Here is a 57,671-nt window from a genome sequence, read left to right on the forward strand (position 1 = left end):
AATTGCCATTACCAATAATTTCATTTCCACTGGTAAAAACCCAGTTACCATTACCAATAATTGTGTTATCAGTTCCAAAGTCCCAATTGCCGTTTCCAATGGTTGCGTTGTTACTGCCGAAGTGCCAATTACCATTACCTAATGTTGCATTATTACTTCCATCGTCCCAATACCAGTTGCCGTTACCAAGGGTTGTGTTACCTTTTCCAAATAGCCAGTTGCCATTACCGATGGTTGTGTTGTCATTATTAAAGTTCCAGTTCCCATTGCCAATGGTTGCGCTGTTACTGCCATAATCCGAGTTACTATTACCAATAGTTGCGTTATTACTACCAAAGTTCCTGTTACCATTACCAACCGGCGCGTTGCTCTCATTAAAACGTTGGTTACCAGGATTAGATGTATTCCCACCGTTACTAAAGGGTAAATTATTACCAAGGACTTCTTTCAACGGATCGAAAGGCGATTGTTGAAGCAGACTTCCAGCACCTGCGATCGGATTACCACCACCTGCAAACGGATTAGTAGCGCCACCTGCTATCGGATTACCACTGCCTGCAAATGGGTTAGTAGCGCCACCTGCAATCGGATTACCACCTCCTGCAAACGGGTTAGCACCGCCTGCAAACGGATTACCACCATTAGCACCGCCTGCAAACGGGTTACTACCTCCTGCAACCGGGTTAGCACCGCCTGCAACCGGGTTACTACCTCCTGCAACCGGGTTACTACCTCCTGCAAACGGATTAGCACCGCCTGCAAACGGGTTAGCACCTCCTGCAAACGGGTTACTACCGCCTGCAAACGGGTTAGCACCTCCTGCAACCGGGTTACTACCGCCTGCAAACGGGTTAGCACCTCCTGCAACCGGGTTACTACCTCCTGCAAACGGATTAGCACCGCCTGCAAACGGGTTACTACCTCCCGCCAATGTGTTGTCAATATCCTTGAAAAAGTTATCACCCAAAACTAACTTTAATCGGTCAAAGATTAATTTCTGAAGCCCACTGCCACCATCGCCTGCAAACGGGTTAATACCGCCACCTGGAATGGGATTGTTACCGTTACCTAATAATAGATTAGTATCACCCGGCAACAGACTGCCTTCAGCAGAAAAACTGCTATTGCCAGCAAAGGGACTAACGCTGTTAGGGCCACTTACACTTAAAGGATTAACTCCACCATTAAGGGGATTGACAACAGACTCTTCCATTGGCACAAATTTTCCTATTTTTAGTTAAAAAGGTTATGGGATCTTCAGCACTTCTTATACCAATTGTGAATTTGCTAAACCCAAAATCTCTTTAATAATAAAGGCTTTAATCATCTTACTGTCAAATTAGCAGAAAATGTTTCTCAAATCCTTACCTGTAAAGAGTTCTAGGACGTAAAATAGCAAACTAGTACAATAAGGCAGAAGGTACATCACCGATAATACACGCTTTTGAGCTTTATCGAATGGTATGTTTATTTGTGCCAAGCTGTACTAGCATACTATGTACTGAAGAACTAATTATTGTTCTCCTCTACTTATCTGCTGATTTTCGCAAGAATTCTATTAAGCAAACGGAATTTATCGACCACCAATGGATGATATTCCTCCACCAAATGATTGAATTCCTCCAGGAAATGATGGCATTCCTTCACCATCACCACCCATTGATGGCATTCCTCCACCACCAGCTGATTGATTTTGACCACTACCACCGAAGCCGCCAGCACCGCCACCGAAGCCGCCACCGAAGCCGCCACCAATGGGGCTACCAGCACCACCAGCACCAAATGATGGGCTTTGTCCACCACCCTGTTCCTTATGAACTATCTTGTCAATAGTAGCCCTCAAAGTGAACCCGTCCGGTATTTCAGTTGTGCTAATACCATAGGTCTGGCTAGCAGCACCAGTCAAAGGGTCTCTGCCACGACCAGCTTGGTTGCCACCGCCTGCGGGTGAGCTACCACTACCACCTGCAAATGGGTTGCCGCCTGCATTGCCGCCTGCGGGTGAGCTACCACTACCACCTGCAAATGGGTTGCCGCCTGCATTGCCGCCTGCGGGTGAGCTACCACTACCACCTGCAAATGGGTTGCCGCCTGCGTTACCGCCTGCGGGTGAGCTACCACTACCACCTGCGGATGGGTTACCACCGGCTGCGGATGGGTTTACACCGCCTGCAAAGATATTCCAGAAGTTGTCACCAGCGAAAGGATTACCACCATAGGGTAAACGACTGCCACCGGCACCACCAGCACCACCACCGGCACCACCAGCACCACCAGCACCGCCACCAGCACCACCAAATGGGCTACCGCCACCTTCTCCACTACCAACGCCACTGAATATCTTGGGGAGGTCTTTCTCAGGGACAACTTCAACCAAGCGACCGAAGGGTGAATCTTTAAGCGAATTGCTACCAATACTACTTGAATTTTCTGCCATTAGGATTAATCCTCTATATGTTTTGATAAAATTCTTGCTAGGATCGCAACATAAAAAAACAAAAACAAAGTCCCTCATGTGACTTTTTTATTGCCTTTTTATTAGTAAAACTAGTTAGTAGCTATTACATTTTTTGGTTATCTTTATTAAGTGTAGATAATCAATTTTTAATGAATGCTACTTACACTTAACAATTTATATGATTTAGTTGTAAAGGACAATGAAAAATGTTTTGATATATTTATCAAACTTGTAGATACTTATAGGCAATAAGTTAAAAAAGTTAACTCAGATGTTTGTATAATAAAATTAAATTTGCTTTAAATACTATATTGCAATGAAGAATCTTTTGATAAATTTGCCAATTTTTTAGATATTTAATTAATCTGCGTTTATCCGGGGTTATATCACTTTTATCCGACGTTATACCACGAGACTGATAATAATAAATAGCACGGTTACTGGCACCCTGCAATACTTCCATTATATTAAGTAAGCCGACGATAAAAATCAACCTATGCAACAAAGTATAAGGTCAGGAAAGAGACTATAAGTGAATCGTTCCAAGGTTTTTATAAAGATTAACATACCTTAGTTTTATCGTGCCGACTTACTTAGCACCACTACGGAGTACGGTGAAAAAAGCTTCAGGTGCAGGAATTACTTCAGATAAATCAGCAAATTTAATCCTGGAATTGTGCGAGAAAGTGTCCACAAAACTAGCGTGATGTAAATTACACCCAAACTCCATTGATACCAAGCAAGTGCAGAGATGATCCCAGGTAGGTGTTCGTCTCGCAGGCGAATGTCGTTAAATCCTAATTTAACTAGGTTGTTGAGACTAAAATCATAGTAGTTGAGCCAGTTCCAACGGCGATCGCACAACAGAGGCATATATCGTTCCCGAAATGTCTCATTCCTTGGTATGACTGGCAAACGTCCAATCAACAATCGTAACTGGCGAAATGTGCCGTCTTCTGTGAAGTAAGAAACGTCCATTAAATCGTGATAACGACCTTGTTGGTAAAGTCGGATTAATAAAGCCATTGGGACGGGGACAATAATTATTAAAAGACACCCCAATGTCAGCCAAGGTTGTTGAGCATTACGAAAGATGGCTAGTAAGCTCAATAATTCTAAAACGCTAAAACTCACAAATATCGAAATGGTTTCGTAAAAGGTGGGAATAATTGGTACAGGATGCAGCCGACGATAACGATCTACTAGCCAAAATAGTAAGCCGAAATAAGCGATCGCAACTCCTCCCACACCAAAGACTAACCAAAAATTTGTACCGTAGCCACTCAACAACAGCAGTACACTCAACCCCAACCAACTCCAAGCTTGCAGCAACCACCCAATAATAGAAAGGGGTTCACCTACAATTAAGCGATCGCTCAGTTGTGTATATTTTTCTAAATCGATGTCTGCTAAAGTCAGTAACTCACTGTTATTGCGAAACGATTTTATCAGACGACGTTGGGCGATCGCTTCGGCTTGAGTTGCAGAAAAACCCAAATCAATCAAACTTGCGAGGGAGGCACTATTAATATTTGTAGCCGTCAAACGGCGACTCATTTCTACTAATCGCAGTTGTTGTTTTGTATATTCCAGTTCATTAGCATCAGCAACTTGTTGTTGCTGACGAAAATTTTGCCCCAAATTCCGCAATATGTTTTGATTACCTTGCAATGTAGGGATGCAGAACATCTTACCAATCTGACCCGGATTACCTAAAATTTTTGCTTGGTTAGAGTTAAAAGTTAAACCGGGTACACTTAAACAAGCTTCTGTAGAAAACCTTGCATCGCTAAAATCTGCTTGGTTGAGAATGCTTGCACCTTGCAAATTTACCGATTGATTAAACTCCACTTCTCGAAATGTGACAGCTTGCTCAAAAGTTGCTTCTGTTAAAATAAGGAACTGATTAAAATTTGCTTTAGTAAACTGGGCTTGATTCGCAAAATGGACATTAGAAAAATCAGCATTATCTCGCCACTGCCCACTATTGAATTTAACTAACTGTTTAAAAGTTGCTTGGTTGAAGTTGCTAGCCTTTTCAAAAATGCTGCCTTGAAAATCAGCAGTTTCTTGAAATTGAGTTTGTTTAAAATTAGCTTTTTCAAAAAAAATACTGCCTTGAAAATTGCTTGGTTGTTTGAATTTAGCACCGTTAAAGTTGACGGGACGAGCAAATCTGGTTTCATTCCAATTAGTGGATTGGAGAAAAGTTGCACCTTGGGCATCCACAGACTGAAGAAAGAATGTATTAGAGAACTTCATTTCGCCATTGAAACGAGTTTGCACTAGTGTTAAGACACCACGAAAAACGGCGATTTCACTGGATGGATTTGACTGTGTTCCCAACAGCGATCGGCAATCTTTGGAGTTCGTGAGTGACTCTAGACAAACGAAGCGCAAACGTTCTAGTTGTTGTTGTTCGGTAGCGGTGAAAATCGGAGCAATGGCTTGGGCATACAAGGGTGTTCTTAAACTCAAATCGCTGCCCACAAAATCCCCTAAAATCAAGGTATAACTAAGGTCTAAACCCAGAGATTTTGCACCTAATCCTTTTCGCATGAGTTGGTAAAAGGCATCACGAAAGCTAGTATTTTCTGGGCGCAAATCAATCACCATTTTCTGCAAATCTACAGTCAAATTGCCTTCGCGGAGTGTAGGTGTGCGTAGACGTTCTTGTAATAATTCTAGAGTTAAGGGTGTGCGTTCTGGTTGCGTTTGTGCTGCTGAAGTAGGTAGGGGGAGGAGGAGGAGTAAAACGCAAAGGAACGCAAAGGGAAGCGCAGAGGTACGCAGAGAGAGCTTTTTGGGTATCTTTGCGTTTAACCTCTGGGTGTATCTATGTTTAAAAAATAAATTATGCAAATTGTTCGATTAATCGTCGCTAATCAGTAGAACAATTTTACCTGTCACAGAACCACTTTCAATTAGTTGGTGTGCCTTAGCTGCTTCTTTTAAAGGAAATTTGTGGCTAACATGGATTTTTAATTTGCTTTCATCGATCCAGGTGGCACATTGTTCGAGAATTTCTGCATGGTGCTGGAGGCTTTCTTCTAATCCTAGCAACGCTGGTGTGAGCATTAATTCTAAACCAATGCGGAGATTGCGTTGTCTAGCAGTTTTCCAAACAGTATTGGCATCTGGTTCGAGAATCGTCACAATATCGCCATATACTCGCACTGCGGGGAAGGTTTTGTGAAAGGTTTCGCCGCCTACGGTATCAAAAGCTAAATCTACGCCTTCGCCGCCAGTCCAATCTAATGCTGCTTGTACAAAGTCTGTTTGTTTGTAAAAAATTACATGATCGGCACCTAGTTGTTTAACAAAATCAGCTTTTTCTTCAGAACCCACTGTGGTGGAAACAGTAGCACCTTTGAGTTTCGCCAATTGAATTGCTACATGACCGACACCACCAGCACCCGCATGAATCAAAACCCGTTCCCCTGGTTCCAATCGTCCCCGTTCGTATAAAGCTTCCCAGGCGGTGATTAACACTAAAGGTGCTGCTGCGGCTTCGGCAAAGGAGATAGATGTGGGTTTACGTGCCACAAACCGCTCATCCACAACGGTATACTCAGCATAATTACCTTGGTGTGCGCCCAATCCACCATAGCAAAAATATACCTCATCGCCTGGGCGAAAACGCTGAACACTAGCACCCACCGCTTCGACTATACCAGCACCATCACATCCTAAAATTGTCGGCGTGCGATCGGGGTAGAAAGTGCCTCGGCTACGAAGTTTAGTGTCAATGGGGTTAATACCAGCCGCCACCAAACGCACTAAAAGTTCACTATTACCTACAGGAACAGTAGGGTTTGGCACTTCCTGTAGTTGCAGAACTTCTGCACTGCCAGTTGCTGTCATCAAGACTGCTTTCAAAACTCTTTCCTCCTGGCTTTAGATACGCGTTTTTATGTAACTTTAGCGCAAGAGGGTAGACACAAATTATATCTGATTTTTAAACACGCTTTGTGCTTACTACGAACTCATCAAAATTAACAAGACAGACCACTAGACTTACTTTATGTAAGGTAATATGTTACATTAATTATGCTAGATGTCCTGCATCTGTGAGCTTAGTATTATGGAGATATAATGTTGTTGCTCAATGCGATCGCCTACGGTGGGCGGTTACGCCATCGCAAAAAGTATTGCTAAATCATTGTAATAATATTTAACATGAGTCTAGGTTGTGTAATTTAGATTAACTATTGGAGAGAAAGTATCTCAGAGTTAGTAGAATGGCAAATACAAGGACGCAACTCTTTTATGGATTAGTTACTCTAGAACTGTAGACTATGTTTTCAGTCCTGAGTTATTTTTGTATTTTGCCTCTGAGGCATACCACAATCAAGACCACACCAAATCCTTCATTAAGAGCTCCCACAAATCATAATGCCTGTGATTGAGAAGAAAAGAACTCGCGATCTGCCCCAAATTAACGAACGAATCCGCTACCCGAAAATTCGGGTAATTGATACTGATGGTGCCCAAGTGGGAATTATGCTCCCACAGGAAGCACTACAACTAGCAGAAGAGAAAGAGTTAGATTTGGTGCTAATTAGTGACAAAGCTGACCCGCCAGTTTGTCGGATTATGGACTACGGGAAATATAAGTTTGAGCAGGAGAAAAAGGCGCGGGAAGCCCGGAAAAAGCAGCACACTGCTGATGTCAAAGAAGTTAAGATGCGCTACAAAATAGAAGAACACGACTACAACGTGCGTGTTAAGCAAGCAGAGCGCTTTTTGAAAGATGGCGATAAAGTCAAAGCTACTGTTATGTTCCGGGGTCGAGAAATTCAACACAGCGACCTGGCAGAAGATTTGCTCAAGCGAATGGCAACGGATTTGGAGCCATTTGGGGAGCTGCAACAAGCGCCTAAAAAAGAAGGGCGAAACATGATGATGCTCATCTCGCCTAAAAAATAATCCTCTAACTGTATTAATAGACCATGTTTGAAAATCCCCTGGCTTAAAGTCAGGGGATTTTTTGATGTTCGTTTCTATGCAACATGCGCCCAAAACTCTGAGGTTATTTAAATTTATCTAAAATCGGTAATCCTGAAGGCTAAGTGGGAAACATAATACTCAGTTGCCCTTTGTTATTTCCTGGAGATAAGGGAGATGAGGAAATATTTTCTTCCACCGCTCCCCCTGCCCCCTTCCTCCGCTCCCCATTACGCGGTGACATTACCAGAAAAGAAAACTGCATGGAACTGAAAAATCACTGGTTGGCTGCAAATAAAGTTGCTTTACCACGGCTACCACTACTACAGTGGCTGAATCTCCGACCAGAGGAGAGCGAACGAACTAAACTCATGTTCTTCTTTTACACAACTGTATGTGTAGGATTGCGGTGGGCAGAGGACAGTACCGTGGCACTGTTTTTGGATGAATATGGGACTCATTTACTGCCGTGGATGTATATTGCTAGTGCCGTTATGAGTGCAGCACTGGTTTTTTTATACTCTTGGCTGCAAAAGATTTTTCCTTTGCGCCGGGTGATTGTAGCGATCGCACCTTGCATGTTGATGCCATTACTATTATTAGTTGTATTACGTTGGGGAGCGCATGTTTCATACCTGGTAGTTATTTCGGCATTTCTGCTGCGGCTGTGGGTAGATGCACTTTATGTGGTCAATGACCTCAACACTTCCATCGTTGCCAACCAAATATTTAATATTCGGGAGATTAAACGGACTTACCCATTGGTGAGTAGTGGGCTTTTAGTCGCAGATGTGATCAGTGGCTTTAGTTTGCCTTGGCTATTGCAATACACCACGCTGAATAAGATCATCTTCATCGCTTGTATAGTAATTTTATTAGGATCGGGGATTTTATTATATTTAACTCATCAATATCGAGCGGCTTTTCCTGAAACGCCACAAAAACTAGTTGCTGAAGAACAAGCTTCACGACAGCGTTTTATTAAAAGTCCTCTGAAGCGCTATGTTTGGCAACTGTTTGCTTTTGTCGGTCTGTTGCAAGTCATTGGGTTGTTAATAGATTTTCAATATCTACGCGAACTCCAATCTAATTTGGGCGACCGAGAAATCGCCAGCTTCTTAGGTCTTTTTGGTGGGACGTTGGGACTGTGTGAGTTGTTGTTGCAGTGGTTTATTTCCAGCCGACTCATCGAACGGATGGGGGTATTTTTCACAGCCACGCTTTTACCTATCACCGTAGGCTTTTCACTACCAGGAGTGCTGGTATTATTGCATTTAATTCCAGCCATCCAATCGCAAAGCTTTTTTTGGGGTTTGGTAATTGTCAAATTCTTTGATGAACTTCTGCGCTACACCTTTGTCATGAGTAGCGGCCCCATCCTATACCAACCAATTCCAGAGGCAATTCGCAGCCGGATGCAGACTTTATCTGGCGGAACTGCCGAAGCGATCGCTACAGGTTTGACAGGAGTGCTAATTTTTGCAACTATATTGTTTTGTGGTCAGTTTATACCCGTACCGTTGCAAAAGTGGGTGTTAGTAGCAGAAACAATGCTGATAGCTGGCACCTGTTTAAAAGTAGTTTGGGAATTGCGATCGCGCTATGTTGAACTGTTAGTCTTGAGTGTGGCACGGGGCCAGTTAAGTGCAACCAATGTCGGCTTACGATTCTTCAAGCAAGGTGTAGTCAAAGCCTTGGGAGAAAAAGGCAGCGAGGCAGATAAACGCTCTTGTATTGAACTTTTAGCCCAAATTGATCCCCTAGGATGTGCGGAAGTTTTAGCACCTCTGTTAGTCAAATTAACCCCAGATTTACAGCGCCAAAGTTTGGAAGTCATGCTGATAGCAGGTGCAAATCCCGCTTATTTATCTGCTATCCGTCCTTTGCTAGAGCAACCTCAAGAGACTAACCCCGAAGTTTTTGCCCTAGCGCTGCGCTACGTTTGGCTGGCTGAACCAAATCCCAATTTAAGCATCCTAGAAGAATACCTGAACCCCCGGCAAAACTCACTCATCCGCGCCACCGCCGCCGCTTTGGTTTTACGTCAGGGAACGCCTATGCAAAAGGTAGCAGCTACCCAAACCATGCGCCGGATGTTGACTCATAAGAAAGAACGGGAACGGGTAAATGGAGTTAGGGCGCTTAGAGAAGCAGTTTATTTGCAGGCGTTGCGGATTCACATCCCGAATTTGTTACAAGATGAGTCGTTACGGGTGCGCTGTGCCGTATTGGAAATGATTGCAGCAACCCATTTAGAAGAGTACTATTGTGCCCTGATAGCAGCACTTTATTACAAATCAACCCGCGCTACAGCAATGTCAGCTTTAGTGCGACTAGAGAATGAAGTTATAGAGATGCTGTTGCGGGTAGCTACCAATATTTACAAACCAGAAGTAGTGCGAATGTATGCTTGGCGTACCATTGCTCAAATTGGTACTCAGGAAGCATTGGAGATTTTATGGGAAAAGTTGGAAACATCTTGGGGTACAACTAGGGATCATATTCTTCGCAGCTTACTAAAAATACACAAACAACCAGGAATTAAAGGTTTAGTAGATCGATTTTATGAAAGTCGGGTAGAAAATTTAATTGAGCAGGAATTAAAGTTTTTAGGCGAGATTTACGCCGCATATATAGAGTTAAAAACACTAGACGACAAAGGAAATCAGCAATCTAGTGAGAGGATTGTAATTGTCTCTGAGTTATTGCAACGCGCCCTTTTAGAATTGGAATTGGATGTCAAAGAGCGGCTGTTACTGCTATTGAAACTGCTTTACTCGCCAGAAAAGATGCAGGCAGCAGCATTTAATTTGCGATCGCTCTCAGTGGTAAACTTAGCACGAGGGTTAGAAATCCTAGAGCATACCATAACTTTGTCTTCAAAATCTCTGTTGCTGAATATTTTAGATAACCGACCGCACTCAGAAAAATTGCAACATCTGGTAGAAGCTAAGATCGTAGAATATGAAAATATGATAATTAGTGATCGCCTCCACAGATTGCTGACGTTGGGTAACTTGCTTTCTGACTGGTGTCTAGCTTGCTGTTTTCATTTTGCTCAAGTGACTCGCACGCCATTGACAAGTTCTGAAATTTTAGTGAGTTTACGTCATCCAACCGGCTTTGTTAGAGAAGCTGCGATCGCATATTTAAATATGGTTTCACATCGCGTTCTCCTGCAAATCCTCCCCCAGTTAGAAAAAGATCCACATCCGTTAGTAGCTGCTCAAGTCAAAGAGTTACTCGAAAAATACCAGTTTAAAAACTAAAATTTATAGCCTTATTAGTGTAATTACCTCTAACTTATTACCAAAGAAAATTTGATTCCTCCCTGTGGAATGTAGTACAACCTGTCACAGAAGTTTATCATGTGTTCACTGATATGGATGCTATTAAAACTAAATGCTGGTGACAAGAAATGACTAATAATCAACAAATTGCTTATCGGCTGATTCAACAACAGCATATCAAGCGTCTAGGCACAGACGAATTAGCCCTGCTCCGTAATCGCCGTCAGCAAAAGCCTTTTGTGATAAATCCAAATTTTACTGGTCGGATTCTAAACACAATTGCGGTTGCCTCTATTGCCAGTACTTGCTTATTTGGGATAGGCACGCTTTCCTGTTGGGGGTTAGAGATTATTGAGGCGAACACAAAATCAATTTCCCTCAGTAAAGAGCATGAATGGCAGATACGAAAACATATCTGTTTGGGCTGGATGCTTGTTGGGGTTTCCAGCTTTCTTGCTAGTGCCTCGTTGGGTGAAAAGCCTCAGCGACAAATCAATGAATAGATCAATTGTCAGCCCCTTGGGGAAGTCAAAAGTCAAAAGTCAGAAGTCAAAGACTCTTTTATTCATTAAGCAAACAACAGCATTTTAAATATGAAACTACCTCAAATGATCGTCACAACAGTGGCAGCAATCACTTTTGGATACATTGGTTCCCAATACTTCACCAGAAATATTATGTATATCATAGGCGGTGGAATGGTTGGGGTTGGTGCAGTAGCATACGTAATCCCGCCCAGAACCAAACAAAAGCCAACCCACACACAACCGAAGGAGCCTGCGGAAACTACTCGCCACTGAGTGCAGTAGTTTTCAGATGGGAACAAATGCTCAAGAAATTAATGAATCTTCAGCCCCTACGGGGAAGTCAAAAGGAGCCAGTGCGTTGCGCGGGTTCCCCTGTACCCCTTCGGGGAAGCAAGCTACGCGCAGCGTCTCCCCTTCTCCCAAAGGGAGAGGCTAGCGCCCGCCGTAGGATGCCCGGAGGGCTGTAGGGAGAAGCAACTGGCGTTCAAAAGTCAACTTCAGGGTGTGGGTTCAGAACTTCTAATTTCCTCCACTTGACCAACTTCAAAAATGAGAGTGAATGTTTGCCCCATCTCTCGCTTGATAAATTCTTCTAATAACTCTACTTGCCGAGGTGTGACAGGTTCTCTTGCCCGGACACTCAAACGGACTTCTGGGGGGGGGGCAATGATCATTGCGCCGATAATCACAGCCGTACTGTTAGACAATAAACCTAAAGTAGCGATCGCACAGGAACTAATAATTAAAATTATGTAAGCTGAGTCTAGAGTTGATTCAGCCAGCAAGTCTGTTTGTACCTGTTGAAGTTGCTCCGGTTGCGAACCCCGACGGCGGAAATTTTTAAAGCGGTCTCGAATGTTATTACCCAAGACCTTCCTCCTGAATGCTCGGTTAACTGTAAAATCTTCATTCTTTGCTAATTTAAAGTCTTACATTGAACTGGTGTCATCTGAAAATAGTTAGATGATGATAAATGCAAAATTATACCAGGAATTTTCTTATGGTGCTTGAATCCGCGATCGCTGAGGAAGTTATTACCGACAATCTCAAGCAGTTTCTATTGGTGCTTTCGGTATCTTTAGGTGTGGCGACACTACCGCAGATATTTAGCTGGTTTCGCAATATACCTTATACCTTACTACTGGTGATTGTCGGATTAGGTTTGGCCTTTGTGGATGTCCGTTTAGTAACCCTTTCCCCGGAATTAATTTTGTTCATTTTTTTACCACCACTGCTATTTGAAGCCGCATGGAATTTGAAATGGGCAGAACTGAAGCGGGATTTAGTGCCAATTTGCTTGTATGCAGTGTTCGGGGTAGTAATTGCGATCGCAGGGGTAGCGATCGCTCTCAATCAAGTTGTTGGTATTTCTCTAACTACAGCTTTACTCATTGCAGCCAGTCTATCTGCAACTGACCCTGTTTCTGTCACCGCTTTGTTTCGTGAACTGGGTGTAGATAGTCGTCTTGTCACCTTAATGGAAGGCGAAAGCTTGTTTAATGATGGCATGGCTGTAGTTGCCTTTGGTTTTTTGGTGGCCTTATCTTTGGGAACTGTAGAATTGGAATTCCAGCCAATTTTATTGCAGTTATTTACAGTTGTTGGCATCGGTGTAGGGGTAGGAGCTTTTATCGGATTTGGTATTTCCTACCTTACCCAGCGCTTTGATTTGCCGTTGGTGGAACAATCTTTAACTTTAGTTTCCGCTTATGGTACTTACCTGATTATTGAAGACTTGGGCGGTTCTGGAGTAATTGGAGTTGTCACCACAGGTTTGATTTTAGGCAACTTTGGCTCTCGTATCGGCATGAATCCCCGCACCCGGATTATTGTTTCCGAATTTTGGGAATTTCTCGCATTCTTTGTTAACTCGATTGTCTTCTTGCTGATTGGCGACCAAATACACTTTACTAGTTTAGGCGAAAACCTGCAAATCATAATAGTGACAGTGGCAGCAATGATTTTGATGCGGGCAGTTGGTATTTACATTCTTAGTAAATTAAGTACTAGCATCACCAAATCGGAAATTTCTTTACCAGAACAAACTATCCTATGGTGGGGTGGGTTACGCGGTTCCGTCTCCATTGCCCTAGCATTGAGTGTATCGACGACACTGCCAGAGCGAGAAAAAATCATTGCAACGGTATTTGGAGTAGTTTTATTTACTCTGCTTGTTCAGGGATTGACCATCAAACCTTTGCTGGAAAAACTCAATTTGCTAGGTGATGCACCCTTACGTGAGCAATATTTAGAATTTGTTGCCCGTCATGTTGCCTTAGAACGCGTTTTAGAACATCTCCAGTCAGACCAACGCCCCGGTATTAACCCAGAGTTTCGCCGTTATCAAGAGACACTAATCAAAGGCGAACTTGCAGATTTACGGGTAGAAATTGACAAATTACAGGGTGAACATCCCAATCTTCAGAGCTTTACAACAGAACAGTTTCGAGGAGAATTGTTAGCAATTGAAGCCGACACTTATGCAGAATTTGTCAAATCCGGTCGGTTAAATAAAGAATTAGCATCTATGCTTGAAGATGTTTTGTAGTTAGTTGTAACATAGCAATCTTAAATAATTCGCGATCAACAAGATCCCCGACTTCGTAAGAGTTGTCAGGGATCTGCGGGTTGCAATTTTCACAAGTCTTGAATTACGAATTACGAATTACGAATTATCTTAATCTCCCTGCGGATGCTCATCCCACAAAGTTGTCAGTTCCCGTAAACTCTGATGATTGCCATTACCCAAAATCAGATGATCTAGTACCGGAATGCCCAAAAGCTGCGCCCCTGTTAACAACTGACGCGTCAATTCTATATCTTCCTGGCTGGGTTCAAGGTTTCCAGAAGGATGGTTGTGGGCAACTATTACCCGCGTTGCACCTTGACGAATAACTTCCCGAAAAATATCACGGGGAGAGGCTAGGGTTTCGGTTGCTGTACCAATGGTAATTACTTGTGTACCTAATAAGCGATTCTTAACATCTAATAGCACCACTGCAAAACGTTCTTGTATCTGCCACATCAAATCTTGACTGAGGGTAGCAGCAGCAGCAAGTGGGCTATCAATTAATGTGCCGTCATTAGGACGAGATTGAAAGGCGCGTTTACCCAATTCAATTGCTGCTAAGATACTTGTCGCCTTAGCTGGGCCAACACCAGAAATTTGCATCAACTCAGCAGGGCTAACTTCTCGCAGAACTGCCAAAGGATCACGTTGGTGTTTGCCTAATTCGCTCAAAATATATTGTCCCAAACCCACAGCCGATAGTTTTCCTGGGCCTTGACCGGTGCCTAGAAGAATTGCGATTAACTCTGCTGTGGCTAAAATTTTTGCACCATGCGTCATTAATCGTTCACGCGGACGCTCATTTGTAGGTAGGTCGGCAATTCTGAGGCAATAGGTCATAGAAAACTCAGAGAATAGTCATAAAAGATGGAACTATCTTTATTTATCCCTTGTTTGCTCTCAAAATCATCTTTATTTGAGAAAATCTTTAATCTTCATAGGCATTACTCATATTTAAAGTGATAAACCAACACTACTCCCCATCCCAGCTACTGATAAATTTGCGTTGCTTTGAGCATGTGGTAGGTAATTATTAGCTGAGTCAAAGCCAGGGGGTAACTTTGCAGTGTTTCTCCAGTTGTACCAGCAATTTTACCCAGTTCGGGATTACTTTCGCGATCGCAAATACTTCGTAAATGGGGCATATCAGAACAAATAATATGCTCTAGCTTATTCACCTGTTCTAAGGTTGCATGGCCATCAACTTCTAAGACATCCACCGGCTTACTCATATCCCTATCTAGCCCCAGGCGGATCGCGGAGTCAGAATTACCATAGGTAGAGTTGATAATCGGGGTAAAATCTGGGTGGGGAATTGTTGGACGTAGTACCAAACGCACATTCAGGTGTCCATTGGTTTCATCATCTTCGCCCGTGGGTGGGTAGAAACTGATTACTATATCAGACCATTGTCGCTGCGGACGGATAAACTCTGCTGAGTCTGGTTCGCGTTTTTCTAATTCTGCTAGTACCTGTTGAGCTGTGTAGCCGCGCTTTTGCGTGTCTCGCTTAATTTTCCACTTAGAGCGTAGTTCTTCAGGCGGTGCAAGGTAAACTTTAACATCGTAAGAATCACGGGCAACACGGGTAGAATAACCGAGTAATCCCTCAATAATCACGAATTTATTGGGTTTGATATACTGCGGTGGCTCGAATGTGCCGGTTTTATGGCTATAAACTGGTTTAAGAATTGGCTGTCCTGTGCGTAGCAACGACAGGTGTTGCTGCATAATATCTAAATGGTTGCAGTCTGGGTGGAGGGCAGTGATGCCAATCTCTGCACGCTGTTGGCGATCGTAACGGTGATAATCATCTGTGCATATCAGTGTCACATTTTCTGGACCGAGTACCTGGGCGATTCCTCGCGTTAGTGTTGTTTTCCCAGCAGCGCTGTCGCCTACAATACCAAGAATTATTGGACGGCTCATCATACCTCCCAGAATACAAGCAAGTTTAGTAATAAAATTTCCCTACAATAGTTTTTATTCTAGAAGGGTTTAGGCAAGTAACTCAAACAAAGGGTTAGTATGCAATATCTCTACATATATAGAATGTGTGTGCGTAGGCGCAGCCCGTCGTAGACATCGCTTTGCTCATCATACTAAGTTGTATTTAAAGATAATTTTGATTTCTAAAAAATCCTTGGCGAGTATCAAAGACTCATCCACAAGTCCGCAATCCCCAATCTTATGACAACTCAAACGCTAGGACTCGAACAAAACCTCTATGACTATTTACTATCAGTCTCTTTGCGAGAACCAGAGATTTTAACCCAACTGAGACAGGAAACAGCCCAGTATCCAATAGGGAGAATGCAGATTGCTCCCGAACAGGGGCAATTTTTGGCGTTATTGGTGCAGTTGTTGGGAGCTAAGAAAACTTTGGATATTGGGGTATTTACAGGTTATAGTTCCCTGGTGGTGGCATTGGCATTACCAAGCGACGGTAAAGTGGTAGCCTGTGATGTGAGTGATGAATTTACAACGATCGCTCGGCGCTATTGGCAGCAAGCAGGAGTGGCGGACAAAATTCAACTGCACATTGCCCCAGCTTTAGAGACTTTGGATCGGCTACTAGCAACCAAAGAAGCGGAAACCTTTGATTTTGCTTTCATTGATGCAGATAAGAGCAACTATGATGGTTATTATGAGCGATCGCTACAATTAGTGCGTCCGGGGGGACTGATTGCGATCGATAATGTCCTCTGGTCAGGTAAGGTTGCCGACCCCCAAGTGCAAGATAATAGAACTAAAAAGATTCGTGCCTTTAATGAAAAGCTGCATCAAGACCAGCGAGTTAATCTTAGTTTAGTAGCGATCGCAGATGGCTTGACTCTGGCACTGAAGAAATGAGAAGTCCTGCTGAAGATAGAATTCAGAATTCAGAATACCCTTAGCAGTCAAGTCAGGGCGAAGAGTCACAAAGGAAAGAATTTAATATCATGCGCGTTTAAAATCGCTAATCCATTCTAGATTCTTGAAGTATCTTTAATTTTGAGTTTTGAATTTTGAATTGTTAATCGGTTGTATATTATTAATATACCAAATTGAATAAATGCCTCTACTAACTCTTTAACCTTTAATACTAATATCCGTGGAAGATATTCTGCAAGCAGTAGAAACAATTTTGCAAGACAAGCCTCTTGCTTCAATTCAATGTTTTGTGCTCTCTCAATCATGGTTGGGCAAAACTTACGATGAAATGGCAGAGATATCAGGCTACCGCAACAATTACATCAAGGAAGTTGGCTCTGAGTTGTGGCAAGACCTTTCTGTTGCACTTGGAAAGAAAATAACGAAAAAAAATCTACATTTAGCCTTGGAGAAATACCTCCAAGAGAAGATAAATGATCAAGAGAATCACAGCCAAGAAAAGTTGGGCGAAGAATCTAGCTTAGAAATAGTTTCTCCAGACTTTCCTTCAGCAAGCAAGATCGAATTTCCAAGCGGCCCTGTACCACTGGGTTCTCCCCTGTACATCAATCGTCCTCCCCTGGAAGAACTTGTTTATAACGAAATTTTACACCCTGGTTGCTTAATCCGAATCAAAGCACCTAGAAAAACCGGAAAAAGTTCATTGTTGAACCTAATGATTGCTTATGCTAAAGAGCAAGGTTATCAAATTGCGTATTTGGACTTTCAAGAAGCTGACGAAGATATTTTTGCTTCTCTGGATAAATTTTTGCGTTGGTTTTGTGTCAATGTCAGTAGGCAATTAAATCTCCTTCCCTGTCTAGATGATTTTTGGGATACGGAAATGGGCAGCAAGGTAAGCTGCAAAATCTATTTTGAAGCATATCTGCTGCAATACATTGAGCAAAGCCCTGTAGTTTTAGCTTTGAATGAAGTCCATCGAGTTTTTGAACATCCGAATATTGCCCAAGACTTTCTGCCAATGCTGCGATTTTGGCACGAACAAGCAAAGCAGGATCAAATCTGGCAAAAACTCCGAATGGTGGTAGTTCATACCACAGAAATTTATATTCCACTCAAGCTAAACCAATCGCCTTTCAATGTTGGGATCACAATTACGTTGCCGCCGTTTACCCTCAATCAAGTACAGAAACTAGCATTAGCTTACGGGCTACATTGGGCAGCAGGCTCTGAAGGGGCAAAACGCCTTGTACCCTTACAAGCAATGGTAGGAGGACATCCTTATTTGGTGAGTCTGGCACTTTATCATCTATGTCATGAAGAAATAACATTAGAGGTGTTACTAGAAAGCGCATCTACACAAGTAGGAATTTACAGTCAGCATTTACGAGAACTGTTGCGCTTACTCCAAAAAGAACCAGAATTAATGTCAGCTATGGAAAAGGTAATTGCAACAGATGAAAAAGTGGAGCTAGACGCGATCGCTGCTTACAAGCTAGAAAGTATGGGCTTGGTTCAACTAAACGGCAATCAAGCTCACATAAGGTGTGAGTTATATCGCTATTATTTTAGCCAACAACTAAGACGATCAGGATCATAATAGTTCTGGTAAACTGTTGAAACAGAGATAATAAAAATACTTATTCTCGTTATTAATATGAATTTAATCAATTATCTCGATGCAAATTCATTTATTAAAAATGAGAACTAGCTTAACATTTTAAATCAAATGAACAATTATCGATACCAAGTTGGTGGAACCCTGACAACTGATGCTCCTAGCTATGTTGAGCGCAAAGCGGATGTGGAACTTTACGAAGCCTTGAAGCAGGGCGAATTTTGCTACATCCTGAGCAGTAGGCAAATGGGCAAATCCTCGCTTATGGTAAAAACAAAGCATCGCTTTCAACAAGAGGGGTTTAAATGTGCCACCGTTGATATGACTAATATTGGTTGTGACAATATAACTCCAGAGCAATGGTATAAGGGAGTGGTAGGTGATTTATGGTTAGGCTTTAAACTGTTAGGTAAAGTCAATTTAAAAACCTGGTGGCAAGAACAAAATGATCTTTCTTTAGTTCAGAAAGTCAGCCGATTTATTTCAGAAATTCTATTAGCTCAGTTTCCTAACGAAAGACTATTTATTTTTATTGATGAAATTGATAGTATTCTCAGCCTAGATTTTTCTGTTGATGACTTTTTTAGCTTGATTCGCTTTTGTTATAACCAACGAGCAATTGATCCAGAGTATCATCGGATTACATTTGCAATTTTCGGTGTTGCGACACCTTCAGACTTAATCCGATATAGACATAATACTACCCCCTTTAATATTGGTAAAGCCATCCAAGTAAATGGATTCAAATTTGAAGAAGCTCAACCCTTATCTTTAGGACTAAATATTAAAGATAATCATCCCCAAAAACTTTTGAAAGAAATATTATCTTGGACAGAAGGACAACCATTTCTTACTCAAAAGCTATGTCGGCTAATTGTCTGTTTATCTCAAAGTGATGTGGGTAGAAAGCTAAAAATACCCTCTGGCGCGGAAGAATTTTGGATAGAAAATGTAGTGCGATCGTACATCATCGAAAAATGGGAATCACAAGATGAACCGGAGCATTTGAGGACAATTCGCGATCGCATCCTTGGAAACGAACAAATTGCCGCCAGATTGCTGGGAATTTATCAACAAATCCTCCAAGGAGTGAAAGTCCCAGCCGACGATAGCCAAGAACAGGTAGAACTGTTGCTATCTGGTTTAGTAATCAAAAAGCAAGGTTTTCTCCAAATTAAAAATCGAATTTATCAAGAAGTTTTCAATTTAGAATGGGTCGGAAAAAAATTAGCTTACTTGCGCCCCTACTATGAAACCTTCAATGCATGGATAGCCTCAAAGGAAAAGGATGAATCTCGCCTCTTGCGTGGACAAGCCTTAATTGATGCTCAAGCTTGGGCAAATGGCAAAAGCTTGAGTAACTTAGATTATCGATTTTTAGCTGCTAGTGAAGAATTAGATCGGCGAGAAATGCAGCACACATTAGAAGCTGAACGCGCCAAAGAAATTGAAGCACGACTTGCAGAACAACAAAAAAGGCTGATTCAACAAAAGAAAACTGCTACAATAGTGACACTTTTGCTCGTGGGTATGACAATCAAGTTGGTGATTTCTATAGTGTGGGGAGTGTCGCTTTTACGAAAGATTGATGCTTTAGAATCACAGTTAAAATGTACCCAAATAGGGCATCAAGTGAAAGGAAGAACTGCAAATCCTCGGTTAGGTCGATGCTGACGAGAGCATCCCAAATAATCTTCAATTTTCTCACTGTTCAAAGTCAAGAGCCGTTAGGGAAAGCCCAGAATAATGGTCATTAAAAAACTTAGATAGGGACTCAGCTTCAGATTGGCTAAAGCGATGTCTACGACGGGCTGCGCTTACGCTCATGTATGATGATTGACTTAGTAAGATGCCTGCGACGGGCTGCGCCTACGCACTCCAGAAACGCAGACCTTCCCAACACTGCCGGTGATGTGAGTTAAAATCCTGATATCTTCAATAACTACTCACGCAGACAGCCCCGGAAAAAGCGATCGCTATGCTTCAGTATCCCAATCTCGAACAAGCGCTAAAATATCACTTCGGTTACGACAGATTCCGCCCCGGACAACGGCAAATTATCGAAGATGCGCTGCAAAATCGGGATTTATTGATTGTGATGCCTACGGGTGGGGGAAAATCTCTGTGTTTTCAGTTACCTGCATTGATCAAAAAAGGTTTAACGGTGGTGGTGTCGCCATTAATCGCTTTGATGCAAGACCAAGTGGAAGGACTGCGAAACAATAATATTAACGCCACATTTCTCAATAGTAGTCTGAATCCCTATAAGGTGCGATCGCGCGAAGAAGCCATCCTCAGTGGTAAAGTTAGACTACTTTACGTCGCCCCAGAACGTCTGTTGAGTGAAAGATTTCTCCCGTTTCTCGATTTAGTCAAAGAAAAAATTGGCATTGCGGCTTTTGCCATTGACGAAGCCCACTGCGTCTCTGAGTGGGGACACGACTTTCGCCCTGAATACCGTCAGATGAAATCTCTGCGGAAACGCTATCCTGATGTTCCTACCCTCGCCCTCACCGCCACAGCAACCGATCGCGTCCGTGCTGATATTATCCAACAACTAGGGCTAAAGCAACCCAGTATCCACATTGCTAGCTTTAACCGCCAAAACCTTTATTACGAAGTCCGTTCTAAAACCAAGTCTGCGTATGCTGAATTATTAGAACTCGTCCGGGAAAATGAAGGTTCAGCAATTATTTATTGCTTGACGCGCAAAAAAGTTGATGAACTCACCTTTAAATTGCAAAATGATAAAATTTCTGCCTTGTCTTATCATGCCGGATTAACTGATGAAGAACGCAGCAGCAATCAAACTCGATTTATTCGAGATGATGTGCGCGTCATAGTGGCAACAATTGCCTTTGGAATGGGAATTAATAAGCCAGATGTGCGGTTAGTAATTCATTTTGATTTACCGCGTAATTTAGAAAGTTATTATCAAGAATCAGGTAGGGCGGGGAGGGATAGTGAACCTTCACGTTGTACGCTTTTTTTCAGTTTCAGTGATATTAAAACCATTGAATGGAGTATTAACCAAAAAACTGATCCCCAAGAACAGTTGATTGCTAAACAACAACTGCGTCAGGTAATTGATTATGCTGAAGGTACTGTTTGTCGGCGAACAATTCAGTTAGGTTATTTTGGAGAACGTTTTCCCGGTAATTGCAGTAACTGCGATAATTGCCGTCATCCCAAACCAATGCAAGATTGGACAACTGAAGCCATGAAGTTTTTATCTTGTGTGGCGCGTTGTAAAGAAAGATTTGGGATGCTACACATTATTGATGTGTTGCGGGGGGCAAAAAAAGACAAAATTATCCAGTACGAACACGATAAACTTTCTACCTACGGTATTGGCAAAGATAAGAGTGTAGATGAGTGGCGAATGTTGGCGCGATCGCTTTTACATCAAGGGTTAATAGAACAGACTAGCGATGGTTACTCAGTTTTGAAACTTAACCCCCTCAGTTGGGAAGTGATGCGGCGACAGCGTACAGTTTCTCTTGTTGTTCCCGTAGCACAGAAGGTTACTTGGGAAGAAGGCAGTGAGAAGGCTGTTGAAGCAGAGATATTAATGCAGAGGTTGCGATCGCTCCGTAAACAACTTGCTGATGAACAATCTGTACCACCTTACGTTGTCTTTCAGGATTCTACCCTGAAATTGATGGCACAGGTACAACCTACAACACTAACCGAATTTGGTAAACTTTCGGGCGTAGGTAGTCACAAACTTTCCCAATATGGCGATAAATTCCTCGCAGAAATTCGCGCCTACCGCCAAGAAAAAGGTTTGATAGATCCACCGCAAGTTAATTTTACACCCTCTGTTAGCTTACCTTCCGACACAGAAATATTCACATTACAATTACATAAACAAGGTTTGAGTGTTAATGAAATTGCCAAAAAACGCAACATTCGCCCCACAACAATTATTCGCCATTTGACAGATTTGATTGAAAAAAATCAGCCTGTAGACATAAATCAGTTAGTACCTCTTGAACATCAACAAAAAATTTGGCAAGTTTTAGAAGTACTTGGTGATATCTCTTTAACGCCAATTCGAGAACAACTCGGTGAAAGCTACACTTTTGATGAAATTCGCTTAGTACGGGGTAAGTGGCGGCGCGAAAATCGCAAGTGATAATTAAATTTTATAATTAAAATACAAGAGCAAGATTAAGGGAGTTAGCCGATGAGCCAGATGCTAACAACAGGAGTACACTGGACAATTCATGATGTGGAACTCTTCGCAGAAAATGAAGGTACACGCTACGAGATAGTTGATGGAGAATTATTTGTGACTAGGGCACCTCACTTTAAACATCAGCAAACTTGTGGCAAAATTTTCCAACAGCTTAATATTTGGTCAGAGTCTACTGGTTTAGGGGAAGCTGTGATCAACCCTGGTGTTTTGTTTTCAGAATCAGATAATGTGATTCCTGATGTAGTTTGGGCTACTAAGGAAACCTTGGCGGTAATGTTGGATGAAGAGGGACATTTAACCGGCGCACCAGATTTAATAGTAGAAGTCTTGTCTGCAAGCAAGTCAGACGAAAGACGAGATAAGGAAGCTAAACTTAAACTTTATTCTTCCAGAGGAGTAAAAGAATATTGGATTGCTGATTGGCGATCGCGTAAACTAGAGGTCTATCGACGCGAACAAAATCAACTTAAATTGGTAGAAACCTTATTTAGTAGCGATATTATAATTTCTCCTTTATTGACTGGTTTTAGCTGTACTGTAAACCAGTTTTTTCCTGTATAAATTTTAGGTTTAATGGAAAAACAAATCTCAAGTAATGGATTAACTAAAGTCCAGGTACTGATTATGGCGATCGCATCTGGTGTCTGTGTTGCCAACGTTTATTATAATCAGCCAATCCTCCAAGATATTGCATCATCTTTTCGAGTCAGTGAAGGCGAAGCGGGTAGTATCTCTGTGCTTACGCAAGTTGGTTATGGTTTGGGTATTTTCTTTTTAATCCCCTTGGGCGATAAAATCAATAAGAAAAAATTAATTCTTTGCTTACTGATAAGTTTATTTTGTTTGTTGATAGGCATGACATTTTCACAAAACATCATGGAAGTTTGGATATTGAGCGTAGCAATTGGGATTGCGACAGTCTCCGCTCAGATTATTCTACCTTTAGCAGCAAGTATAGATAGAGTAACTACAGGCCAAACCGTAGGCAATATTTTTACTGGTATATTGATTGGAGTTTTAGGAGCAAGGGTTTTTAGTGGATATATTGCTGAATGGTTGAGTTGGCGTTATGTATATGGATTTTCGGCAGTAATGATTTTAATTGTTATTGCCTTGCTAAATCTATATTTGCCTAATGTAAAAAATGAATTTGATGGTTATTATTTGGAATTATTAAAATCAACACTTCACCAATTAAAACGTTTTTCGTTATTAAGAGAATCGTCTTTAATTAGCGGGTTATTGTTTGGTGTATTTTGCTCATTTTGGACAACACTGACTTTCCATTTAAGCGGAGCGCCTTTTAATTTTCAATCTGACATAATTGGGATGTATGGCTTTGTAGCGATGTCTACGACGGGCTACGCCTACGCAGGTGCATTAATGGCACCAGTTTTTGGTAAACTAGCCGATCAAGGTAACTCGCAACGCTCCTTGACTCTTGCTGTATCGATGGTGATTGCAAGCTTAGTAATTGCTAAAATTGCTTCTAATTCTGCACTAGCGATCGCACTTGCTGTATTGTTACTAGATGTGGGTGTACAGGCAATCCAAGTTACTAATGTTGCAAGAATATACAGTCTTGATGCTCAATCGAATAGCCGCATCAATACAGTTTACATGACTACCTATTTTATCGGCGGTTCTATAGGTACTAGCATTGGTTTATTCTGCTGGAATCTTGGTGGCTGGAATTTGGTGACTTGGCAAATGTTAGCTTTTACTCTGCTCGCATTTTTTATTATCGTTAGACCTAAAAGAACTACAGCAAGAACAAATAATAAATAATCAAACTTTCATTTTTAAATATTACCTTGAGACATCGCCTTGCACCAATAAATAAATTTTCTCCTCATCAAGGCGATATCTATAGATAGTCAGCTTATGTTAAGAAAAGCTGGGGATTTCAGATTGCAGCAGATGATGATGTTGGAGTATTTTGGCTTTTCGCAGATAGAATTGCTAGCAATTTAGGCAGCGCTAGGCAAGCAACAGTATTTAGCAGCGTCAGTAAGATACCATCGATTAAACTCATGTATTAATCTTCTCCGTTTGAAAATTGGTGTTGACTATATTTTTAGTTTGCAGCAAAGTTAGTACAATTGCTCAAAACCAGCATTTTGAATCTCATTTATTACATATAAGCTAACTAAATATATTCTTATGATTTCAAGGTGACTAGTAAGATATATTTTTTCTCTCTCAAGTCGAGAAACTCGCCCACGCAAGTGTCATTTTCTGTGCCTCTGCGGTTAAAAAGTAATTAATTTAACCACAAAGGCGCAGAGAACACAGAGGTAAGAAGTTAAATTTCTAAAATTGTTATCCACCTCGAACAGGCTAGCCTTAAATAGTATTTTCTTGACAAGCTTAAATTAATTCCTATAGTATATTAATTTACATGTAGCTCAGTAAAATAAATAATACAAAATAATCATGAGCACTAAAGTTAGCATTTTGATAGCAGCAGTATTATTTGCAAATTCTACAGCACTAAAGCCTTCCACTGCGACAGAAAAAAATCCGGCTTTGCTTGCTAATAATATTAGCTTTATAACTTCGGCTCAAATTAAAATAGCACAAGCTATAGAACCTAGAGTTATTAAGCTTCGTCTAGCAGATTCTGGTGTTTCAGTAGGAAGTGTTTTGTCTTGGGGATTTGCTGGTTTGATTCAAAAAAGATCAACTGATTGGGTACGTTTAGAAATAAGTGATAATCAAGTAAAAGTAGTACATACCACAAGAACAACTAATTGGTTAACTCAAGCTTCTAAATGGTGGGATCATCCTGTCAGGAAAATTGCTTTTAAACCAGATTCTTGTAAAATAGATAATGTATCAAATCAAGGTGGCTCAGATATAGAAACCCAATTACGAGATATAAAAAAGCTATACGATTCTAAACTAATAAGTGAGCAACAGTATCAAGAATTGCAGCGTAAAGTTATTAATCAGATAAATACAACACCAAACCAACCTAACACTAGTAATTCTGAATGTATTTTATTAGGGGAAAATGCGATAGTAAAACTTAAAGATATGACTTTATTAACTAAAGGAGAATTTAAAATTGAATATTTAGAAGGTAATGAATGGAAATATGCAGCTTTTAGAGTACCAGAAAAAGAATATGACTAGCAAGTTGCAAATAATAAATTTTTCAAATATAGGCATTATAGCAATCCTATTTGATAAAGATTTTTTGGTACATACCTCGCTCTTAGGGGGCGAAAAAACTAATCATATCGGACTAATTTAAACCACATCAAAGAGTGAGCGCGGCATCTCGTGGACTAATGACTTAGGTAGACATTAGGCTAGAAATCCTGTTGTGTTGCCAAAAATTAGGTGAGGTAGTTTATCTACCTCACCTAATTTTTAAAATAATTGACTGGCAATTTGTCCATCAATTTGGAGAACAATTACGACAAAAATCAGGACTAAATTTACAGAATTGGCTTCCTGTCAATGCATAAGTTGTACAATAAGGAAAACTAGTAAGTTCAATTTTAGCTGCTTGTAATTTGGAAGCATTTGGCAACGCTTCAGTAAGTTTAGTTTTATTGCCCACAAAAAGAGCTAAAAGCTTAGGAAACGCCATGCAAGCAGCAATGTTGAGCAGCGTTAGCAGTATAGCGTCTATCAAATTCATAGGTAATTATCTCCTGTGAAACGTAGGCGTAGGCGTAGCCCGTCGTAGACATCGCTGTTATTAGCTGCAAACACAATCATTGCTTGCAGTCTATGTTAATTCACTTTAACATAAATTTTTGTAAATATAAACGTGGAATTCCTGGAATTATCATACACAGCGTTGCATATAGCGGTAAGTATCACCTCTACTGGCGATCGCCCATTGATAATCCGGGTCAAGTTTAATGGCGTGGTTTAAGTCTTGCAGTGATTCAAGATAACGCTGCATATAGCAGTAAGTGACACCTCGATGTGCCAGTGTCCATTGGTCATTGGGGTCAAGTTCAATGGCGTGGTTACAGTCTTGCAATGCTTCTTCATAACGGTACATGCGACGGTAAGTAATACCCCGATTGGCGATCGCCCATTGATAATTTGGGTTAAGCTCGATAACACGGTTTAAGTCTTGTAGTGCTTCGGGGTAGCGCTGCATTTGGCAATAAGTCATCCCTCGAACTGTTAAATACTCAACTTCTTCAGGCGCTAACTTGATAGCCTCAGTTAAATCTTCTAGAGCTTTTGAGTATTGATTAGATTGGGAGTAAATATAACTACGCCAATCTAAAACAACTGCACGCCACTTGGACTCAAGATTAGCATTGCTCAAAAAAGTTGTAAGCATTTCAGCCGGAACTTCATAGCGTTTTTCTTCATAAGCTTTTAACCCACTCGCTAATTGCTCACCCCAACGCTGAACTTCAGAGGAATCGACATCTTTACCAGCCTATAGCATTGTTTCTGCATATTGTTGGAGAAATTTGCGTTGATTTTTGAGAGCAGCGAGAAATTCATTAATAGCTAAAGATAAATTCTTTTGCGGTGACTGACATAAATTGTGGTACAACACGTTTAATGTATGACTTTGCCAGCTAGGATCGCGCTGTTTTTTATGTTCCTCCAATTGCAGATCGTTCCGTAGGCTGTCGTAATATTCTGCCAACTTACCATGTATGTCAGCCCAACTTTGTGGTGATGAAAGGCGCTTGTGGCGTAACATTTGGGTTTTGACTACATCATGATAAGCCCAGCCGTCGGTACGTTCGTTGACAAAGGATGTTTCTTTCAGCCAAGTAAATAGCTCATCAGCTTCTTTTTCTCCTCTCAACTTAGCTATAACATCCTGATTTAAACACCGAGGAATAGCAGCATCGAGCGCCATTTGTCGCCGCTTGGGGTCGTCAATCCATTTGAAGAAGCGCTCTACAGCATTACTGCTAGGCTCAATTACCTGTTTGGGGTCATTGGGATGAGCATCTGCTAGCATTCCCACTAGCAGAGGTAAGTTTCCAGAAAGGCGCAAAATCACTTCAATAATGCGATTGTCTGTAATGCCTTTCCGAGTTAGATATTGTTGGGCTTCTTCTTCTGTAAAGGGTTCCAGAGGGAAACGAACTATTACCCCCTCGTAAGGTTCCCAATGATTTTTATCTAATTCCTGCCGACCAGCTATGGTTATCAATATATTGAGAGAGACTTCACCGTGGCGACCCTCCAAAATTTCTCGTAGCCAGTTATCTAGGAATTCTCCGGTGCGTTCATAAGTATCAAAAAACAGGACAACAGCAGTTTTCTCAGCAATTTTACGAAACTGTCGCAGCAGAGTACTTTTACCAACTCCACCTTGACCCCAAACGTTATACAGAAAACGACGGCGATCGTCTTCTGGAGGTAATGCTAGATTTTGACGAAATTGGTTTACTTGGTCTTCACGACCCACAAAACCTAATTGCTGAAGTTGCTTAAGTTTATCTTGTAGATTCTTGGGCTTATTTTGCGGGTTCATTACAAGATTCAATTTTGAGATACGAATGCTTACAGAATAACTACTAAATATACAAGGTGTATTTCGGAATTTACTGGACTTTGCCTGGGTAATTTTTATGCATTGACCTTCTGAGGCTCGACTTTGACCTTCTGAGGCTCAACTTTGACCTTCTGAGGCTCGACGTTGACCTTCTGAGGCTCAACTTTGACCTTCTGAGGCTCAACTTTGACCTTCTGAGGCTCGACGTTGACCTTCTGAGGCTCGACGTTGACCTTCTGAGGCTCAACTTTGACCTTCTGAGGCTCAACTTTGACCTTCTGAGGCTCAACTTTGGCCTTCTGAGGCTCGACTTTGACCTTCTGAAGCTCAAAAATGCCCTGGCGACTTAACGCTTCTCAATGGAGTCCAATACAGACCTAACCCCCAGCCCCTTCCCTACGAGCGTTGGGGAGTAAGATTCAAAGCCTCTACCCTTGTAGGGGAGAGGAATGGAAGTGAGGTCAAAGTATATTTTAGATAAACGAGATGCGCTACAGAAATCGCAACTACACAGACAAAACCCGCCTACGCTGGTTTCAAAAATGTTTGAATACAAAACGCAAAAAGGGCATAACATTGTTATGCCCCAACAAATGATGTGTATTTTACCAAGTTGACAACTGGTATAATTGCCTATTGCAAGCTTTAGCTAACTGAGACTTCGGGTTTCTTTTTCTTAGAACGGCGGTTAAACCTGCGTCCCATCTCATCAATTACTGCATCTAAACCTGCGACATCACCGCTAGCTTTGGCATAGCTATAAACTGCTAATGCTGCTGCGTATGCTTCGCTAGCAGAGGCTATACAGGTATCATCCACTAATTCTTGCAGTTGGGTTAGAGACAATAGCACCGGATACAAGTCCTCATATATTTCTAAATCTCGGCGCATCTCTTCTAAATCAAAAGAACGGGGCAAAAAGTTAGGGTTTTGTGTCGCAACCTCTAAGGCTTTGCTGACAAAAGCCCGACTTTTATCTCCCATCTTCAGCATTGTTCGCCGATCTTCAGGGGTCAAATCTACCAAAAACGGTAACTTTTCTCTAATTGTAGCGATCGCCTGCATGACTGCTTCTTTATCTGCTGGGGCTAGGCTGGCACTGATACGATTTTCTGACATTTTTAATACTCCTTTAGGGTACTTAATTCCAGTATTCCCAAAGTTGTAGAAGCGATCGCAATACGGTTCGGTTAACGTTTTCATATTTTGAAGATCCCCCCAACCCCCCTTAAAAAGGGGGGCTTCCAAGCCTCTTTTACCCCCTTTTTAAGGGGGTCGCCGTAGGCGGGGGGATCTTAACCGAACCGTATTGGAAGCGAGTGATCGCATTAGTTTTCAAGACAGGCTACCAATAAGACACCAAGAATTTGTTACATAGAATCGAGCCGATGACGTAATTGGCTACTAAAAGCATCAATTACTGTGACGACTACCAAAAGCACTAACATCATGGTTGTTGCTTTGGTGTACTCGAACCCGTCAATGTAACTTTTCAACTGAAAGCCAATACCACCTGCACCAACTACACCCAAGACAGAAGCAGCACGAATGTTGTACTCAAACATCCAAAAGGTGTAACCCAATCCCAGAGGTAACACTTGAGGGAAAATGCCGTATTGAGCAATCTGTAACTTGGAGGCTCCGATAACTTGCAAGGATTCAAGAGAACGCGGATCAACGGCTTCAATTGCCTGTTGATAAAATTTGGCAAGGTAGCCGATGGTGTAGATTCCCAAAGCTAAAGTTCCTGCTGGTGCGCCTAAGCCAGTGGCGGCAACAAAAATTAGCCCCAGAATAATTGAGGGGACAGAACGTACAGTATTTTGCAGTAAATTAGCTAGCGATCGCAACCACCCAGGCGCAATATTGCTGGCGCTAGCTATAGCAATCGGTACAGAAAGAATTGCTCCAATGGTAGTTCCCCATAAAGACATCTGTACAGTTTCAATTAGTGCCTTAACTGCAATATCTAAAACTTTCCAATCGGGAGGAAATAACCGGGTAATAAAATCGGTGATATATGGCCAGCTAGAACTTAGCAGTTCAAAATCGAGTTTGAGTCCTCGCAAAGCCCAACCATAAACTACTACGACAATTAATAAGATGAGTAGAGAACTCAGCCAAGGGTAGAAACGTAAGCGTTTTAACTTAAAAAAGGAACTCATACTGTATTGAAGAAGAATTCAGGAGTCAGAATGAATTTTGAATTATGGCGACTGACGCATGTATTCTGTTTTGTTAAATCAAATCCCACTCAACCGGAAACTTTCGCAAATTTAGCTTGTAAGTTATCACAAAGTCCTTGGTAAATGACGCGTCCAGCATCTAAGACGATCGCTTGTTGGGCATATTTTTCTGCGATTCCCAAATCGTGTAAAACTGCAACAATAGTCATGCCTTGCTGAGTGTGCAATTGGGATAGAGTTTCCATGACTTGTTGCGATGCTACAACATCTAAGCCTGTGATGGGTTCATCGACTAAGAGAATTTGCGGTGATTGAATTAAAGTCCGGGCGATCGCTACTCGTTGTTGCTGTCCACCACTTAATTGACTGGTTCTTTGAAAAGCTAACTCTAAGAGTCCTAACTGTTCTAATAAATTTAGTGCCAACATGCGATCGCGTTTGGAAAATCCCAACAGTGTCTGCCAAGTTGTTCTTTTACCAAGGCATCCGCACAAGACATTTTCCAGTGCTGATAACTGCCGAATCAATCCGCCACCTTGAAATAACATCCCAACATCGCGCCGAATTTTTGGCAGTGTTCGGGGATTCATCTCAACATTATTAACGAGCAATTCTCCTCTCACTGATGGTACTAGTCCAACTAGCGATCGTAGTAATGTAGACTTACCAGCACCGTTTAGCCCCAGCAAAACCACAAATTCACCCCGTTTAATCTGGCAATTAATCCCGTTGAGAATAGGACGATTCAGAGATGCAGCATAAGCTGTCTCTAGGTTATGACACTCAATAACATAATCATTCATAGAAATTTATTTATCTGCTAAGAGGATGTTTTAAAAGTTCTTTGGTCGTTAGGAAAACGTTTTAGATCCCCCTAAATCCCCTGATCAATTGGGGGACTTTGATTCCGGTTCCCCCTTTTTGAAGGGGGGTTAGGGGGGATCTAGAAGTGCCTAAAATTACAGCCGATCACTTTCAAAACATCTGCTAACAGTTATTCAAGATGTTCACTGAATAACTGTTAACTTAATTATGGTTCAATCCCAGCAATTTGCAGAGCATTACGGATGGTTGCTAGGTGACGATCGTGGTTAATTCGCACTAATTCTGTGGAATTATACAAGTCGCGTAACAATTTATTATTTTCCGACTTATTTAATTTCAGTAAGGCGTTGATGAGTTTTTCCCGTGTTGGAGTTGGAACATCATCATCAATGGCAATACCGTGGGCAGGTACACCATTAATTTTGTGCAGAACCCGTAACTGATTCTTCTCTTGGGCGGTGATATAAGGTGGATTCAGAGCATATTCTGACACAACAGCCACATCAGCTTGACCGCGCACAACTGCTTGCAAGGCTTTGCTGTAGTTACCGCCGTAAGAAATTTGACTAAAGAAACCATCTAAGCGATCGCGGTTGGGTACAAATTTTTGTTTGACCAACTCAGCGACAGGGATAATAAACCCAGAGCCAGAAGTTGGGGAAGTAAAAGCAATTTTCTTGCCCCGCAGTTGTTCTAAAGTCGCTTTAGCTGAATTTTGAGTTTTTAGAGGACTATTGTTAGGGACAACAAATGTTGAGCTATAGGTGTATCTTCCAGAATAAGTGGAGCGAACTTCGGCTAGATACAAGCTGGCGTTTGCTAATTGTTTTGCTTTTAAAGCCGGACGGCTACTTAAAAAAGCGACATCAGCCCGATTTGCTCTCAAAGCTTCCACAGCAGCTGTATCATCACCAACTTGGGCGACAACTGGAATCCCTAACTCTTTCGATAAAAAAGCTCCTACCGCATTTGCCTTATTTTGCAAGTCTGTAGAATCAGCACGACTGGGAAAAACTATTGTTAAAGTCTTCTGCCCTTGAGCAAGTAAGCGTGGTGTCTGTTGATTAGTGGTGGGGTTGGCGATCGTTGCCTGCATAGCCCCTACTGTGCTGACTACTAAACCTGTAAGTACTGCAAATGCAGCACCAGCACCCAATAAACTCTTTTTCCTAACACTCATTTGCAACTCTCCATTAGGAAGTTTTCTTAGTTTTTTTGCTAATTAATTTTAATTAACCCTAAAGAAGATTTATAGCTTTTAAGAAGAAAAGTCAATAATGAAGCCTAGTTTGTTTGTATTGTAGGCTTCTTTTGTGAGTGTATTGGTACTAACCGCTAATTACAGCGATCGCATCAATTTCTACCAACACATCTTTAGGTAAGCGCGATACCTGCACACAAGCCCGTGCTGGGGCTGTATCTTCTGGAAAATATTTAGCATAAACGGCATTCACCGCCGCGAAATCATTCATATCAGCTAAAAATACAGTGGTTTTCACCACATCTTGAAAAGTCGCACCAGCTGCTGTGAGGATGGCTTCAAGATTAGCTAATACTTGCTCAGTTTGTTTTTTGACATCATCAGTGTAGACGACATCACCAAGGCGGGGATCGATGGCAATTTGTCCTGCGACGAATACAAATTGACCTGAAGCTGCGATCGCTTGATTATAAGGGCCGACTGGTGCGGGTGCGTTATCAGTATTAATTACTTTACGGGTCATAGATATTACTTTCTCTAACGATGTTTCTTGTTTACCGATTTCCGCTTCAGAAGCGATCGGTTTGTAAATCTCTCCATCTGGCATTATTGCACGACTGAAGTCAGCATCCTCAATTAGCCATCCATAAGTAGTAGCATCAGTCAAGTCTGCTCTGGTCAAGTTAGTTTCCTTCAAATTTACCTTTCTCAAATCTGCTCCTTGCAGAACTGCTCTCTCCAAATTTGCCCTTTGGAGACAAGATTGTTTGAGGTTTGCATGTGCAAGATTCGCTCCAGCCAGATCAGCCTCAGTCAGATTTAAGCCTGATAGATTAAAACTTTGTAAATTTACTGCTTGCAGTTTAGCACCCAGTAGATTTGCCTTTTGAAAGTTTACGCCCTCTAAGTTAGCTCGGCTCAAATTCGCTCCTACTAAAGAAACTCCATTGAAGTCTACACTTCTGAGTGTTGAATTATTCAAGTCTGCTTCTGCTAAGGAAACTTCTCTCAGTTTTGCACTACTCAAATTTGCATTACTCAAATCTGCCTTGTCTAAGTTTGCGTGACTTAAGTTTGCACTACTTAGATTTGCTCCACTTAAGTTAACACTGCTTAAGTTTGCACCACTAAAGTTTGCTGACGGCTGTAGCAGTTCGCGCTTCCACCAAATTTCTGTACCATTCACTTTACTGAAATTTGCGGCTGTCAGACATGCCTTACTAAAATCGCTTCCGTTAATTATTGCCTCTGTCAGGTTTGCCTTACTTAAATCTGCACCTTTAAAATTTGCACCAGTTAAGTCGGCATTTGATAAGTCTATTTGAATCAGGTCTGTATTTCTGAAGTCTACATTTCTCAGTTTTGCTCCTTGAAAGTTCCGTTGTCCTGCTGCGTATTTCTCCAAAACTTCCTCAGCGTCCATAATGCACCTTTAAATACCACTGACACAGTATAATCACAAAATCTTTGTGTCACAGGTATTCCTCTCCTCTTCTCTCCGCGCTCTCTGCGCCTCTGCGGTTCGCTCCTCCTACCCCAACCTCGGACGTATCCCATAATGCCGAAATCGCCAATAATCTCGCAGAATGCGATCGTGGTCAAAACATAAATTACCAGGCACACGCCAATACTCAAAAACTCCTACACCCTTAGCATCATCCCCAGCTACAGGTTCACCCGTCGCTGTCGCCAAAAACACAATGCTAATGGTATGCTGACGCGGATCGCGATCGGGGTCAGAATACACCAGTAATTGTTCAACTAACTCCACCTGCAAACCCGTTTCTTCCTCAGCTTCTCGCCGGGCCGCCACTTCCACCGCTTCGCCATAATCCACAAAACCACCAGGAATAGCCCAACCTAAGGGTAGATTATGTCTTTCAATTAACACTATTGGCCGATGAGGTCGATCTACTAGTTCAATGATGATATCAACTGTTGGTGCAGGATTTCGGTAAGTCATAGTTAATTAGTCATTGGTCATTAATCATTAGTCATTAGTCATTAGCCAAGGACAAAGGACAAATGACAAATGACAAACAAGATGAGTTTACTTGATTTACCGTGCAAATACTGTTCCGTGATAAATTCGATGCGATTGGCTTTGCCACTGCCCCTTGGGCGATCGCATAGCGTGTCCATCAGATAATTGCTCCCTCTCATAATTCAGGTTAAATATGCCCTTTCCTAGATCCAGTGGTATTTTGCTGCATCCTACCTCCTTTCCCAGCCGATTTGGCGTTGGAGATTTAGGCTTAGAAGCCTATCGCTTCATCGATTTTCTTAAAGATACTCATCAACAATATTGGCAAGTTTTACCTTTGGGACCCACTGGATACGGTAATTCCCCCTATATGTGCTACTCGGCAATGGCGGGAAATCCTCTGCTAGTTAGCCCAGAAAAACTGCGAGATGAGGGTTTGCTCACTGAAGAAGACTTTGCTAATTTACCAGGATTTCCGGTAGAAAAGGTAGACTTCGACCAGGTTGTGCCGATTAAGATTGGGCTACTCAAAAAAGCCTGTGAAAACTTTAAAGTGAATGCTACGGACATCCAAAAAAACGAGTTTGCAGGTTTTTGTGACAGTAAAGCCTATTGGCTAGATAATTATGCCTTATTTATGGCGCTGAAAGATGCCCACGAAAATGCAAGCTGGCACACATGGGAGCCAGAATTTGTCAAGCGCGATCCACAAGCATTAGAGCAAGTACAGCATCGACTCAATGGGGAGATTTTTTATTACAAGTTCGTCCAATTTGAGTTTTTCCGGCAGTGGTCAGACCTGAAAAGCTACGCCAACATGCGCGGTATTGACATTATCGGCGATATCCCCATCTACGTATCTCATGATAGTGCCGACGTGTGGGCACATCCCGACATCTTTTGCTTAGACGAAGAGACAGGAGTTGCCGCCCAAATGGCAGGAGTCCCACCAGATTACTTTAGCGCCACCGGTCAATTGTGGGGCAACCCGGTTTATAACTGGGAGGAATTACAAAAACAAGACTTTAAATGGTGGGTACAGCGCTTTGAGGCAATGCTGGATTATGTAGACATAATTCGCATTGACCACTTCCGGGGCTTTGAGGCTTATTGGTCAGTAGCCAAAGGCGAAGAAACTGCCATGAATGGCAAATGGGTGGAAGCGCCTGGAGATGCTTTTTTTGAAGCGATTAGGCAGAAGTTGGGCAAGCTACCCGTCTTGGCGGAAGATTTGGGAGTAATTACACCAGAAGTAGAAGCACTACGAGACAAGTATGAATTTCCTGGGATGAAGGTTTTACAGTTTGCCTTTGGTTCTGATCCCGGTAATCCATTCTTACCATTCAATTACCCGCGAAATGCTGTAGTTTATACGGGCACTCACGATAACGACACAACTGTAGGCTGGTTCAATTCAGCCAGCGACTACGAAAAGCAAAACCTGTTGCTTTATTTAGGTTGTGTTAGTCCTGAAGGCATCCACTGGGATTTAATTCGCCTAGCTTTGAGTTCCATAGCTAACCAAGCGATTATTCCCTTGCAAGATATTTTGGGTTTAGGAAACGAAGCGCGGATGAATTTTCCTAGTACTGCTGAGGGTAACTGGGGGTGGCGCTATCAAGCAGAAGCGTTGAGAGATGAATTACGCGATCGCTTGAAAGTTCTTACCAGACTCAATGGACGCGCCCCGGAAGGGCAATAAGGCAGGGCGGCAGGGGGAGATGAGGAAGCAGGGGGAGCAGGGGAAGAAAAAATAACCAATGCCCCATGCCCATGCCCCATATTTCAAAACTTAGGTTTTGCAGCAATTCTAACTTCTTCCTCTTTCCCCGGTTCTCCCATTTCCTTGGCTTTTTCTTGATTGACGCTCATTAACACGCCACCAGCATTATCAGTTTTCACTGTGAGTTGCTCTTGGGCTTTCCAAATCCGGTGACTTCCCTCTGGGAGAGTACCCTCAAACTCGGTTTTGCCATCGGCTACTACGCGAATCCAAGATGACGCTTTCAAAGTGACACCAATCTGTACAGCTTTTCCCTGTTGGACGGCGCTAAGGGTATCGTTAAGTGATTGAACCTCCACTGATTCTTTTACTTGGGCTATTGCTGGTTTAACAATAGACTTTTGTTTTGGAGATGGCTGATTTTGATTATTAGTTGTACTTGCTTGTAATACTGCGTTATTTAATAACTGAGATAAGCCATTTACAGAGCATACAATTAGCAATATGTAAAGAAAGTAAAGATGAATTGGACGTAGTTGATTAAGGGGTGAATTATTCTTTATACCTTGAGGGTTCACTTGTGCAGAACTAATCGGAAAAGTGCCAGAAAATTCTACTCCATTCAAACCTAGTGCATCGGCGAATTGCCTGATTAAACCCTGTATATAGACTGGTTCTGGCAGATCGTTTAAATTACCTTCTTCGATCGCCTGCAATAATCGCTGGGGAATCCTAGTTAATGCAACCATTTGCTCTAGAGATAATCCCTGTTCTTGACGCAATGCCCAAAGTTGAGCGCCCATTTCTGCCAATTTTTCGGCTCGTTGTTGCTCTAATGAAATTGATGGCTGGTTATTATTCTTCTTTGTTAGCCATTTCATGCCTACTGACACTCCTTAACTCCACAGAATCTTTTTTAGGTTGTGTTATTTGATCTTGCAAAAAGTGAATCTCATGATCTTTGAGGGAACGATATTTACCCTCTTCCAAAAAAGGTTCTTTTGGAGTTTGTAATTGAATTGGGCCTATAGCAGTCCGATGCAGCTTGATTACTGGGTATCCTAACTGTTGAGCTATCCGGCGAATTTGGCGATTTCTTCCCTCCTGCAACACTATTTCTAAAAAGCTTTGCTCGCCACGATGTTCTATTAGCTGTACCTTAGCGGGCCTGGTTTTTCTACCCTCCAACATCACACCCTGACGCCACATTTTCAGTACTGTTTCTGGAGGATGTCCTTCTACCAAAACACGATATGTCTTGGAAATGCTGTGGCGGGGATGGGTTAGTCCAAATGTCAGATTTCCGTCATTGGTCAGGATTAATGCTCCTGTAGAATCTGCATCTAAACGCCCAACTGGGTGAATACCTGTACCCTCCCGTAATTCTTTCGGTAGTAGATCCAGGACTGTTGGTCTGCGGTGAGGGTCGTAGCAAGTCGAAACCACACCCCTTGGTTTGTGCAGCAATAAATATATTAAAGCCGGACGCTGCTTTTTAGATACAGGCTTACCATCAATTGCGATCGCATCTTTTTCGGGATCAATTTTTTGACCTAAATGTGCCAATACCCCATTTATCCGCACCCGTGAGTGCCTAATCATTTCTTCGGCTTCACGACGTGAGGCGATACCCCATTGAGCGAGAATTTTTTGTAACCGTGCCTCCATGTGGAATTGCTTATTTACTGTTAACAATTAAATGATATTTGCATTTTGTAGCTAGTAGACATAAATGTTACATTTAAGACTTATTTAATTTCTGTTCGATTGTTAAGCAAATATTCATAAACAGATTCCTTAGATGCCAGAGCAAAATTTCAACACAACAAATGCTAATAAAATACGCATAATTACGCAGGTACTCACAACAGCACTAAAGCTCTGGTTGAGAGCGCAAGTGAGCCAAATATCGGACTTAGAAGTGGAGATTAAAGCGAGCGATCGCCAAATTCTCTCTGGACGTATCCCGTCAGTATCTATTTTTGCTACTGATGCAATTTATCAAGGTCTCCTAATTACACAAATTCAATTAATAGCAGAAAATATTCGGATAAATATTGGCTCGGTACTCAAGGGAAAACCGCTAAGACTGTTAGAAACAGTATCAGTGGTTGGCGATTTGATCGTAGACGAGAAGGATCTTAATACTTCTCTCTCATCTGACTTATTATCTAATGCTTTGAGCGATTTGCTGGTTAAAGTTTTACCAACACATTGCCCAAAGTCACAACCAATAAATTGGCAAAAAATTATCCTTGATAACAACCAAATTATACTGCGAGGTCTGAGAGTAACCAATAGTGAAACAATTCCTCTGGAGATTTGTCTAAGCTCACAGTTACTCAGTGGGCATGAGTTGCAACTGGCACACATAAAAATCAAGCCCGACCAGGGGGAGATATTAGAGGCCAATCATGAGTACAATTTGGATCTTGGCTCAGATGTCGATATCCAAGAACTAACGCTGATCCCAGGCAAGCTAGTGTGTCGTGGGCGGATTAACGTTAACCCTTGATGATAAGAAATTAAAAAATGCTAATACATTATTTTAAATGATATAGCGGCTCTCAGGGGATGAGAGAGCAATAGGACAATCCCCCGCTTCGTTGCGATCGCGCCTTGGAATAGAATTCCAGTTATTCGATTGAAGGGAGGATAAACACAATCCCGCGCTTCGTTGCGATCGCGCTTCGGAATAGAATTCCTCTTGCTTATACCTTAAGTCCTCTTCAGAGGACTAAACAAGAATTTCAGTCCACTTAAGTGGACAAAAGCATCTAAGGAGAAAAGAAGGAAGCGCCAACCGAATAGAAAAAAGAAAATACTTGCTTCTAGAAGATGGAAAAAAGCTGCTGTCAAAGTTAGCAAACTAAAACGCAAAGTTGCTAACCAGAGGCAGAATTGGGTTCATCAAGTCGCTGCAAAAATAACCAGCAGTAGCAGCATGGTAGCGACTGAAACTCTAGTTGTAAAGAACATGACCCGAAAAGCTAAAAAGGGCAAACGCAAAAAACAAAAGGCTGGACTAAATAAGTCGATACTTGATGTCGGATTTGGAATGCTACGCAGTACTATCAAATACAAAATAGAACAGATTGGTGGTCTATTCGTAGAAGTTCCAACACCTCAGGTAAAACCTTCTCAAACCTGCCCTAAATGTGGACACCAACACAAGAAAACACTCAATATTCGAGTACATGAGTGCTGTGTTTGTAGCTATCGTCAGGATAGAGATATCGCTGCTGCCGAAGTAATGCTTTATTGGGCGAAAGGCACTCTACCGGGGTTAGGAACTAGCCCCGCAGACGCAGAGCCATCTAGCTCTACTTCATGCACCAAGGCGCGTAAGCAAGCTGGAAGTATGAAGCAACTAGGGGCGTTGAAGCGTCAAAAATCTGTGGAAGTCTTCGCTAAAAACGAACTGAGGGATGTAGAAACCCACAGTTCAGGCGAAGCCAACTGTGGGTAGTTCATCTGTTACTGAAAACCGCTACAGTAACGGCAACAGTAGTGTCACAAAATAATATACCAACGGAGCAGTGAAAATATAACTATCAGTACGGTCTAAAATACCACCATGTCCAGGGATTAACTGCCCAGAATCTTTGACTCCAGCATCGCGCTTGAGCATAGACTCCGTAAGATCCCCTAAAAGACTAGCAATGCCAATCAGTAAACCCAATGCTAAACCAGTGAAGGGGGATCTGGGCAAGTGCAGATAATAGGCTCCTGCTATGGCTACAGCAACACTTGAAGTAATGCCAAAAACAGCACCTTCTACAGTTTTTTTCGGACTAATATCAGACAGACGGGTTTTCCCAAAAAATTTGCCAATAGTGTAAGCGCCGATATCGGCTGCCCAAATACACAAAAAAGTCAGCAGTGTTGCTGTAAAACCTTGTGGTAAAAAAGCAGAATTTGCCTTTTCCCATAAATCTGTCCAGGTTGTGGGCCAATAACCTCCAAAAGGAAGATTGCTAAAAGCAGCAGTATCAATTGCTCGTAATCGCACCCAGTAACTCGGCAAATAACCTACGTAAAATAGCCCCATAATAGAAGCGGAAACATCAGCGATCGTGGCAAATTTGGGCTGAAACAGTAGGTAAAAACAAATAAGTGTGCCAGCTATGGGCATCACAGCGTCAGCTAAACTGCCATCAAGGGTACAAATTACCAGCAGAACTTGGCTGACAGCCATAGTGGTTTTAGCAGCGGGAGCGATGCCTCTGGCTCGTACTAAATTAAAATATTCCTGTTGACCCAAAAAAATGATAACTGCAAAGATGATGGTAAAGTACCAACCCCCCAAAAGGGTTGCAGAAAGAGCAAGAGCGATCGCAACAATTCCACTAATAATCCGAGACCAAGGCATAGAAGTATTTTGGATTTAGTCTAGTTTCTCACCACTGAGGATAAAAATGGGATCAACGGCGGTAAAGGTTTGAGAAAAGCCACGCGTCTCTAAGCGGTTAACGGCAGACTGGACGACTTCGATATTTCTAGCCCTTAACAGAGAAAAGCTCTGAGAAATAGCATACAGACTTTCTAGATTAGCAGCTGTAGCTACAACCCGACCGGATGGGGGCAAATAATCCCATGCTGTTTGCAGAATCTCTTGAATGGGCCGTCCTCCCTCGATACAAACGCGGTGAGGTGTAACTTTAAGATCGTGTAAACACTCTGGGGCGCTACCTTCAATTACTTCGACGTTTTTCACATCAAAGCGATCGCAGTTACGCTTGATCAGATTAGCTACTTCTTCATCCCTTTCTATAGCGATAATCTTTCCACCTGGACACAACAGCCCCACCTCTACCGGAATTGTACCCGTGCCTGCGCCAATGTCCCACAACACAGAATCTGATTTTAGTCGCAGTTGGGCAATTAACAGCAGTCGGACTTCTCGCTGACTCAGGGGAATTCCTGGCAAATTTTCAAACAATTCATCGGGAATACCAGGGGTAATATAAGGCCAAAGTTGGGAGGGCATAAAATTACGCAATTATACTAAAGATATGGATTTGCCAAATTGAAAAGCTATAAGCTCTAAAAACTTTTCAACCGTAGCATTAGAAGAAACCATAATGATTGGCGAAATATTAGGCGATCGCTACGAAGTTCAGCAGCTACTAGGAAAAAAAGCAGGGCGGCGGACTTTGCTAGCTCGTGATTTGCAAACTCAGGAATTAGTTGTCATTAAGTTACTCTCTTTTGGCGATGACTTTGAATGGGATTCACTCAAGCTGTTTGAGCGGGAAGCTGAAACTTTAAAATCTTTGTCACATCCCTTAATTCCTCAGTATTTAAACTATTTTGAGGTAAATTTACTAACCATCAAAGGATTTGCGCTCGTACAAACTTATATCCCAGCAAAAACTTTAGAGCAATATTTACAAAGTGGGCGAACTTTTACAGAAGCTGAAGTCAAACAGATAGCCAAAGCGCTTTTAGAGATTCTTATTTACCTACATGAGTTACATCCGCCTGTAATTCACCGTGATATTAAGCCTAGCAATATTTTATTAGGGGAGCGTTCTGGTAATAGTGTTGGTCAAGTTTATTTGGTAGATTTTGGCTCAGTACAGACTGTCCTCGCTACAGAAAGCGGGACAAGAACTGTGGTAGGAACTTATGGCTATATGCCACCAGAGCAATTTGGCGGACGTACTGTTGCAGCATCTGACCTTTATAGTTTAGGCGCAACCTTAATTTATTTAATGACGGGTAATCACCCAGCCGATTTACCGCAAAAGGATTTTCGCATTCAGTTTGAACAAGCGGCTAATGTCAGTCCCAGCTTTAGTAATTGGCTAAAGTGGATGATTGAACCCAGTTTAGAAGGGCGTTTTAGTTCTGCGGCTGGTGCGATAGTAGCCTTAGATAAACCACAAGCGACTAATTTACCTGCTTTAGTTGTTCGTAAACCAGACGGGAGTAAGATTCAACTAACCAAAAATTGGGATTCTCTAGAAATTATCATTCCACCATCTGGTTTCCATCCATCAATAGTATTCACAGGTTTATTTGCGATCGCCTGGAATTCATTTATCCTGTTTTGGACAATTGGCGCTCTCTCGGCCCCTTTTCCTGCCAACATTCCCTTTGCCTTGTTCTCACTTCCTTTTTGGGCTGCTGGCTGTTCTATGGTGTATAAATTTATCTTTAATTTGTTTGGACGCATCTGCTTACGCCTGAATGCAGAACAAATTACCCTAACCTGGGAGTTGTTTAGTTGGAAGTTTGAGCGTCCCCGGCCATCCTCAAGGCAAAGTGTTAATAAGTTGGTTTACATTCCAAAACACTTTACTAAAGGCTCTCAAGACACTAGAGTTGCCGTTCCAGCACAATTATATATTTGCTCAGGATTACAAAAATATCAGATTAGTGGAAACGATGTAGGTATTAAATCCGAAGTAGAACTTGAATGGTTAGCTCATGAATTAAGTGAGTGGCTAGGTTTGCCAATTACTAATCCAATGGGGAGTGAGTTAAGCTAATCATTTAATTTAATTCTTAATTAAAAAGTCTGAGCGTTGGTTTTCGGCGCTCAGACTTTTTTGATTCGTTTTTCTTACACCCTAAACAAAGGCAAAGAATTCAGAACTTTCTATCAAAAGCGACAATGGCATTTTTTTACTGTCATTCTTCCTTCAGCGATGCCATATCAATCACAAAGCGGTACTTCACATCGCTTTTTAGCATCCGCTCGTATGCTTGGTTGATCTTCTGAATAGGGATAAGTTCAATGTCACTGACGATATTGTGTTCAGCGCAAAAGTCGAGCATCTCTTGTGTCTCCTGAATCCCGCCGATCAGCGAACCGGCAATTACTCGGCGCTTAAAAATCAAGTTACTAATGCTGGGTGATGGGTGCGGATTTTCCGGTACACCAAGCAAACACAGCGTACCACCACGCTTAAGCAACTGAGTGTATGCGTCCAGATTGTGCGATACCGAAACCGTGTTGAGAATGAAGTCGAAGCTGTTGATATGCTTATTCATCTCATCGCTGTTTTTTGAAATTACAACTTCATCGGCTCCGAGGCGCTTGGCATCTTCGGTCTTTCCTGACGATGTTGTGAACAGCACAGTGTAAGCACCAAAAGCGTGGGCTAATTTTAGCCCCATGTGTCCCAACCCACCAAGTCCGACGATACCCACCTTATCGCCTTTGCCAACTTTCCAGTAGCGCAAAGGCGAGTACGTCGTGATCCCCGCGCACAACAGGGGTGCAACGCCAGCGAGATCCAGCTTTTCCGAAACTCGTAGCACGTAATTTTCATCCACAACTATCTGGTTTGAATAACCCCCATAAGTCGTTTTCCCTGTCTGATTCTCTGGGCTGTTGTAGGTAAAGATAATTTCGCTATTACAGTACTGCTCAAAACTCTCACGGCAGTTTGGACAGGTGCGGCAAGAATCGACCATACAACCAACGCCCGCAGTCTCGCCTACCTTGAACTTGGAAACCTGCTCACCAATCTTCACTACACGACCAACGATCTCATGTCCAGGTACGACAGGGTAAACCGTATTTTTCCACTCATTAGCGACTGTATGCAGATCCGAGTGGCACACGCCACAGTAAAGGATCTCGATTTGTACGTCGTGCGGCCCTAACTCTCGCCGCTCAAAAGTGAACAAGCCTAGTGGTGTACTTGCACTTTGGGCTGCGTATCCAAGACTCTTAATCACAGATAATCTCCTTTTTACTAAGTTCTTTCATGGCTTATATGAACTTTATTCAAAGTTTTCTGACTCAGTTCCTCGAAACTGCTCATATACTTTGCAATTAACAAACTAAGGTTGTTCCTACTCAGCATTAAATGCTAGGACAGGGAGTGCCTCTCCTGTGCCCAGATTCGTCTCAATATTTCCCGAACAATGTCCCTGATGATTCCGGCTTTGATAGCTGCATGAAAATGAGTATAAAGAAGTCAGACTGGTCTGAGTCAACCATCATAAGTGTGAGACAGTAGACGAAGCAGGTGGAGAGGGGGAGCAGGGGAAAAAATATCTACTAGTCCTGTTGGATGGAAGAATTGAGTAATTTAATTTTTTGAGTTCCCTAAAGCGCTTATGATATGTTGCTTTGCAAAAATTTTTTGAAGATAAATGACCTACTTGTATTGAATTTATTTATAGCCTGTTTATGCAATAGGATATAGCGCTTATCAATGCAGAACTTATGAGATTTGAGCCATCAATGTCTATATTTAATTACAGAAGCCTTAGAGGAAATTTATATGTTTGGACTGGGATGGCCAGAAATAGCTGTAATTAGCATAGTCGCTGTTCTAATTTTTGGCCCAAAAAAAATTCCCGAACTGGGAACCGCACTGGGCAAAACCCTCCGAGGGTTTAAGGAGGAGATGAAAACTCCCAGTGACGAAACCAATCAGGAAGAAGAAAAACAATAATAAAAGTAATCAGAATACAGGAGTCAGCGCACTGACTCCTCCTGACTCCTCCTGACTACAGCAGGGTATTAACAACAGAAGAAGGTGCTATTCCATTTTGAGAATCGATGACAGTTGTGCCGGGATTTTGTTGGTGTATCTCTTCTTTGGCTAAACCACGCAGCTTAATTAACTTAATAGCGCGAGTAACGCTTTCTGGTAAAATTACCACCAGACTGTTATCAGGAGCCATGTCTAAACCTTTATTTATGGCTTGGGTTTCATCCAGAATTGATTCATAGCGGCTATCAGGTTTAACTTCGGTGATGCCTTGAATAATCAACTGAGCGGCTGAACCCCGTAGGCGTCCCCGTGTGTCATCGTCTTCTTTGATGATGATGTAGTCAAAAATTTGTGCTGCTAATTTGCCCAATGTAACAAAGTCTTCGTCGCGGCGATCGCCTGGTCCACCAATTACGCCAATCCGTTGCCCTGTAGTCCAGTTCCGAACAAAGGAACCTACAGCTTCGTAACTGGCTGCGTTGTGGGCATAATCTACTAAAGCGTGGTAGTTGCCTAAATTAAATAAATTCATCCGTCCTGGCGTTTGACTAACTGAAGCCCGGAAGCTCTTCAAACCAGCACGAATCTGCTCGATTGTGACGTTTTGCACGAATGCTGCCAAAGTTGCCGCTAAAGCATTGGCAATCATAAACGGCGCCCGCCCGCCCATTGTTAAAGGTATATTTTCTGCTCTTTCTATCCGGTGTGTCCAATCACCTTTAACAATTGACAGATAGCCATTTTCATATACTGCTGCTACTCCACCCTTTTGGATGTGCTTTCGCACCAATTCCGAGTCGGGGTTCATTGTGAAGTAAGCAATATTAGCCTTAGTTTTTTCTGACATGGCGGCGACTCTGCGATCGTCGGCATTAAGTACCGCGTAGCCATCGGGGAATACGGCTTCTGCTACTACACTCTTGAGGTTAGCTAACTGCTCAATGGTATCTATATCGCCTATTCCTAAGTGGTCGGAAGCTACATTTAATACTACCCCCACATTTGCTGCTTCAAAGCCCAATCCAGAGCGGAGAATGCCACCGCGAGCCGTTTCCAGCACCGCTACTTCTACTGTAGGATCTTGGAGGATGAGGTGGGCACTTTGAGGGCCTGTGTTATCACCAGATTCTACTAAGTAATCGCCGATATACGTTCCATCAGTAGTAGTATAACCAACTACCTTACCTGTTTGCTTATAAATATGTGCTAGTAGTCGGGTAGTGGTGGTTTTGCCATTAGTACCCGTGATGCTAAGGATGGGAATTTGGCTAGATTGCTCGTTGGGGAACAGCATATCCATTACTGCGCCAGCGACGTTGCGGGGGATGCCCACGCTTGGGGCAACGTGCATTCGGAAGCCGGGAGCGGCGTTAACTTCGACAATCACGCCATCAACTTCCCGCAAGGGACGGCTAATATCTGTGGTGACAATATCGAGTCCGGCAATATCCAAACCGATAATCTTGACTACGCGTTGTGCCAACCAAAGATTTTCTGGGTGAATTTCATCGGTACGGTCTACGGCGCTACCACCTGTGCTTAAGTTTGCCGTTGCTCTGAGATAACAAAGGGTTCCTTTGGGTGGCACACTATTTAGGGTATAGCCTTGCCTTTCTAAGAGTTGGTAGCTGGTGCGGTCTAGTTCAATCTTGGTCAGGACGTTATCATGTCCTTCACCGCGATTTGGGTCAAGGTTTGTTTCCTCAATCAGTTCGGCGATGGTGGATCTGCCATTGCCAATGACATGAGCCGGGACGCGTTCGGCTACTGCTACTACTTTGCCATTTACCACCAGTACCCTGTGGTCGCGTCCAACATAATATCTTTCGATAATAATTGACCGAGAAACCTGTCTAGCAGCTTCGTATCCGGCTTGGGCTTCTTCCCAAGTTCTGATATCAATGGTGATCCCACGTCCATGATTGCCATCCACTGGCTTGGTGACGATGGGATAGCCGCCAACGAATTCAATGGCTTGTTCCAAATCGTCTAAGAAGTTGATCACTGTACCTCTAGGTACTGGCGCACCAGCAGCACCGAGGATGCGTTTAGTGGCTTCTTTATCGCAAGCTAGTTCTACACCCAGAATGCTTGTGTTGTCGGTCATTGTGGCCTGCATCCGCTTCTGATTCACGCCGTAGCCTAGCTGAATCAAAAAGCGGGCTTCCAGAGACATCCAGGGAATACCTCTTTTTTCTGCTTCTTTGATGATCGCTTCAGTGGAGGGGCCTAAGGAAGCATCACGGGTGAAGTCTTTCAGGTCTTGGATATCTTGCTCTAGTTCTGCTTTAGGGTAACGGCCTCGATCAACGATACTCTGGCACAGCCGCACTGCTGCTCGTCCAGCGTAGCGTCCGGCTTCCTCATTCTGATACTCGATCACTACTTGGTAAATTCCGGGTGTGGCAGTTTCGCGGGTGCGACCAAAGCCGACATGCATACCAGCTAATTCCTGGAGTTCTAGGGCTACGTGTTCTACGATATGGCCAATCATAGTGCCTTCTTTGACTCGCATCAGAAAACCACCACGACAGCCAGGAGAACAATAATGACCCTCCAGACTCGGCAGCGCCTCAACTAGTCCTTCATAAAAGCCAGGGATTTCATTCGAGGGCGTCTCGGCAAGGTTTTCTAAATCGAGGCGCATGACGATCAGCTTGTGGCGTCGAATGCTCCAATAGTTTGGGCCGCGTAAGGTCTGGATCTTGAGGATTCTCATGGGAATAGGTAGATGGAGATTCGGAACCAAAATTCTAGTTTCTTACTGAAATTGACCGCTAAACTGTTCGTTGCAAACAGTTTTTTCTTTTTACATACTATTCTCATCATTTTTCTACAACAAGAAATAAATGTGCGGTCAATCGATTTTGGATTTTAGATTTATGATTTTGGATTAAAAGAGACAATTAGGGTACTTAGCTCTCTTAATTTTTAGATTTACGATCGCAAGGGCTTGACAAGTCCTTGATGGTTTTTTAGATTTGTTTCGCTCACTTGGCGGCATCTGCCAAAAAGCTCTTTTAATCTAAAATCCGTCTTGAAAAGCTTGCTAGGTCGGTAAACCAACGCCACTTGCTACAACGCGGGGAACCCGCGCAACGCAGTGGCTCTTCCTTACAACTTTTTGCAAAATCCAAAATCTAAAATTTGTGGCCAACTCAGTGTAACCTCAGATACTTTATCCCGTCAGCTGGAGATTCGGTGTACAGCAGGCAATACAGTACGCTGGTACAAGTGGAAGCGATCGCCGTAGCTGAGGATATGTAGACGTAAATTATGTACTGTTAATGGTTCATTAGCACCGACATGGGGTTCGTTGGTGTGGGTGGCTTCAGTGGGATCAACAATGGTGACACTGCCTTTGCCCATAACTTGTAACCAACCATCACGTTCAAATACTGCACAAGTATCTTCGTCAATGCCAATACCTAAGCGATCAGGGTGAGCTGCGATCGCACTTATCAGCCGCCCCATGCGATTACGGTTGTGAAAGTGTTGGTCAACGATTACTTCAGGAATAAATCCTAAACCTGTTGCCATATCAACTAAAGAACGATTTGGCGATTCTCCACTACCGCCGCCAGCAATCATGTGATGCCCCATCACTGCTGCTCCTGCACTCGTGCCTGCTAAGGTTAGTTGCCCCGCCCTCACCCGTTGCCGAATAATTTCCATTGCTGGCGTATCTGCCAATACACCACAGAGACGCAGCTGGTCGCCTCCTGTCAAAAATACCCCACTACAGGCTTCTAAGGATGCTTTAATCTGGGAGGATTCACACTGTTCCCGTTCGCGGATATCTAAAATCTCTACCTTCTGAGCACCCATTTCTTCAAAAATGCGAATATACCTACCACCGATGATGGCGGGTTCGCGAGAGGCAGATGGAATAATTGTAATATAAGCCTTACTAGCACCGGCGCGTCCAAAAAAAGTTCGTAGGATTTCGCGTCCATGAACTTTATCTTCTGCACCTCCGATAACCAGAACGGCGGTTTTAGTTGCTTGGGGTGTCCTCATTTCTAGCGATTTAGCTTGTAATTGCGGCATTGTGTTTCTCCTGTCAACAACTTCAGGTGAATTTAACAAGGTTCATAAGCAGCCATGATTTTGCGCTTTGCAACTTTTGAGAGGACACTTTTTGGAATTTTGCAACTGGGTAAGCCACTCTCCAAATTTTCGCTTAACGCTCGCGTTGCCTCAGTCTAAACGTGTTTGTTCCCATTCCTCAAAGCCAGCGCCTTGTTTTTCACCTGTCCACTTGCAGCAGGGCAAAATAGTCTTTATCGGGCTAAATTCCCGCTTTGGGGTTGAGGACGAGCAGTTAAGACTACGCTTTTTTCTGAGGCTGGCTCGATGCATCCTGGAAGTTGTTAACTTGATAAGATTATTAATTTAAATGTACTTGTGACAACATTTAAACATAAATTAAGTAATTAGAAAAACTTTTAATCCCATCTAAAATCCAAGAGGTCTGGTAGTTTTAGATACTATTGATAAAGTTTAACTGGAGTTTGACCCGACTTGGGCTTGTTGATGTTTGCTAGACATTCAAATTTAAGATTAGTGTCCTTGAATACGAATAACTGTGCGCTTTGATATAGTTACGCTTTTTCCTGACTGTTTTAACTCTGTTCTCAACTCTGGTTTGCTAGGTAAAGCCTTAGCCAAACAGATTGCCGAAGTGCATCTGCTTAACCCACGGGACTTTACCACTGATAAGCACCGCAAGGTGGATGATGAACCCTACGGCGGCGGCGTTGGGATGCTAATGAAGCCAGAACCTATTTTTAACGCTGTGGAGTCGCTGCCAACTCTACCCCGAAGAGAAATAATTTTGATGAGTCCACAGGGTCAAACAATTAATCAACCTCTTTTGAAAGAATTGGTGACAAATTACGACCAGTTAGTAGTTATTTGTGGGCATTACGAAGGAGTGGATGAGAGGGTGCTACATTTGGTAACCCGTGAAGTATCTTTAGGAGATTTTATTCTGACTGGCGGGGAAATTCCAGCAATGGCTTTGATTAATGGCGTAGTGCGGCTGATCCCAGGAACCGTAGCCAAAACGGAGTCCCTCACCGCAGAAAGTTTTGAAGAAGGGTTATTGGACTATCCCCAATATACTCGTCCTGCCAATTTTCGCGGTTTAAAAGTGCCTGATGTCTTACTCAGTGGGAATCACGCTGCGATCGCGCGGTGGCGTTATGAGCAACAAATTGAAAGAACCCGCGATCGCCGTCCTGATCTGCTGGAAAAATTAGAGCAGGGGGCAGGGAGCAGGGGGCAGGGGGAGAATAATAATTGCTAACTCCTAACTAATGACAAATGACTAAAATTCGTATTGGTAACGGCTACGATATTCATCAACTGGTGAGCGATCGCGCTTTGATTTTAGGTGGAATTCAAATTCCCCATGAACTGGGTTTATTGGGGCACAGTGATGCTGATGTGCTAACACACGCGATTATGGATGCCATGCTTGGGGCATTATCTTTAGGAGATATTGGTCATTATTTCCCACCTAGCGATCGCCAATGGGCGGGAGCAGATAGTTTAGTACTATTAAACCAAGTTCATCAACTGATTCGGGATCAAGGTTGGCAGGTGGGAAATATTGACTCGGTGGTAGTAGCAGAACGTCCAAAATTAAAACCGCATATTCACAATATGCGCGACAAACTAGCGGCAGTTTTAGAATTAGAACCAAATCAAATTGGCATTAAAGCTACCACCAACGAAAAATTAGGCCCTGTTGGACGTGAAGAAGGTATCTGTGCTTATGCTGTTGTCTTGCTTTTGAAAGAATAAAAGTTATGAAATTTTCTACAATTTTTCACATAATTAAGCGTTTTTTCTTACCAATAATTCTGCTTTTGGCAACAGCAATTACAATTACGGCGTGCAATCCATCTAACTTTAAAACTCCAGATGCACAAATTCCCCAATTGGTTCTTTCTACTACGAGCGATCCTAAAACTTTTAACTACGCCCTCATCCAAGAATCTCCCAATATTTCTGGTTTCACTTATGAAGCATTAGCCACTCAAAACGGAATAACTAAAGAAATTGAGCCAGCTTTGGCTGAATCTTGGGAACTTTCCCCAAACAAACTACAGTTTGTCTTTACCTTGCGAGAAGGATTGAAGTGGTCGGATGGTCAGCCATTAACAGCCGATGATGTCGTTTTCTCTTTCAATGACATCTACATGAACAAGCGCATTCCCACTTATACTCAAGATGCTCTTCGCATTGGTATCAGTAAGGCTTTTCTCAAAGTCCGCAAAATCGATGAACGCCGGGTAGAATTTATACTACCAGAACCATTTTCTCCTTTCTTGCGATCGATTGCATCAGGGGTAGGAATATTACCAGAACACGCCTTGCGTGCAGCAGTGGAAGCTAAAAACTCTGACGGTAAGCCAGTGTTTATGTCCACTTGGGGAACCGACACAGACCCGAAAAAAATTATTGTTAATGGCCCTTACACAATCGAGAGTTATTCAGCCAATCAACGCGTAACATTTAGGCGCAACCCTTACTACTGGCGCCAAAAAGATGCACAAGGAAAACAACTGCCATATATTGAGCGTGTAATTTGGCAAATTGTGGAATCGCCTGATACAGCTTTGCTGCAATTTCGTTCTGGAGGGTTAGATTTACTAGAAATTGGCCCTGGAAATTTTCAATTGCTCAAGCGTCAAGAAAAGCAGGGTAATTTTACTATTAAAAATGCTGGGCCTGACTCTGGGACAAGTTTTATAACTTTCAATCTCAACAAAGGTAGCCGCAATGGTAAGCCTGTTGTAGATCCTATTAAGTCCCGCATTTTTAACAACGTTGCTTTTAGACAGGCTGTCGCCTACGCTATCGATCGCCAAACCATGATTAACAACACTTTGCGGGGATTGGGTGAACCGCAAGACTCTCCAATTTCTGTTCCCAGCCCCTATTATTTGTCTCCAAAAGAAGGTTTAAAAACATATAACTACAGTCCAGAAAAAGCTAAACAACTTTTACTAGGAGCCGGATTCAAATACGATGATAAAGGTCAACTGTTGGACGCAGATGGTAATCGAGTCCGCTTCACAATGATGGCTGTTGCTGGTAACAGACCAACAATCACACCAAAAATTCAACAGGATCTCGGCAAGATAGGTATTAAAGTTGATTTACAATTTATTGACTTCAGTATTATTGGAGAAAAAATCTCTAACACCCTAGATTGGGAATGTTGGTATGGAGCTATTACTGGTGGTATTGAGCCGCAAGATGGTTTCAATGTCTGGTCTGTAGATGGTAACTTTCATGTATTTAATCAGAAAGCTCAAGCTGGACAATCCCCAACAGTCGGTTGGAAAGCTACCGATTGGGAGCAGAAAATTGAAGACCTCTACATTCAAGGAGCAAGAGAGTTCGATGAAACAAAACGCAAAGCTATCTATGCAGAAACACAACAACTTTCACAAGAGTATCTGCCTTTTATTCACCTATTTAATTCCCTAGCTTTAGTAGCCGTGCGTAATACTATTGAGAACGTAAAATACTCAGCGATAGCAGGTTACAATTGGAATATTTATGAACTCAAGGTAGTAGAAGATAAAAAAGCTACTTAATTTTCATGGGCATGGGTAAGAGGCAGAGGGGCAGGGAGCAGAGGGGAAAGACAAGAGGTAATTTTTTATTCTCCCCCCTGCTTTCCTTATGCCTCCATTCCTCACTTAACCTTTATGCAATTAAGGCTGAACACAAGGTGTATTATGCAAACAGTTTAGTCTTCTAGTTCTATGATTTTTAACCTCTTGCCTACCCGTCACCGTGGGTTTGTGGTTTTAGCAATATTCAGTCTATTTTTGATTTGTCAGATAGCTCTTATCAGTTGCAACCCACTTAATTTTAAGAGTAAAGCGGCGCAAGTATCGCAATGGGTTACAAGCACTATTGGCGACCCGAAAACTTTTAACTACGCCTTCAATCAGGAATATCCTCATGTTTTTCTGTTCACGACTGAAGGACTAACTACCCTCAATGGGATTACAGGCAAAATTGAGCCAGCTTTAGCGCAATCGTGGGATATTTCTGATGATAAAAAGCGAGTCGCTTTTACTTTACGAGAAAACTTGAAATGGTCAGATGGCGAACCGCTTACCGTAGATGATGTTATCTTTACCTATGAAGATGTGATTTTCAATCCACAGATTCCTACCGATTGGAAAGATGGTCTTAAAATTGGTTCTAGTGGTAGTTTTCCTAAAGTCAGAAAAATAGGCAATCGCCAAATTGAATTTATTCTGCCTGAGCCTTTTGCTCCTTTCCTTTCCACCACAACCGGAGCATCAACAAATTCAGTTGGGATTTTGCCAAAACATGCTTTATTTGAATCATTTAAATCTAAAGATGCTAAAGGTAATCCCAAATTTTTATCTACTTGGGGAACGGATACAGAACCTAGTAAAATTATTGTCAACGGTGCTTATAAAATAGAAAGTTATACTCCCAGTCAGCGTGTAGTATTTCGGCGCAATCCTTATTACTGGCGCAAGGATAGCCAAGGAAATCAGTTACCTTATGTTGAACGTATTGTTTGGCAAATTATTGAATCTACAGATACAATAATTCTTCAGTTTCGCTCTGGAGGATTAGATACAGTTACTGTTTCTCCTGAAAACTTTTCACTACTTAAGCGTGAAGAAAAGCGGGGAAAGTTTACTATCTACAATGGAGGCCCAGAATTCACCAATACTTATATTTCATTTAATCTCAACAAAGGTCGGCGGCAAAACGGACAGCCTGTAGTTGACTCAATTAAATCCCATTGGTTTAATACCCTTGCTTTTAGACAAGCAGTTGCCTATGCAATCGACCGTCAAACAATGCTAAATAACGTTTTTCGGGGAATTGGTGTGTTGCAAAATTCCCCAATCGAGATTCAAAGCCCTTACTACTTTCCTCCAGAAAAAGGTCTCAAAGTTTATGAATATAATCAAGAAAAAGCTAAAAAATTACTATTAAATGCAGGTTTTAAATATAATGCCAATAAACAGTTATTAGATGCTGATGGTAATCGGGTGCGCTTCAGTTTGTTAACGAATGCTGAAAATAAAACTCGTGTGTTAATGGGAGCGCAAATTAAGCAAGATTTGAGTAAAATTGGCATTCAAGCTGATTTTAATCCAATTGCTTTCAATACCCTTACAGACAAACTTTCTAATTCCCTCGATTGGGAATGTTATCTGTTAGGTTTTGTTGGAGGGATTGAACCAAATGACGGGGCTAATGTTTGGTTACCGGAAGGTGGACTACACACTTTCAATCAGAAACTTCAAGCAGGACAAGAACCACTTATCGGTTGGCAAGTTGCAGATTGGGAGGCGGAAATCGGTCGTCTTTACATTAAAGCAGCACGAGAGTTAGACGAAGTAAAGCGCAAAGAAATTTACGCCGAAACGCAACGCCTCTCTCAAGAATATCTGCCTTACATTTATTTAGTGAATCCTTTATCTTTGATAGCAGTGCGCGATCGCATCCAAAACGTCAAATTTTCTGCACTTGGTTCTCAAAAAGGAACGTTGTGGAACAAATATGAATTGAAAGTCACTGAATAGAGTTTAAAGTATTAAAATCTCCGCCCTTAGTGGCACGTTTGGGAACATTTATAAAATTCAAACAAAAGACCAGTGTCTCAACATGAAACTTTGCGATCGCTCCTCGAAGCGGTTGCCAATGGTAAAGTTACGCCAGATAAGGCATTCGACTCTCTCAAAGATTTAACTTATGAATCTGTAGGTGAGTTTGCCAAAATTGACCATCATCGCCAGCTAAGAACTGGTTTCCCAGAGGTGATTTGGGGCCCTGGTAAGACTCCTGACCAAATTGCTCAAATTATCGAAGTGATGCGCCTCCGCAACCCGGTGGTGATGGCAACCCGCATTGAACCAGCAGTTTATACTGCACTGGAATCAAAAGTTAGCGGTTTACGATATTACGAATCGGCACGAATTTGTGCGATCGCTCCTCCTACCATCGAACCACAATTTGCAGGTGAAATTGGTATCCTTTCTGCTGGTACTGCCGATTTACCCGTTGCTGAAGAAGCTGCTGTCACTGCTGAACTTTCTGGTTTCCGCATCCAGCGCCTGTGGGATGTTGGCGTTGCGGGGATTCACCGCTTATTAAGTAACCGCCACCTGATTGAGTCCGCATCGGTGTTAATTGTCGTAGCGGGGATGGAAGGCGCTTTACCCAGCGTTGTTGCGGGTTTAGCGAGTTGTCCTGTGATTGCCGTACCCACCAGCATTGGTTATGGTGCAAGTTTTGGCGGATTAGCACCTTTATTGACAATGCTTAACTCTTGTGCTGCGGGAGTAGGCGTAGTAAATATCGATAATGGTTTTGGTGCAGCAGTTTTGGCGGGGCAAATTTTGCGGACTGCCGAGAAATTGCGGTTGGCATCGGCTGCATCTTGAGTTAAGACATTGAGGTTATATGCAATATTTCAGTAAATCTCAGGAATTTATCTAAAAAATAAACTGATACTGAATTTTGCCACCTCCAACCTCTTAATTATCAAATATGAGTCATTACAGCGATTTGATATCTCGGTTATATTGGCATTTGCCTGTAAATTTGACAACAGTACTAGCACAAACAATTACCGATCCAGACTTGATGGGTCAGATTGAGAAATCTTGGCGTCACTTTATACAAACAGGGCAGGTGTGGGCATTGTTGATTGGTTTAGTCATTGGCTATATGATTCGGAATCTAACTAGCTACGGTTAAAGAAATTTTAGATTTTGGATTTTAGATTTTAGATTAATCCAAAATCCAAAATCTAAAATCCAAAATTGATGCCCCTCCCTTCATAACATTTATGACCAAAGAAGAAACTTGGAGCCAGAGGTTTGAATCAGCATTGCATCCAGCGATCGCTCGTTTTAATGCCAGTATAGGTTTTGATATTGAATTAATCGAATATGATCTGACTGGTTCTCAAGCCCATGTCAAAATGCTCGCTCACACGGGCATCATCTCCCCAGAAGAAGGAGAGAAAGTGGTTGCAGGTTTAGAACAAATTCGCCAAGAGTACCGCCACGGAAAATTTCAGCCTGGTGTCGATGCTGAAGACGTACATTTTGCAGTTGAACGACGATTGACAGAAATTGTCGGCGATGTAGGTAAAAAGGTTCATACAGCGCGATCGCGTAATGACCAAGTTGGTACTGATACCAGACTTTACCTCCGCGACCAAATCCAACAAATTAAAAGGGAATTGCGAGAATTCCAAGGGGTTTTACTGGATATAGCTGAAAAAAACGTTGAAACCCTAATTCCTGGCTATACCCACCTACAACGCGCCCAACCCCTGAGTTTAGCTCACCACCTCTTGGCATACTTTCAAATGGCGCAACGTGACTGGGAACGCTTAGGAGACGTTTCTCGCCGCGTGAATATCTCACCTTTGGGATGCGGAGCTTTAGCGGGAACTACTTTCCCCATTGACCGCCATTACACAGCTAAACTATTGAATTTTGACGATATTTATGCTAACAGCCTCGATGGAGTGAGCGATCGCGATTTTGCGATCGAATTCTTGTGTGCTGCTAGCTTGATTATGGTTCACCTCAGCCGCCTTGCAGAAGAAGTCATTCTTTGGTCATCAGAAGAATTCCGCTTTGTCACCCTCAAAGATAGCTGTGCCACAGGTTCGAGTATCATGCCCCAAAAGAAAAACCCCGATGTGCCAGAATTAGTGCGGGGGAAAACGGGGCGTGTATTCGGTCATCTCCAGGCGATGTTAGTGATTATGAAGGGGCTACCCCTGGCGTATAACAAAGACCTGCAAGAAGATAAAGAAGGTCTATTTGATAGCGTCAATACAATCAAAGCCTCTCTCGAAGCAATGACGATTTTGCTCAGGGAAGGCTTGGAATTTCGTACCCAGCGATTAGCAGAAGCTGTGGCGGAAGATTTTTCTAACGCTACCGATGTAGCAGATTATCTAGCAGCACGGGGCGTTCCTTTCCGGGAAGCTTACAACCTTGTGGGTAAGGTGGTAAAAACTAGTATTGCCGCAGGTAAACTCCTAAAAGATTTGAAATTGGAAGAGTGGCAAGAACTACATCCGGCATTTGCAGCAGATATTTATGAGGCAATATCCCCCCGTCAAGTTGTGGCAGCCCGCAACAGTTACGGTGGTACTGGCTTTGTACAGGTTCGTAAAGCACTCATCGCTGCCCGCGCTCAACTGGCTCAATAGAAGGAGTGGGGATGAGGGAGCAGGGGGAGAATAACTAATGAATGGCCAATTCCCAATGCCCAATTCCCAAAAATAAATAAAGGCGTACATTTGTACGCCCTAAAAGATAAATAATCTAAATAAAAAGGCTTTAAGCAGAGAGCTTAGTCAGTGTCAGCTGCTGTTGCTGCGCCTTCTTCTTCTTCACTCTTGGGTGGTCTTTGTTGGAACCTTCTCTGCATTCTTCCTGTCGTAGTTCGTTTACGAAACTTTCTGGCATACGCCTGGTTCCGTAGCGCCTTTTCTTTTTTCGGGTTACGGCGCTTGGCCATGTTCACCTCATTAATAAACAACAAAAAAGTAGCAACTAGGCATCACGTAGGCAATATCAGTTACCAATGTTATTGATATACTTGTAGCCTAGTGCAGCAATAAATACGCTTTAAACAGTGTACTAGTCTATCGCGTTCAACCTTGTTCTGTCAATTATAATTTATAACTATCCCCACCACCCAGACGAAAAATACCTTTTATTTGATTCAAATTCGTCAAATAGATGTAAATTAGCTAACAAGTTGTTGTTCTTCGAACAAACTAATCAATATTATCAAGAATTAGATGACGGTTTCAAACCCCGCTTAATTGTCTCTTCTAAATTTTGGGTTAAAACTTATCATTCAGATTATTTTTTTTAATGTGTGCTGAAAAATATTAGCGATCGCTAGTTTGGGCAAGGCTAATGTTAATTTTAAACTGAAAAACTTTCTGATTTAACAAACTTTATGTATATATGAATACAGTGCTTCTCTAGAAACTTGATGTTAGAATCAATAATATTCTACGTAAATCGTCAGAATAAAATCTCAAACCGCAAACATTCTTGTATAAAATAAAACTCACCATAAATTTAATTAGTTGAGTTTATGTAAGTGGTAGAGAGCTATAGAATACAATACAAAAATTTTGAAGATTGAACGTTATTGCTTTTTTTCCGGCAGCTGTCCAGTCCACCCGTAGCTTATGGCGTATTGGACAAACAGTATTGGGTATTATATTTCGTCATCCCATTACT

50 protein-coding genes and 1 pseudogene (2 of these 51 cut by a window edge) are annotated in these 57,671 nt (G+C 42.3%); 25 read left to right on the forward strand and 26 right to left on the reverse strand.

The window, feature by feature from the left end:
• The 4 genes from LC608_RS00490 to LC608_RS00505 all read right to left on the reverse strand — a co-directional run.
• Nucleotides 1-1,213 carry the 5' portion of a hypothetical protein gene (locus LC608_RS00490; protein WP_229551668.1) on the reverse strand. It extends 401 nt beyond the left edge of the window, so 1,213 of the gene's 1,614 nt are visible here — the first part of the coding sequence; it begins with the start codon at nt 1,211-1,213; its stop codon lies beyond the left edge, outside the window.
• Nucleotides 1,214-1,573: 360 nt separating this feature from the next.
• Complete coding sequence (locus LC608_RS00495; RefSeq protein WP_229551669.1) at nt 1,574-2,437, reverse strand: hypothetical protein; 864 nt, start codon at nt 2,435-2,437, stop codon at nt 1,574-1,576.
• 660 nt (nt 2,438-3,097) lie between these two features.
• Entirely contained in the window at nt 3,098-5,320 is a 2,223-nt protein-coding gene (locus tag LC608_RS00500) for a pentapeptide repeat-containing protein (RefSeq protein ID WP_229551670.1), read from the reverse strand.
• 9 nt (nt 5,321-5,329) lie between these two features.
• Nucleotides 5,330-6,337, reverse strand: coding sequence for a zinc-dependent alcohol dehydrogenase family protein (locus LC608_RS00505; protein WP_229551671.1), 1,008 nt, complete (start codon nt 6,335-6,337; stop codon nt 5,330-5,332).
• Between the two features lie 516 nt (nt 6,338-6,853).
• On the opposite strand from LC608_RS00505, the gene infC reads away from it, so the two are divergent.
• The 4 genes from infC to LC608_RS00525 all read left to right on the forward strand — a co-directional run bounded on the left by infC (nt 6,854) and on the right by LC608_RS00525 (nt 11,495).
• Nucleotides 6,854-7,387, forward strand: coding sequence for a translation initiation factor IF-3 (gene infC, locus LC608_RS00510; protein ID WP_229551672.1), 534 nt, complete (start codon nt 6,854-6,856; stop codon nt 7,385-7,387).
• A gap of 281 nt (nt 7,388-7,668) precedes the next feature.
• A complete protein-coding gene (locus tag LC608_RS00515) occupies nt 7,669-10,674 on the forward strand; it encodes an MFS transporter (RefSeq protein WP_229552062.1) in 3,006 nt (1,001 codons plus the stop codon).
• A gap of 149 nt (nt 10,675-10,823) precedes the next feature.
• Nucleotides 10,824-11,198, forward strand: a complete 375-nt coding sequence (locus tag LC608_RS00520; protein ID WP_229551673.1) for a hypothetical protein — start codon at nt 10,824-10,826, stop codon at nt 11,196-11,198.
• Between the two features lie 90 nt (nt 11,199-11,288).
• The gene (locus tag LC608_RS00525) at nt 11,289-11,495 is read left to right on the forward strand and encodes a hypothetical protein (RefSeq protein WP_229551674.1); all 207 of its coding nucleotides are present in this window, start codon (nt 11,289-11,291) and stop codon (nt 11,493-11,495) included.
• Nucleotides 11,496-11,719: 224 nt separating this feature from the next.
• Here the strand turns inward: LC608_RS00525 and LC608_RS00530 are convergent, their stop codons facing one another.
• Nucleotides 11,720-12,091 carry a hypothetical protein gene (locus tag LC608_RS00530; RefSeq protein ID WP_229551675.1) on the reverse strand — a complete coding sequence of 124 codons (372 nt, stop codon included), beginning with the start codon at nt 12,089-12,091 and terminating at the stop codon, nt 11,720-11,722.
• A 131-nt stretch (nt 12,092-12,222) separates the two neighbouring features.
• On the opposite strand from LC608_RS00530, the gene LC608_RS00535 reads away from it, so the two are divergent.
• On the forward strand, nt 12,223-13,770 hold the full coding sequence (locus LC608_RS00535) for a sodium:proton antiporter (protein ID WP_229551676.1): 1,548 nt from the start codon (nt 12,223-12,225) through the stop codon (nt 13,768-13,770).
• A 129-nt stretch (nt 13,771-13,899) separates the two neighbouring features.
• Here the strand turns inward: LC608_RS00535 and radC are convergent, their stop codons facing one another.
• Both radC and LC608_RS00545 read right to left on the reverse strand, forming a co-directional pair.
• Nucleotides 13,900-14,631 (reverse strand): DNA repair protein RadC, encoded by a 732-nt coding sequence (radC, locus tag LC608_RS00540; RefSeq protein ID WP_229489639.1) that lies wholly within the window; start codon nt 14,629-14,631, stop codon nt 13,900-13,902.
• Nucleotides 14,632-14,780: 149 nt separating this feature from the next.
• On the reverse strand, nt 14,781-15,719 hold the full coding sequence (locus tag LC608_RS00545; protein WP_229552063.1) for a phosphoribulokinase: 939 nt from the start codon (nt 15,717-15,719) through the stop codon (nt 14,781-14,783).
• A gap of 261 nt (nt 15,720-15,980) precedes the next feature.
• Between LC608_RS00545 and LC608_RS00550 the strand changes: the two genes are divergently transcribed.
• The 6 genes from LC608_RS00550 (at nt 15,981) to LC608_RS00575 (ending at nt 24,271) form a co-directional block, all read left to right on the forward strand.
• On the forward strand, nt 15,981-16,643 hold the full coding sequence (locus tag LC608_RS00550) for a class I SAM-dependent methyltransferase (RefSeq protein ID WP_229551677.1): 663 nt from the start codon (nt 15,981-15,983) through the stop codon (nt 16,641-16,643).
• 235 nt (nt 16,644-16,878) lie between these two features.
• Nucleotides 16,879-18,264 (forward strand): AAA-like domain-containing protein, encoded by a 1,386-nt coding sequence (locus LC608_RS00555; protein WP_229552064.1) that lies wholly within the window; start codon nt 16,879-16,881, stop codon nt 18,262-18,264.
• A 129-nt stretch (nt 18,265-18,393) separates the two neighbouring features.
• Nucleotides 18,394-19,956 (forward strand): AAA-like domain-containing protein, encoded by a 1,563-nt coding sequence (locus LC608_RS00560; RefSeq protein WP_229551678.1) that lies wholly within the window; start codon nt 18,394-18,396, stop codon nt 19,954-19,956.
• Nucleotides 19,957-20,260: 304 nt separating this feature from the next.
• Nucleotides 20,261-22,420, forward strand: a complete 2,160-nt coding sequence (gene recQ / locus LC608_RS00565; RefSeq protein WP_229551679.1) for a DNA helicase RecQ — start codon at nt 20,261-20,263, stop codon at nt 22,418-22,420.
• Nucleotides 22,421-22,471: 51 nt separating this feature from the next.
• Nucleotides 22,472-23,044 carry a Uma2 family endonuclease gene (locus LC608_RS00570; protein ID WP_229551680.1) on the forward strand — a complete coding sequence of 191 codons (573 nt, stop codon included), beginning with the start codon at nt 22,472-22,474 and terminating at the stop codon, nt 23,042-23,044.
• A gap of 12 nt (nt 23,045-23,056) precedes the next feature.
• On the forward strand, nt 23,057-24,271 hold the full coding sequence (locus LC608_RS00575; protein ID WP_229551681.1) for an MFS transporter: 1,215 nt from the start codon (nt 23,057-23,059) through the stop codon (nt 24,269-24,271).
• Between the two features lie 118 nt (nt 24,272-24,389).
• Here the strand turns inward: LC608_RS00575 and LC608_RS36725 are convergent, their stop codons facing one another.
• A complete protein-coding gene (locus tag LC608_RS36725; protein WP_267870924.1) occupies nt 24,390-24,518 on the reverse strand; it encodes a hypothetical protein in 129 nt (42 codons plus the stop codon).
• A gap of 401 nt (nt 24,519-24,919) precedes the next feature.
• Here LC608_RS36725 and LC608_RS00580 point away from each other — a divergent pair, with 401 nt between their 5' ends.
• Nucleotides 24,920-25,621 (forward strand): hypothetical protein, encoded by a 702-nt coding sequence (locus LC608_RS00580; RefSeq protein WP_229551682.1) that lies wholly within the window; start codon nt 24,920-24,922, stop codon nt 25,619-25,621.
• A 268-nt stretch (nt 25,622-25,889) separates the two neighbouring features.
• On the opposite strand, the gene LC608_RS00585 is transcribed toward LC608_RS00580, so the two are convergent.
• The 10 genes from LC608_RS00585 to LC608_RS00630 all read right to left on the reverse strand — a co-directional run bounded on the left by LC608_RS00585 (nt 25,890) and on the right by LC608_RS00630 (nt 34,355).
• A complete protein-coding gene (locus LC608_RS00585) occupies nt 25,890-26,135 on the reverse strand; it encodes a hypothetical protein (RefSeq protein ID WP_229551683.1) in 246 nt (81 codons plus the stop codon).
• Nucleotides 26,136-26,285: 150 nt separating this feature from the next.
• Nucleotides 26,286-26,798 (reverse strand): tetratricopeptide repeat protein, encoded by a 513-nt coding sequence (locus tag LC608_RS00590; protein ID WP_229551684.1) that lies wholly within the window; start codon nt 26,796-26,798, stop codon nt 26,286-26,288.
• Nucleotides 26,799-26,900: 102 nt separating this feature from the next.
• Nucleotides 26,901-27,959, reverse strand: a complete 1,059-nt coding sequence (locus LC608_RS00595) for an ATP-binding protein (protein WP_229551685.1) — start codon at nt 27,957-27,959, stop codon at nt 26,901-26,903.
• Between the two features lie 666 nt (nt 27,960-28,625).
• On the reverse strand, nt 28,626-29,099 hold the full coding sequence (locus LC608_RS00600) for a hypothetical protein (protein WP_229552065.1): 474 nt from the start codon (nt 29,097-29,099) through the stop codon (nt 28,626-28,628).
• A gap of 251 nt (nt 29,100-29,350) precedes the next feature.
• The gene (phnE, locus tag LC608_RS00605; RefSeq protein WP_229551686.1) at nt 29,351-30,145 is read right to left on the reverse strand and encodes a phosphonate ABC transporter, permease protein PhnE; all 795 of its coding nucleotides are present in this window, start codon (nt 30,143-30,145) and stop codon (nt 29,351-29,353) included.
• 89 nt (nt 30,146-30,234) lie between these two features.
• Nucleotides 30,235-30,969, reverse strand: a complete 735-nt coding sequence (locus tag LC608_RS00610) for a phosphonate ABC transporter ATP-binding protein (protein WP_229551687.1) — start codon at nt 30,967-30,969, stop codon at nt 30,235-30,237.
• A gap of 227 nt (nt 30,970-31,196) precedes the next feature.
• Nucleotides 31,197-32,171: a phosphate/phosphite/phosphonate ABC transporter substrate-binding protein gene (locus tag LC608_RS00615; RefSeq protein WP_229551688.1), complete on the reverse strand. Its 975-nt coding sequence runs from the start codon at nt 32,169-32,171 to the stop codon at nt 31,197-31,199.
• 148 nt (nt 32,172-32,319) lie between these two features.
• Entirely contained in the window at nt 32,320-33,615 is a 1,296-nt protein-coding gene (locus LC608_RS37160) for a Rid family detoxifying hydrolase (RefSeq protein WP_229551689.1), read from the reverse strand.
• Nucleotides 33,616-33,723: 108 nt separating this feature from the next.
• Nucleotides 33,724-34,155 carry an NUDIX hydrolase gene (locus LC608_RS00625; protein ID WP_229551690.1) on the reverse strand — a complete coding sequence of 144 codons (432 nt, stop codon included), beginning with the start codon at nt 34,153-34,155 and terminating at the stop codon, nt 33,724-33,726.
• A 41-nt stretch (nt 34,156-34,196) separates the two neighbouring features.
• Nucleotides 34,197-34,355, reverse strand: coding sequence for a hypothetical protein (locus LC608_RS00630; protein ID WP_229551691.1), 159 nt, complete (start codon nt 34,353-34,355; stop codon nt 34,197-34,199).
• A gap of 14 nt (nt 34,356-34,369) precedes the next feature.
• Between LC608_RS00630 and malQ the strand changes: the two genes are divergently transcribed.
• Nucleotides 34,370-35,878, forward strand: coding sequence for a 4-alpha-glucanotransferase (malQ, locus tag LC608_RS00635; RefSeq protein WP_229551692.1), 1,509 nt, complete (start codon nt 34,370-34,372; stop codon nt 35,876-35,878).
• Between the two features lie 83 nt (nt 35,879-35,961).
• On the opposite strand, the gene LC608_RS00640 is transcribed toward malQ, so the two are convergent.
• Together LC608_RS00640 and LC608_RS00645 are read right to left on the reverse strand one after the other, a co-directional pair.
• Entirely contained in the window at nt 35,962-36,780 is an 819-nt protein-coding gene (locus tag LC608_RS00640) for a RodZ family helix-turn-helix domain-containing protein (protein ID WP_229551693.1), read from the reverse strand.
• Entirely contained in the window at nt 36,755-37,567 is an 813-nt protein-coding gene (locus tag LC608_RS00645) for a pseudouridine synthase (RefSeq protein WP_229551694.1), read from the reverse strand. Before LC608_RS00645 ends, LC608_RS00640 begins: the two co-directional genes overlap by 26 nt.
• A 133-nt stretch (nt 37,568-37,700) precedes the next feature.
• Between LC608_RS00645 and LC608_RS00650 the strand changes: the two genes are divergently transcribed.
• Together LC608_RS00650 and LC608_RS00655 are read left to right on the forward strand one after the other, a co-directional pair.
• A complete protein-coding gene (locus LC608_RS00650) occupies nt 37,701-38,414 on the forward strand; it encodes a DUF2993 domain-containing protein (protein ID WP_229551695.1) in 714 nt (237 codons plus the stop codon).
• A gap of 246 nt (nt 38,415-38,660) precedes the next feature.
• Nucleotides 38,661-39,368, forward strand: a pseudogene (locus tag LC608_RS00655) (RNA-guided endonuclease InsQ/TnpB family protein); the annotation flags it as partial.
• A 21-nt stretch (nt 39,369-39,389) separates the two neighbouring features.
• On the opposite strand, the gene LC608_RS00660 reads toward LC608_RS00655, so the two are convergent.
• Nucleotides 39,390-40,271, reverse strand: coding sequence for a phosphatidate cytidylyltransferase (locus tag LC608_RS00660; RefSeq protein ID WP_229551696.1), 882 nt, complete (start codon nt 40,269-40,271; stop codon nt 39,390-39,392).
• Nucleotides 40,272-40,286: 15 nt separating this feature from the next.
• Nucleotides 40,287-40,889, reverse strand: a complete 603-nt coding sequence (gene cbiT / locus LC608_RS00665) for a precorrin-6Y C5,15-methyltransferase subunit CbiT (RefSeq protein ID WP_229551697.1) — start codon at nt 40,887-40,889, stop codon at nt 40,287-40,289.
• A gap of 94 nt (nt 40,890-40,983) precedes the next feature.
• Between cbiT and LC608_RS00670 the strand changes: the two genes are divergently transcribed.
• Nucleotides 40,984-42,396, forward strand: a complete 1,413-nt coding sequence (locus LC608_RS00670) for a serine/threonine-protein kinase (RefSeq protein WP_229551698.1) — start codon at nt 40,984-40,986, stop codon at nt 42,394-42,396.
• 142 nt (nt 42,397-42,538) lie between these two features.
• Here LC608_RS00670 and LC608_RS00675 read toward each other — a convergent pair whose 3' ends face one another.
• On the reverse strand, nt 42,539-43,594 hold the full coding sequence (locus tag LC608_RS00675) for an NAD(P)-dependent alcohol dehydrogenase (RefSeq protein WP_229551699.1): 1,056 nt from the start codon (nt 43,592-43,594) through the stop codon (nt 42,539-42,541).
• A gap of 551 nt (nt 43,595-44,145) precedes the next feature.
• Here LC608_RS00675 and tatA point away from each other — a divergent pair.
• Nucleotides 44,146-44,319 carry a twin-arginine translocase TatA/TatE family subunit gene (tatA, locus tag LC608_RS00680; RefSeq protein WP_229552066.1) on the forward strand — a complete coding sequence of 58 codons (174 nt, stop codon included), beginning with the start codon at nt 44,146-44,148 and terminating at the stop codon, nt 44,317-44,319.
• Nucleotides 44,320-44,374: 55 nt separating this feature from the next.
• Here tatA and cphA read toward each other — a convergent pair whose 3' ends face one another.
• Entirely contained in the window at nt 44,375-47,080 is a 2,706-nt protein-coding gene (cphA, locus tag LC608_RS00685; RefSeq protein WP_229552067.1) for a cyanophycin synthetase, read from the reverse strand.
• Between the two features lie 467 nt (nt 47,081-47,547).
• Nucleotides 47,548-48,411: a cyanophycinase gene (locus LC608_RS00690; RefSeq protein ID WP_100898664.1), complete on the reverse strand. Its 864-nt coding sequence runs from the start codon at nt 48,409-48,411 to the stop codon at nt 47,548-47,550.
• A 538-nt stretch (nt 48,412-48,949) separates the two neighbouring features.
• On the opposite strand from LC608_RS00690, the gene trmD reads away from it, so the two are divergent.
• The 7 genes from trmD (at nt 48,950) to argH (ending at nt 56,620) form a co-directional block, all read left to right on the forward strand.
• Entirely contained in the window at nt 48,950-49,672 is a 723-nt protein-coding gene (trmD, locus tag LC608_RS00695) for a tRNA (guanosine(37)-N1)-methyltransferase TrmD (RefSeq protein ID WP_229551700.1), read from the forward strand.
• Between the two features lie 17 nt (nt 49,673-49,689).
• Nucleotides 49,690-50,172 carry a 2-C-methyl-D-erythritol 2,4-cyclodiphosphate synthase gene (gene ispF, locus LC608_RS00700; RefSeq protein WP_229551701.1) on the forward strand — a complete coding sequence of 161 codons (483 nt, stop codon included), beginning with the start codon at nt 49,690-49,692 and terminating at the stop codon, nt 50,170-50,172.
• Between the two features lie 5 nt (nt 50,173-50,177).
• A complete protein-coding gene (locus tag LC608_RS00705; RefSeq protein ID WP_229551702.1) occupies nt 50,178-51,977 on the forward strand; it encodes an ABC transporter substrate-binding protein in 1,800 nt (599 codons plus the stop codon).
• Between the two features lie 171 nt (nt 51,978-52,148).
• A complete protein-coding gene (locus tag LC608_RS00710) occupies nt 52,149-53,966 on the forward strand; it encodes an ABC transporter substrate-binding protein (RefSeq protein ID WP_229551703.1) in 1,818 nt (605 codons plus the stop codon).
• A 72-nt stretch (nt 53,967-54,038) separates the two neighbouring features.
• A complete protein-coding gene (gene larB / locus LC608_RS00715; protein ID WP_229551704.1) occupies nt 54,039-54,827 on the forward strand; it encodes a nickel pincer cofactor biosynthesis protein LarB in 789 nt (262 codons plus the stop codon).
• Nucleotides 54,828-54,933: 106 nt separating this feature from the next.
• Nucleotides 54,934-55,143, forward strand: coding sequence for a hypothetical protein (locus LC608_RS00720; RefSeq protein WP_229551705.1), 210 nt, complete (start codon nt 54,934-54,936; stop codon nt 55,141-55,143).
• Nucleotides 55,144-55,234: 91 nt separating this feature from the next.
• Complete coding sequence (argH, locus tag LC608_RS00725; protein ID WP_229551706.1) at nt 55,235-56,620, forward strand: argininosuccinate lyase; 1,386 nt, start codon at nt 55,235-55,237, stop codon at nt 56,618-56,620.
• A 143-nt stretch (nt 56,621-56,763) separates the two neighbouring features.
• On the opposite strand, the gene LC608_RS00730 is transcribed toward argH, so the two are convergent.
• Nucleotides 56,764-56,931, reverse strand: coding sequence for a hypothetical protein (locus LC608_RS00730; RefSeq protein ID WP_012412073.1), 168 nt, complete (start codon nt 56,929-56,931; stop codon nt 56,764-56,766).
• Between the two features lie 638 nt (nt 56,932-57,569).
• Between LC608_RS00730 and LC608_RS00735 the strand changes: the two genes are divergently transcribed.
• Nucleotides 57,570-57,671: the 5' end (the start) of an NUDIX hydrolase gene (locus LC608_RS00735; RefSeq protein ID WP_229551707.1), read on the forward strand. 393 nt of this gene lie beyond the right edge of the window; 102 of the gene's 495 nt are visible here — the first part of the coding sequence; it begins with the start codon at nt 57,570-57,572; its stop codon lies beyond the right edge, outside the window.

It is taken from the genome of Nostoc sp. XA010 (assembly GCF_020829625.1).
Taxonomy (GTDB): domain Bacteria; phylum Cyanobacteriota; class Cyanobacteriia; order Cyanobacteriales; family Nostocaceae; genus Nostoc.

What these genes read in the sequence shown, in the direction of transcription:
- LC608_RS00545 (WP_229552063.1), bottom strand. Translation starts at nt 15,719, where the DNA reads ATGAGCCGTCCAATAATTCTTGGTATTGTAGGCGACAGCGCTGCTGGG.
- phnE (WP_229551686.1), bottom strand. Translation starts at nt 30,145, where the DNA reads ATGAGTTCCTTTTTTAAGTTAAAACGCTTACGTTTCTACCCTTGGCTG.
- LC608_RS00535 (WP_229551676.1), top strand. Translation starts at nt 12,223, where the DNA reads ATGGTGCTTGAATCCGCGATCGCTGAGGAAGTTATTACCGACAATCTC.
- LC608_RS00650 (WP_229551695.1), top strand. Translation starts at nt 37,701, where the DNA reads ATGCCAGAGCAAAATTTCAACACAACAAATGCTAATAAAATACGCATA.
- LC608_RS00590 (WP_229551684.1), bottom strand. Translation starts at nt 26,798, where the DNA reads ATGCTTACAACTTTTTTGAGCAATGCTAATCTTGAGTCCAAGTGGCGT.
- LC608_RS00520 (WP_229551673.1), top strand. Translation starts at nt 10,824, where the DNA reads ATGACTAATAATCAACAAATTGCTTATCGGCTGATTCAACAACAGCAT.
- LC608_RS00720 (WP_229551705.1), top strand. Translation starts at nt 54,934, where the DNA reads ATGAGTCATTACAGCGATTTGATATCTCGGTTATATTGGCATTTGCCT.
- LC608_RS37160 (WP_229551689.1), bottom strand. Translation starts at nt 33,615, where the DNA reads ATGGACGCTGAGGAAGTTTTGGAGAAATACGCAGCAGGACAACGGAAC.
- tatA (WP_229552066.1), top strand. Translation starts at nt 44,146, where the DNA reads ATGTTTGGACTGGGATGGCCAGAAATAGCTGTAATTAGCATAGTCGCT.
- LC608_RS00515 (WP_229552062.1), top strand. Translation starts at nt 7,669, where the DNA reads ATGGAACTGAAAAATCACTGGTTGGCTGCAAATAAAGTTGCTTTACCA.
- LC608_RS00560 (WP_229551678.1), top strand. Translation starts at nt 18,394, where the DNA reads ATGAACAATTATCGATACCAAGTTGGTGGAACCCTGACAACTGATGCT.
- LC608_RS00615 (WP_229551688.1), bottom strand. Translation starts at nt 32,171, where the DNA reads ATGAGTGTTAGGAAAAAGAGTTTATTGGGTGCTGGTGCTGCATTTGCA.
- infC (WP_229551672.1), top strand. Translation starts at nt 6,854, where the DNA reads ATGCCTGTGATTGAGAAGAAAAGAACTCGCGATCTGCCCCAAATTAAC.
- LC608_RS00730 (WP_012412073.1), bottom strand. Translation starts at nt 56,931, where the DNA reads ATGGCCAAGCGCCGTAACCCGAAAAAAGAAAAGGCGCTACGGAACCAG.
- LC608_RS00580 (WP_229551682.1), top strand. Translation starts at nt 24,920, where the DNA reads ATGAGCACTAAAGTTAGCATTTTGATAGCAGCAGTATTATTTGCAAAT.
- LC608_RS00690 (WP_100898664.1), bottom strand. Translation starts at nt 48,411, where the DNA reads ATGCCGCAATTACAAGCTAAATCGCTAGAAATGAGGACACCCCAAGCA.
- LC608_RS00630 (WP_229551691.1), bottom strand. Translation starts at nt 34,355, where the DNA reads ATGAGAGGGAGCAATTATCTGATGGACACGCTATGCGATCGCCCAAGG.
- LC608_RS00495 (WP_229551669.1), bottom strand. Translation starts at nt 2,437, where the DNA reads ATGGCAGAAAATTCAAGTAGTATTGGTAGCAATTCGCTTAAAGATTCA.
- malQ (WP_229551692.1), top strand. Translation starts at nt 34,370, where the DNA reads ATGCCCTTTCCTAGATCCAGTGGTATTTTGCTGCATCCTACCTCCTTT.
- cbiT (WP_229551697.1), bottom strand. Translation starts at nt 40,889, where the DNA reads ATGCCCTCCCAACTTTGGCCTTATATTACCCCTGGTATTCCCGATGAA.
- ispF (WP_229551701.1), top strand. Translation starts at nt 49,690, where the DNA reads ATGACTAAAATTCGTATTGGTAACGGCTACGATATTCATCAACTGGTG.
- LC608_RS00525 (WP_229551674.1), top strand. Translation starts at nt 11,289, where the DNA reads ATGAAACTACCTCAAATGATCGTCACAACAGTGGCAGCAATCACTTTT.
- LC608_RS00710 (WP_229551703.1), top strand. Translation starts at nt 52,149, where the DNA reads ATGATTTTTAACCTCTTGCCTACCCGTCACCGTGGGTTTGTGGTTTTA.
- cphA (WP_229552067.1), bottom strand. Translation starts at nt 47,080, where the DNA reads ATGAGAATCCTCAAGATCCAGACCTTACGCGGCCCAAACTATTGGAGC.
- LC608_RS00550 (WP_229551677.1), top strand. Translation starts at nt 15,981, where the DNA reads ATGACAACTCAAACGCTAGGACTCGAACAAAACCTCTATGACTATTTA.
- LC608_RS00640 (WP_229551693.1), bottom strand. Translation starts at nt 36,780, where the DNA reads ATGAAATGGCTAACAAAGAAGAATAATAACCAGCCATCAATTTCATTA.
- argH (WP_229551706.1), top strand. Translation starts at nt 55,235, where the DNA reads ATGACCAAAGAAGAAACTTGGAGCCAGAGGTTTGAATCAGCATTGCAT.
- LC608_RS00585 (WP_229551683.1), bottom strand. Translation starts at nt 26,135, where the DNA reads ATGAATTTGATAGACGCTATACTGCTAACGCTGCTCAACATTGCTGCT.
- LC608_RS00600 (WP_229552065.1), bottom strand. Translation starts at nt 29,099, where the DNA reads ATGTCAGAAAATCGTATCAGTGCCAGCCTAGCCCCAGCAGATAAAGAA.
- LC608_RS00645 (WP_229551694.1), bottom strand. Translation starts at nt 37,567, where the DNA reads ATGGAGGCACGGTTACAAAAAATTCTCGCTCAATGGGGTATCGCCTCA.
- LC608_RS00575 (WP_229551681.1), top strand. Translation starts at nt 23,057, where the DNA reads ATGGAAAAACAAATCTCAAGTAATGGATTAACTAAAGTCCAGGTACTG.
- LC608_RS00625 (WP_229551690.1), bottom strand. Translation starts at nt 34,155, where the DNA reads ATGACTTACCGAAATCCTGCACCAACAGTTGATATCATCATTGAACTA.
- LC608_RS00610 (WP_229551687.1), bottom strand. Translation starts at nt 30,969, where the DNA reads ATGAATGATTATGTTATTGAGTGTCATAACCTAGAGACAGCTTATGCT.
- LC608_RS00570 (WP_229551680.1), top strand. Translation starts at nt 22,472, where the DNA reads ATGAGCCAGATGCTAACAACAGGAGTACACTGGACAATTCATGATGTG.
- radC (WP_229489639.1), bottom strand. Translation starts at nt 14,631, where the DNA reads ATGACCTATTGCCTCAGAATTGCCGACCTACCTACAAATGAGCGTCCG.
- LC608_RS00670 (WP_229551698.1), top strand. Translation starts at nt 40,984, where the DNA reads ATGATTGGCGAAATATTAGGCGATCGCTACGAAGTTCAGCAGCTACTA.
- LC608_RS00660 (WP_229551696.1), bottom strand. Translation starts at nt 40,271, where the DNA reads ATGCCTTGGTCTCGGATTATTAGTGGAATTGTTGCGATCGCTCTTGCT.
- LC608_RS00595 (WP_229551685.1), bottom strand. Translation starts at nt 27,959, where the DNA reads ATGAACCCGCAAAATAAGCCCAAGAATCTACAAGATAAACTTAAGCAA.
- recQ (WP_229551679.1), top strand. Translation starts at nt 20,261, where the DNA reads ATGCTTCAGTATCCCAATCTCGAACAAGCGCTAAAATATCACTTCGGT.
- LC608_RS36725 (WP_267870924.1), bottom strand. Translation starts at nt 24,518, where the DNA reads ATGAGTTTAATCGATGGTATCTTACTGACGCTGCTAAATACTGTTGCT.
- LC608_RS00705 (WP_229551702.1), top strand. Translation starts at nt 50,178, where the DNA reads ATGAAATTTTCTACAATTTTTCACATAATTAAGCGTTTTTTCTTACCA.